The organism is Paenibacillus glycinis, from assembly GCF_009909185.1.
GTDB classification, from domain to species: domain Bacteria; phylum Bacillota; class Bacilli; order Paenibacillales; family Paenibacillaceae; genus Paenibacillus_Z; species Paenibacillus_Z glycinis.
On the sequence record NZ_JAAAMV010000019.1, the window covers coordinates 57,672 to 108,168 of the forward strand.

Sequence of the window (50,497 nt, forward strand, 5' to 3'; positions counted from 1 at the left end):
CGATGTAGTGGCAATCCTTGCACCAGGTCGTCTTGAAGACGGCAACCGTCACGCCTTCGGACCGCACCGCGTCGCGAAAAGCGTCTTCCGTCGTAATCAATTCCATAGGAAACCTCTCCTTTCGTGGTGAAACTGCTTGATCGGCGAGCCGAGCCGGTAGCAGGCCCTGCTAGGGCTCGCGAACCAGCGTCAATGCCTTCACGCCGCCATATTGTTCCCATTCGATGCTCGCGCCAAGCGCTTGCGCGAAATCGCGCGCAGGCACGTAGGTGACGCCGTTCACGACGGTCGTCGGGAAGCCCCATTTGACCGTCTTGCCATTAATGATGGCATTGCTGCTGCCGTTTTTCAAGCTGATCGTCGTGTTCGTCGCGCCGTCCTTGACGATCAGCGAGCCGCCCGATTTGGTCAACGCCGCTCCGAATGCTTCGGCGGTGTAACGCAATGGCACGATCGTGATGCCGCTCGGCGTAATAATCGGCGCATTGCGGCTGAATTCGGGGCTCAGCGTAAGCGACTGCCTGCCGATATGCGCCGTATTGCGGAGCAGGTCGTAAACATCGGAATTCTTATCGAACTGTTGAAGCACTTCGTAGCCCTGCATATCCATCAATGCTTGGCCGTTAAGAACGGACTTGTCGCCGGAAGGCTGCGCCGGCTGCACGTCGCCGTTCACGTTCCATCGGTCCGACGTGATTTTCACCGAGATTCCGCTGAACGGCATCAACGCTTCCATCCCCATGTCTTCGTCCTCATCGCCCGCGGCAATCGCCGGTTCCGTAATCTTGACCGCCGCTTCGATCACGGCTTTGCGGATATCGAGCTTGCCGTCGATGAAGAGGTCGCCTTTCACGAAGGTCCCGTCGTTCAAGACGCTGTCCAACGTCTCCGCTTCATCCGTCTCGGTCTTGGCCAGCTCGTCCTGCAGCTGCGTCAGCATGTCGATAATCTCGTCCGCCGCATCGTTGACCGCGGCTTCCGTGTCGTCCTCTTCCGGCAGCGAGCCGAACATGCTCTCGACCGGGGACGCCGCGATGGCAGACTCTTGACTTTGCAGGGCTTCGAGCAAGCCCGTCAGCATCGCCTTCAGACCTTCCTTGTCGCCGATCAACGCGTCGATGTAGGATTTCAGCCAATCCCACAGCTCTTTGCCGGTTAGGTCGGCATGGACGTTCATCCCGGTCACCGTTTCCCCGTGGACGCTCTCCTGTCCGGGCAGCACGGTCAAGTGCGACGGATTCGGCAGGTTATCGATCGCGTAGCCGCTGACGGCATCGATGATTTGCTTGCTTGCTGCCGTCAAGCTCTCCTGCGCGGAAGCCGCGGCCGCATCGGTCTCCGGATCCGTCAGGCTGATGACGATCGGTTTCTTCGCCCCTTCGAGATCCAGCTCCGCGAGCTCGTTGTTCATCTTCGCTTCGAACGCGATATGTTTAGCGCCCAGGCTGAGCTCGCCCTTGGCGGACATGCCCCCGGTTTCGCTTGTTTTGACGTCGGTCAGCTCCAGCTTGATATCGGAAACGAGCTTGATGAGTTCCCCTTCTTCGCCGGTCAGCATTTCGTCCGCCCCGTCGTTCATCAGCAGCTTGAACGCTACCGTTTCGTTGCTTTCGTAAGAGGTGACGTTCATCGATTGCTTCAGCATGGCATTGAAATCCACGCCGTTCAATGCTTGACAGCCCGCCGCGACCAGCACGACCATCGAGATCAACAGCAATCCGATCGCTTTCTTCCTTCGTTTCCACGATTTCATGATCAAAAAAATCCCCTCTCCTAGGTAAACAGACTACGGCCTATTCTACCATATTGAGGGGATATTTGGAAACTAGATTACCTGCTAGAATCGGCGCCGCCGCGCGCGGTTACGCGCATCAGCGGGTTCAGCAGCCGTCGCAGCGGACCCGGGAACTGCCGGACGTCTTCCGGCGTGACGACCTTGAGCAGCACCAGCAGCGCGACGTACAGTCCGAGCGATACGACGCCTGCGGCGATGCAGGAGAACGCGTAGGTCAATTTGACCGGAATGCCCCCGATGTACGTTCTGCAGACATAATCGATCAGCAGGCCGGCCACGGACGCGGCCGCGATCGTCAAAGCGTAGCCCGCCCAGCGGGCGCCGAGAATGTTCAGCTTGATTTCCTTGCGAATCTGCCGGAAATTCAGCGAAGCGATGACCATGAAGCAGATGGTGGACGACAAAATGATGCCGTACACGCCGAGCAGCGGCGCCAGGATCAGGCTCGTCACGACTTTGACGACGATCCCGATCAGCGCATGGCGCATCGGCAGCCGAGGCTTGTTCATGCTGGTCAGCACGGTATTGCTCGTCATCATCGTAATCTGGAAGATCGTCCCCGCGGTCAGAGCCGCTACGGCCCCGCTGCCGCCCGTGTTGGAGAAGAGCAGGCCGGTAATGGACATCGCCGCGACCGTCATGATGAGCGACACCGGCACGCCGGTAAACACCACGATCCGCATGACGAGCGAGGCTTGGCGCTCGACTTCCTGCATGTTGCGGATCTTGTAGGCGGACGAGATGATCGGAATCATGGATTGGCTGAGCGCGATCGCCAGAATCGGCGGGATGCCGGCCAGCGCCTGCGCCTTCACGCCGAGCCAGTCCAGCATCTGATCGGCATCGGCGACGGCATAATACCCGTGCGTCAGCTTCATGAAGAACGACGTATCGAAGAAATAGATGAATTGCACCGTCATCGACGTGATGACGATCGGCACGGAAATTTTGAACAATTCCTTATAAATCGCGCCGAAGGACAAGACGGAGCGCCCGGTCGGCGGCGACGATGTGCCGCCGCCTTGGCCTTGAGCCGCATCCTTCAGATCCTGACGCTTCAGCTTGCGCGCATACGACAGCATGACGGCGAACGCGCCGAGGCTGCCGAACACGCTGCCGAACGTCGCCGCCGCCGCGATCCAGCTTTGTCCCCAGTCCCAAGCCAGCACCAGGTAAGCCAGTCCGACCGCGGTAATGACGCGCAGGATCTGCTCGACGATTTGCGAGACGCCCCCGGCCGCCATGAACTGCCGGCCTTGGAAATAACCCCGCATCATCGCGATGACCGGGAAGAAAAACAGCGCGGGCGCAATGGCCCGGACGGCGAGCGCCGCGCCCGGCTTCTCGGCGATGTGCGTCGCATAGAACGGCGCGAAGATCAGGAGCAGCACCGTGATCAGCACGCCCGTTATCGCGCCGAACAGCAGCGCCGCCTTGTAGATGCGCTGCGCCTCGTCGGGGCGACCGAGCGCGTAACGCTCGGAAACCATTTTGCTGATCGCGCTGGGAATGCCGCCGGTGGCGACGATCAGCAGCATCAGGTAGATATTGTTCGCGACGGTGAAATAACCGCCGCCGTGGCTGTCCGTCATATAGTCGAGCGGGATGCGCTGGAAAATCCCGAGGAACCGGGCGACCAGCGCCGCCGCCGCGAGTATGATCGTGCCTTTGATCAACGAGTCCTTTTTAACCATGAGCCGTTATCTTTCTCCTACTCCGAAGCTTATTTCGATTTGATTTCTTCCAATGGCTGATGGTTGCCGCGAACCGGCTTGGCCGCTCCGGACGGTTGCGCCCAGCGGATGCCGTTGCGGATGACCTGCAGCACGGTCGGATTATAGTACGTCGGGAACGTCTCGTGGCCCGGACGGAAATAGAACACTTTGCCCTGGCCGCGGAACCACGTGCAGCCCGAGCGGAACACTTCCCCGCCTTCGAACCAGCTGACGAACACCAGCTCGTCCGGCGCGGGAATGTCGAAGTGCTCGCCGTACATCTCCTCGTGCTCCAGCACGAACTGCTCCGGGATGCCCGCCGCGATCGGATGCGCCGGATTGACCGTCCAGATGCGTTCCTTCTCGTTCGCCTCGCGCCATTTCAGGTCGCAGCCCGTGCCCATCAGCTTTTTGAAAATTTTGGAGAAGTGGCCGGAGTGCAGCACGACCAGCCCCATGCCCGCCATGACGCGCGCGTGCACGCGCTCCACGATGGCATCCTCCACTTTGTCATGGCCCATATGGCCCCACCAGACGAGCACGTCGGTATTCGCGAGCACTTCGTCCGTCAGTCCATGATCGGGCTGTTCCAGCGTTGCCGTCGCGACCCGGAAGCCGTCCGAGCCGATGCCCGCCTTCAGCGCCTCGTGGATGCCGTCCGGGTAGACGTCTTTCACTTCGTCGTGCATTTTCTCGTGCAAAAACTCGTTCCAAACGGTTACTTTGATCACTTGTCAGCTTCCTCCCCGAGTTAGAGCCATAGAAAGAAAATCAGGATCATCGCGCCTTGCAGGATGAATTTGACGACCGTGCTGGTGAACAGGCCGACGACGGCGCCGAGCCCCGCTTTGAGCGCCTTGTCCAAGCTCGCGCCGGTGAACAGCTCGCCGATCACGGCGCCGAGCAGCGGTCCCAGAATCAGCCCGAAGGCGGGGATGACGAACGGCCCGATCAAAATGCCGACGGTGCTGCCGACGACGGACGCGCGGGAGCCGCCGTATTTCTTTACGCCCCACGCGCTGACCGCGTAATCGGCAATGAACAGCACGACGACGATAATCGTCTGGATCGTCCAGAACCAGAAGCCGAAGGGCGAGAACGAGACGAAGAACCCGTAGGCGAAGAATGCCGCGTAGATCGCCAGCGCCCCCGGCAGAATCGGGAAGATCGCGCCGGCCATGCCGACGACGAATAACAGAACGACTAGGATCCAGCCTGCGATTTCCATGCCGGGCTCACCCTTTCAGCACGTAGTCTTGAAGCAGCCGCGCGACCGCGTCCTCTTCGTTCGTGACGTTGACGACGTCCGCGGCGGCCTTCACCTCGTCCTGCGCGTTGCCCATCGCGACGCCAAGGCCGGCCTCGCGGATCATCGCGATGTCGTTCAAGCTGTCGCCCATGGCCGCCACTTGGGACATGTCGATGCCGAGCAGCTTGCATACCTCCCGGATCGCGGCGGCCTTCGTTACGCCCGCCGGATTCATCTCCAGGTTGGTCGGCGAGGAGTTCGTGATTTCCAGGCCGCCCCAGGAAGAGGTTTCCGCCAGAATCGCGCTGAGCATCGGCGCGTCCTCCGTGAAATACCCGAACTTCAGCCAATGCTGGGATTCGAAATCCCCGCCGATCTCGCGCCAGTTTTCTTTGTTGTACACGCCCATCGTCGAGTACGCCCAGTACCAGCATTCCTCGTGCCGAAGCGCGAGCTCGTGCAGCCGCTTCATCATCGCGACGGACATCAGCGTCCGCTCGTGCAGCACCTGCGGCCGCGACCAGATCTCCCCGCCGTTAACGGTGATCATCGGCGTCTCCAAGCCCAGCTGTTCCGCGTACGGCAGCGCGCTCTGATAACCGCGCCCCGTCGCGAAGCTGACGACGATGCCCGCCTCCGTTGCCTTCCGAATCCATTTTGCGTTCTCTTTGCTGACTTCCTGCCGGTCGTTGAGCAGCGTTCCGTCCATGTCCAGTGCGACGAATTTAATTGATCCCATGTTGGCCTCCTTGCCCAAGCTGCGCCTGCGGCAGCTCACTAAGAGCAATTTTAGCACAGAATAAGGAGAATCCAAACCCGCGGAACGACAAAAAGGCCGCGAAGCGCGGCCCGTTTCCTATCCCAATGGATCGGCGCTTGGCGGCGCGCGATCCGATCATGATCATGCAGCGTGTGGAGAATGAAGCATTCATGCGTCATTAGCCGTTATGCGACCAAAACCGTTCCGGCCAGAAACAGCACGGCATACAGGAAGCGGCGAATGGACGAATGCTTCCGCGATCTTCTCCGCATGGGGATCCCCTCCTCGGTTCGCGTTCTAGTTTAACTTATGCAAAAATTTTTCCTTTGTGCAACAATCGGACACGCGCTCGCCCGTTTTCGACCGCTTAACACAAAAAAGCACCCGGGACGGCTATTTCCGTCACCGGGATGCTTGATTGCCGCGATCGAGCCTTGCGTTACGGTGCCACGGCGGCGTGCTATTGCGTTTTTTCGACGGCATTCCCCGTCGGCGGCGATTTCTTCGGCACGCCGTTCAAGCCGATGTATTGGTCGTACGCATCGAGTATTTTGCGCGCGACCGGCGCGGCGCCGTCGGCGCCGAAGCCGCCTTCCGGTATGACGACCGCGACGGAGATGACGGGATCCTCGGCCGGAGCAGATGCGATGAATACCGAATTCTCTACGGTTTTGCCGCTGACCTGCTGCTGGGACGTTCCGGTTTTGCGGAGCACCTTGTACGGCGCGTTATTGAACTCCTTCACGCTTACCTTGAGCATGCCGGTCTCGATTTCTTTCCAATACGCATCCGGGAATTTGATCGTGCCGAGCACTTCGGGCCGAAATTTCTGCACGACCGTCCCGTCCGTATCGCGGACTTCCTTCACGAATTGCGGCTTCATCCGTTTGCCGTGGCTCGCGAGCGTCGCCGCGTACTGGGCAAGCTGCAGCGTCGTGTACCGCCCCATCTGGCCGAACGAAGCCAGAATAAGCGCGGATTGCGCGCTTGCATCCTTCTCCTCGTCGAAGTAGCCGATAACGCCCTTGCTCTCGTTCAGGAGGCCGCTCCCCGTGGCGACGCCGAGCCCGAATTGCTTGACGTAGCGATCCCAGACGTCGACGCCGGTCTTGGCGTCCTTGCGGTACAGGGCATCGCCGACCATCTTGGCCATGAACGGATTGGAGGAATGGGAGATCGCCGACGACGGGTCGAGCGTCCCGTAGGCATGCCCCTTAGCATTGCCGATCCTGCGGCGCGTGGCGCCTTCCTTCCCGTAATAGAACGACCCCGTGTCCGTATAGGTGCTGTTCGTCGTGAACAGCTTCTCGTTCAGGCCGATCAGCACGGACAACGGCTTCTGGGTAGAGCCGAGGAACACGATCGACGACGGATGCTTCCGCTGCTCCTTCGGATCGTCGTACGGACCGATGACCGGACTGATGGTCCCGTTCTGCAGCACGTATTTGATCGCGTTGTAATCGTCCGTGGAGATGCTGCCGCCTTCCCAGATGTTCGGATTGTAGTCCGGCATGCTGGCCATGGCGATCACCTTGCCCGTCTTGACCTCCATGGCCACGGCGTAGCCGGTCTTGGCGTTCGGCGCGCGTTTGTCCGTCGGGGTCGTCTGCAAATACTTCAGCTGGTCCATGATCGCCTTCTCGGTCGTTTCCTGCACCTGCCGGTTAATGGTCAAATAAATATTGTCGCCCTTGTCCGGCTTCGTCACGGTCGGCGGTCCGACGATGCGGCCCGCCGCGTTGACGGGGTACACCTTCAATCCGTTCTTGCCGCGCAGCACGTCCTGGTACATGAATTCTAATCCGTCGTATCCGACGTCTTCCTGCTGCAAATATTTCAGCCGCGGATCGGCCGTTTTGGCTTTGTCTTTGTAGAGGCCGTTCTCGGCGCCGCCGCCGAACTTCTTCAGATACCCGACGAGCTGAACGGCCGTATCGCCCGTATCGTAGTGGCGGATGCTCTCTTCGACGATGTCGATCCCCGTGTACAAATCGCGGTTTTCCAGGAAAAACGCGATCTCGCCCGGCGTCAGCCCGCTCTTGATCCGTCTCGGCACGGAAACCGTGTTCTTCTTGTAGTCCAAATCCATGTTCTTGATGATCTGCTCCAGCGTTACGGCCATCTTGGGGTCCCCGTGCCGCTGAAACACCTCGAGCAGCTTGCCGGCCGTCGCGATCGAGTTCTCCTTCTTCGCGCCTGGCTGGATGCTGTAATACAATGACTGCGTCGAAGTCGAATACGCGATCGCCTTGCCGCCGGAATCGTAAATGTTGCCGCGGATCGGCGGAATCAGCACGCTCGTGGAACCCCGACGCTCCTCTTCCTCGCGCAGCGAAGGACCGTCGACAAACTGCAGGATCGCCAACCGAACGATCAGCACGCTGAATAAGAAGAAGGTGGCAAAAAAGAATAAGTTCAACCGGAACGTGAAATTCCGCCGTCTCCGGATCTCCCGCTTCTGCGGATCGTCCTCCACGCGCAATAGCTCCTCTCCATGATTCCCTAAGCTTCGCGAATATGCGTATTCGCGAAGCCTTGCGGGTTAAACCAGTCGCCCGAGGAAGCCCAGGTCGCGTCAAGCGGGATCCACGCGCCGCCGCCGTCCGCCAGCTTCACTTCGTTCCAAGCGTGTGGGCCCGAGCCGCCGTCTCCGGTCAGGCCGACGCCCGTTACGACGCGCACGTCAAGTCCGACGGAACGCGCCATGACCGCGTACAATCTGGCCACGTCGATGCAGACCCCCTTCCGGGAAGCGAAGGTGTCGGTCGGCGACTGTTCCTTCCAGACGCCGCGATCGACATAATCGTTCGCCTTATCCCAGTCGTAGGCGATGCGCGTGCCGACCCAATCGTAGAGCGCGCGGGCTTTCTGCTCGTCGGTCGTCGAATTCTTGGTCACCGCGGCGGCCGCCGCTTCGATGTCCGGCGGAATCGCCGCGTCGATCACTTCGTACTTGCGTTCCAGGACGCGGCGGAACTCGGCTTCCACGGCGTCGCTGATCACCGGCCCGCGTTTGAGCACGTCGCCCGCCACGGGATCCAACAGCTCCGACGCCGTCTTATTATACAGCGCCGAAGCGCGGATCATGTCCGTGCCGAACGCGTTCGGCAGCACGGATACGTAGACGAACAGGCAGGCCATCACGATAAAGGCGCGGCCGCTGCCGAGCAAAGCGCCGATCATGGCGCCCGTCGTGCGGCTGGCCGTGCCGGAGAGCAGCTGCGATCCGCCTCCGCCCCGGCGGACGTCCGTGCTTCGATTCGGCAGGAGCGCATCGGCCAAGCCGAACAGCAGCGGCTCCAGCGCATGAAGCGCGAGCCTCAGCAGCGAATAAAGCAGCAGGAACAGCACGCCGAACCGCAGCAGCTCGAAGTCGCGCAGGCTCGTCACGACCGTGTACCAGAGCTGCTTCAGCGCGCTCAGCTCTTCCTTGGGCACGGCGATGCCGCGTTCCACCAGCCAGTCCCGCACGAGCGGCGACAAATACACGCTGCCCCTGCCCGCCAAGAGCAGCGACGCGATCACCGCGATCGCCTGCCAAATAAAAAAGAAAAGGTGCTTCGCCGAACCCGACGCACCTCTTCTCATGCCCGAAAACAAAGAGACAAGCAGGATGAGCACCACCATGAGCGCAACCGGTTCCGGTTTCAGCAGGGTTTGAACCCATGTATGCATGATGACGCCTCCTTTCGCCTATTAATCGCGTGCTTCCGTTCGGTCAAGCGCCGTCCAATCAGACGTTCTGCTTCGCCTGATCGATTAAGGCCTGGATCGTGGCGTCGATCTTCCACGTGCCGAGCGAAGCGCCCCGGAACGAAACCTTCACTTCCCCGTCGCCCGGCGTGCCGTTCAGCTCCAGATTCTTCGTCTTGACCGTGAACGTGCCGTCGCCGTTGTTCGTGAACGTCGCGTCCTGCGCTTCGCCCGCCATGGCCGAGATCGCTTCCTGCTTCACGCTGTCCGCGACTTTGGTGCCGATGGACTTGACGTCCTCCAGCGAGTAGCCGCTGTAGATAACGACGCCCGCGAGAATCGCGACGACGATCAGCCATTTGACGACCGTCTTCACGATGCGGACGACGATGAATAATACGACCAGCGCGATGACGAGAAACAGCCAATTATCTTTAAAGAATTGTACCCATGTATCCGTATCGTAGTTAAAATCAAAGCTCATTGCGCGCGCACGTCTCCTTATACCGCCGATAAGTCATTCTACCTCACATTATAACCCATCCCCCTGGGAGCGTAAACCAGGCCGGGCGCGACCTATCCAAGCTTTGACATATCCAAGCCTCCGTCCGCGTACAAGTAGTAACAATCCGTTTCATGCGCGCAAAAGGAGTGATTCGTCCTGAGAACCGCCATTTGGCTCTATTTGTTCCTGTTCGTCGCGTTCTTCGACCTGCATGCCCAATATCCGATCCTGACCCCGTTCGCGGTATCGCTCGGAGCCGCGCCGTCGTTCATCGGACTGATGATGGGGCTGTATTCCATCACCCACCTGCCCGGCAATCTCATCGCCGGCGTCGGGGTCGACCGGTTCGGCAGCCGGTTATTCATCGTCTTCAGCCTGGGAGCCGCCGGCGGCATCCTGCTCATGCAATCCCATGTCACGAATCCGTGGCAGCTGCTGGTGCTCCGTTCGATAAGCGGCTTCGTGCTCGCCTTTCTCTCGCCCGCCTGCATGTCGCTGCTCGCGCGCATCGCGACGGACCGCATGAAGCAGCGGAAGCTGATGGCCGGCAACGGGCTCGTCCATACGCTCGCGTCCGTCATCTCCCCGGCCGCCGGCGCCTACCTGGTCGCGCAGATCGGCTTCACGACCGCCTTCAACGTGTTGGGCTGGGTGCTGATCGTCACGGCTGCCTGCGCCTTGTTGTTCATCCGCGACGTGCCCCCGCAAAGCGAGCAGCCGGCGAAGGGTCTCCCGCATGTTCAGCAGGTGCAAGCGAACGCGGAGGCGATCGGCATGCGCGGCGAGCAAACGCCGAAAGAGCGGCCCCCAGCCATCCCGTGGCTGATCTTCCTGCTGCCGATCGCCATGAGCAGCGCGCAAGGGATCCTGTCGTTCGAGCTGCCGCTCATGTCGACGACCAAGGAAGGCATGATGACGACGGGCCTGCTGTTCTCCATCGTCAGCCTAGGCGCCCTGTTCACGCTCAGCATGCTCTTCCTGAACAAGCTGTCGCCATTCCTGCGCTCGCTTTGGGGCGCCTTCATGCTGGCGCTTACGTACTTCGCGATCGCGGCCGGCGCGCCGCTGCCGTTCTTCGTGCTGCTGTTCTTCCTCGGCATGGCGAAAGGCGTGATCTTCCCCGCGCTGTCCTCGCTGCTGATCGAACGCAGCGGCGGCGAGCGGTACGGCCGCATGTTTTCCATCCTGTCCATCGCCTTCTCCATCGGCGCTTTCATGGGTCCGATGCTGGCGGGTCAGCTTCGCGATTTCGTCTCGCCCTACTATATCGCGTTCCTCGGCTTGATGCTGGCGGTCTCGGTATTGCCCTTCTTCTCCGATCCGACGAAGCACCGGAACGCGCGGGACGCGGGCGCCCATTTTTCCCATTCTGGGTGATGGCACAGGGCTTCTGTCACTCCGGGGCATATAGTACTGTGTGGCAAGCGGCAGTGATGCTTAAATGCAAAGCGCCTTACGCCCTAGTCCTTATTAGGCGAAAGAGGGGTGACTTCACAATGTCTCAATGTGTAGAACCAATCCACGGCCATCATGGCTTCGGTCATATCGGCATTATCCTCGTGCTCTTCATCCTGCTCGTGATCGTATTTAGCGGCTGGTGCTAATCGAGATCGGAAAAACGAGAAAGACGGCTCGCCGGAATCCGGCAGGCCGTCTTTTCGTTTCGCGCGCGGATGCGGTAAGATGGCGGTAGAGGTGAACAGCCATGGATATCGTCCTGATCGTGGAAGGCAAAAACGACCGCAGCCGCCTTCGGCGCGTGCTCGGCGAGGAGGTCCCCATCCTCTGCACGTACGGAACGCCCGGCACGCTGCAGATCGAGAAGCTCCGCAGGCAGGCGGGGGACAAGCAGGTGTATATCTTTACCGACAACGACGCTTCCGGGCGGCGCATCCGCGGCATGCTCCGCGACGCCTTCCCCGACGCCGAGCACATCCATACGCGGCGCGGCTATCCGGGCGTGGAGAAGACGCCGGAGGAGTATTTGATCGAGCAATTGGAAAAGGCGGGCCTCGAGGCGTACATTACGTACCCGCCGCAGGGCGCCGCCATATGGAGCAAAGAGGACGGAATGTGATCCTTCGGCCGAAACTCGCCGTCCTCAAATATGAAGGAAATAAATCACGGCCGTCACCGTCAGGATGCTCAGCGCCGTCGAGAACAGCACGACCTGCGACGCGAATTCCGGTTCGTTGTCGTATTCCACCGCCAGCAGCACGCTGGAGAGCGATGTCGGCACGGCAGAAGACACGATGAGCGCTTTGGCCATCAGGCCGTCCACGTACGTGAAGCTGTTCGTTCGCAGCAGCCAGACGACGGCCAACGCGAGCAGCGGCGCGGCGACGAGCCGAAGCCCGACGGACAGCAGCACGTCCTTCATCTTCGGATGCCTGAACGTCAGCTTCATGCTGCCGAGCTGCACGCCGAGCGTGATCAGCGCCGTGCCGATGAACGCATTCGCCAAATAACCGATCGGCGTGGTGATCGGCTCCGGGATCCGTACATGCAGGGCATGCAGCAGCAACCCGAGCGGAATCGCGTAGATGACCGGCAGTCCAAGGATGGTCCGGACGATATCCCGCGCTTGCAGCCGATGGGAATTGACGTTGTAGATCCCGTATGTATTCGGGATGAGCGCCTGCATCATCATGATGAGCACCTGGACCGACAACGTGTACGGGTTGGCGGCGAACGCCAATTGATTGAGCGGAATGCCGTAATTCGCGCTGTTATAAAATAGCACGCTGTTGCGCATCGCTCCCCGCAGCGAAGGCGGCGTTCCGCGAAGCCGGATCGCCGTTTCGACGGCGGCGTACAACAGTAACATGAACAAGAAGAAGAAGAGCAGGACTTTCAGCAGCACGTTGCCCGAGATATCGGTCGTATACAATAAATTAAAAATGACGGCCGGCGAGAACAAATAAAAATTCAGCTTCGACAACGTCTTGATGTCCAAAGAAAAAACCCGATGCAGCGTGATGCCTAAAGCAATCATGACTGACAACGGGATTACGTTGTTCCATAGTATGGAGAGAAAAATCGTCATCGGCGCGTTACGCTTTCACGAGGGCGTCGATGACATCCACGATCTTGTCCGCGTTTTGCGACTCGTCGATGGAGCCCGTCATGTACTTGCGCACAACCCCTTCGCGGTCGACGAAGGTTATCGTGTCCGTATGCGTGAACAGGTTCGTCTTCTCGTCTTTCAACAGTCCCAGCCCGAAATCCTTCATGAGCTTCTCCGTATCTTCAGCGCTGTCTTCCCGAAGGAACTTCCAGCCGCCGGCGTCGATATCGAATTTGCTCGCGTACGACTTCAGCGCTTCCGTCGTATCCCGCTTCGGATCGAACGTCACCCACATGAACTCGACGTCCTTGCCGAACGTGCCCTTCTCTTTAAGCTTGTTCTGCACCTGCGTCATCAGGTAGGTCGTCGGCGGGCAGATGTCCGGGCAGTTGGCGTAGAAGAAATAAACGACCCGCACTTTGCCGTTCGTATCGTCCAAGGTGACCTGCTTGCCGTCCAAATCCGTCAGCGCGAAGCTCGGCGCCTTCAGGCTCTGATCCAGGTTGACTTTCGTGCCTTTCGTGGACGAGAGGTATAAATAAAGTCCCATCGCGGCGCATAGCAACAGCACCGCAATCGCAAATCCGTACTTCCGCATGACGTGCATGAAAGCTCCCCCTAACCGATCGCGCCGTTCGTATCCGCGATCATGATGAGGAACACGACCATCAGATAGTTAATGGAAATCAGAAAATTCGTTCTTGCCCACTTGGTGGTGTCCGCGGCGCGCAGGCCCATGATCGTATGAACCAGCCACAGAACGCCGCCGATCAGCGAAATAATCAGGAACGTGTACCCGACGTACTCGTAAGCGAACATCAGGATGCCGGTCGGAATCAGCAGCACGATATAGGGCAGCATCTGCCATTTCGTCCGCGGAATGCCTTTCACGACCGGGAGTAACGGAAAGCCCGCCGCACGGTATTCTTCGACGCGGCGAATCGCGAGCGACCAGAAATGCGCCGGCTGCCACAGGAACAAGAGCGCGAACAAGATCCATGCCCCGGCGTCGACCTCGTTCGTTACCGCGCAGTAGCCGATAACCGGAGGCATCGCGCCGGAAATGCCGCCAATGGACGTGCTCCATGTCGACGTGCGCTTCAGCCACAAGGTGTAGATGACGACGTAAACGAAAAATCCGAGCAGCCCCAGCCAACCTGTGAGAGGATTCACAAGCAGAAACAGCACGGCCACCCCGATGATGCCAAGGACGATGCCATAAACGAGCACGCCTGTCGGATGGAGTCGTTTTTGCGGAAGCGCGCGATTCTTGGTCCGTTCCATCTTCATATCCAAGTCGCGGTCCCAATAGTTATTTATGACGCATGCCGATGCCATCGTCAAAGCCGATCCGATAAGCATGTAGAGCAGCAGCAACCAATCGATGTTATCCCATTTCGAAGCGACCCAAAATCCGCCGAACGCAGCGATCGCGTTTAATCGTATGATGCTCGGTTTTGTCAGGGCCACGTAATCTTTAAGCACAGTCAGCCTCCCCGCTTCCGATCCCTCTGAGCGTCGTTTGCGCTCAATTTTTGTGTTTTAAAATCGTTCTTAATCATACCGAAAAAACAAGCTCTTGACAATGTTCGCGGTTCCTGTTCATGAATTTGACACCGGTTGGAACCATTTTGCCCAGCCCTCAATACACTGTCAATGTGGTTGATGGCCCAACTGAGCGAAAGGAAGTGGAAAGTTCAGCAATGGCAGTCGTTAAATCCAATTCGGAAGAAGTGAAGCTGCTGGCCCGGCTTCTGCGCGCCGAAGCCGAGGGCGAGGGAAACCTCGGCATGCTGATGGTCGGCAACGTCGGCGTCAACCGCGTGCTGGGCAACTGCTTGGATTTCAGAAATATCCGCTCGATTCAGCAGATGGTCTTCCAGAGCCCCGGAGGGTTCGAAGCGACCCAGAAGGGCTACTTCTACCAGGCTGCCCGCGACAACGAGATCGGGCTCGCCAAACGGGTCATTAACGGCGAACGGCGCTGGCCGGCCACGAACGCCCTCTGGTACTTCCGTCCGGCGAACAGCTGTCCGGCGACCTGGTGGGACCAAGGGCTGGTCGATAAATATAAATCCCACTGTTTCTACGCGCCCAAATCTTCCGATTGTCCAGCTGTTTATTGAATAAAGCCACACATTCACGAAAGCGAGGAATTACATCTTATGTCTAACGGTTACGGGTACAACACGGCGGTCAGTCCAGCAAGCACGGGGGGCTTCCCCGGTTACGGCGGCGGATGGCAGCAGCCGACGTCCATGTCCATGCCAATGCAAATGCCGGTCCAAATGCCGATGCAAATGCAGCAAATGCAATCGCCGCTGGTAGCGGGCGCCTCCACGCAGCCGCCGACCGTGCCGAACGGCTCGTTCGTCACGCCGTCCGGCGGCAACGTCGTCGCGATCCCGGCGTCGGAGGAGTCCTACGTCGAGAACATCCTGCGGATGAACCGCGGCAAGATGGCGACGTTCTACATGACGTACGAAAACAATCGCGAATGGAACGCGAAAGTGTTCCGCGGCATCATCGAAGCTGCCGGCCGCGACCACATCATCATCAGCGACCCGTCCACGGGCATGCGCTACCTGCTGCTGACCTTGAACCTCGACTACGTCACGTTCGACGGCCCGATCAACTACGCCTATACGTTCAACGGCGTCACGATCACGAACAACACGTCGCTTCCGTCCGGCACGGCGGGCACGACCGCGACTACGAGTTCGGTACCGCTCGGCCGTCCATAACCGGCTTGAACGTCCACGCATGGATTTTGGCGCTGCCTCCGGGTACCCAATCCGCCATTTCACGCCAAGAAGAACGCTCCCCGCAGCGTTCTTTTTTGATGTTCAGCGCCTCTTCCTCGTCCATCGCCTCCCATACCTCGACGAACAGCAAGGGCTGGTCCGTCCCCTCGTACAGCTTGAAACCCGCTTCCGTCCGGCGCGGCGCGATCCAGCCGCGGTACCGCTCCTCCGCCGACGGCTCGATATGATACTCGACGAAACAAATAAACATGAAATTCAGCCTCCCGTTATAATCGCCCACGATTCGGAAAATACTTAAGCGTACATATATGAAGTATACACAAAAACAGCATGCCATCTCAGCACGCACAATCGAGGAGGTTCAAAACTCATGGATAGCGGAACGCATTTGGTCATGGGAATCGGGCTTGCGGGGCTCGCCGCGGTCGATCCCGTCGTCGCTTCGGACCAGACGCTTTACGCGGCCGTCCTGATCGGCACGGTCATCGGATCGGAAGCGCCGGATCTCGACGGCTTGCTGCGGCTCAAGAGCAACGCCGCCTACATCCGCAATCATCGCGGCGCCTCGCACTCCATTCCCGCCGTCGCGCTGTGGACGATCGCCATTTCCCTGCTGGTGGAAGCGATATTCAAGTTTCGGCTTCCGTGGGTTCATATCGGAGGCTGGGTACTGCTCGCGGTATGCGTTCACGTGTTCTCGGATTTGTTCAATACGTACGGGACGCAGGCGGCCAGGCCGTTCACGCAAAAATGGATCTCGTGGAACATCATCCATATTTTCGACCCCGTCATCTTTATCTCGCATCTCATCGCGATCGTGCTGTGGGCGCTGCGAATAGGCGATCCGGCCATCGTTTTCCCGCTGCTCTACGCCGGATTGATCGTGTACTACATTTGGCGAACCGTCATCCACAAGACGCTGCAGAAGAAGCTCGTCAAGCTGGATCCGGGCTACGAGGAAGGCGACCGGTTCATCCTGATCCCGACGATATCGCTGCATGACTGGAACGTCGTCAAACGGCGCCCGGACGGCTACTTCTTCATCGGGGACTTCCGGCAGGGCAAGCTGCGCTGGATCGACAGCGCCAGATGCGGGGAGCATCCGGCCATCGAGAAATCCAGGAACGACCCGTCCATCCGCGCGTTCCTTTATTTCACTTCCTTTGCCTGCGCCGACGTGCAGGAGCGGGACTGGGGCTATGAGATCCGCTGGTCCGACGTCCGCTACAGGCACCGCAAGCAGTATCCGTTCGTCGGCGTGCTGCTGATGGATAAGGAGTACAAAACGCTCGGTTCCTATGTGGGCTGGCTGAGCGACGAACGGCTGCAGAAGCGGCTCAGAATGAATACGTATTGACTCGAGGGGCCTCTTCTTGCACAATAGAAGAGGTCTTTCGCTCGCGTCTTTCGAAAACGAAACAGCAGAAGCTCAAGGTCGCCCTTGAGCTTCTGCTGTTGCTTCTTATTATCCGGTTATGGATTAGCGGAATTGCGAAGAACCGGACAGTTGTTGCTCGGCGATTTGGACCAATTTACGCGTGATGTAACCGCCGAGGGAGCCGGCATCGCGAGTAGAAAAGTTGCCATAGTAGCCGTCTTGCGGGATTTGAATGCCCAGCTCTTGCGCGGCCTCGTACTTCAATTGATCAAGTGCTGCGCTTGCTTGCGGTACAACCAACGTATTGCTGCTGTTGCTACGTGCCATGTGGAATTTCTCCTTTCAACTCTTACGATGGTGTGTTGCAAACTTATTATGATTCGTTCGCGAGAAGAATATGCTAAACTCGCGCAAATAATTTATTACGTGAAGGAGTAGGTTCCCATGTCCAAGCCGATGGCGCTTTGTTTCGCCATATTCTCCGTGCTTTTAATGTGCGCCACAGCGATTTCCATCAGCTATAGCGGATGGCTCGCGGTCCTGTTTTTCGTCCTGACGATCTTCAGCATCGGCGCCGGTTTCATCGTCAACGCCAAAATGAGACGCCGCAGACAAGGGTAACCCCCGTCTGCGGCGCTCGTCTTTCTTCTCTATGCGGCATCGAGCCTAGCGGGGCAGCAGGAAGCCCATCTTCTCCTTGGCGCTGCGAAGCGTCGCGTTCGCGACCTCCGATACCCGCTCCGCGCCCTGCTTCAAGATAGCGTGAATCTCGCCGGAGCCGCGGATGTCCGCATACCGCCGCTGCAGCGGTTCCAGCTTCGCGACGACGTGCTCCGCCAGCTCCTTCTTGAACGCGCCGTAGCCTTGCCCCTCGTAGCGCGCTTGGATCTCCTCCAGCGTCATGTCCGCGCAGTGCGCGTAAATGCTCATCAAGTTGCTGACCTCCGGCTTCTCGGCCGGGTTGAAAATGACGTCTCGGCCGGAATCCGTCGTAGCCCGGCTGATCTTCTTGCGGATCACGTCCGGCGGATCGAGCAGCGCGATGTAGCTGGCCGGATTCGGATTGCTCTTGCTCATCTTCTTGGATCCGTCGTCCAAGGACATGATGCGCGCGCCGACCTTCGGGATGTACGGCTCCGGAATCGTGAACTGGTCGCCGAAGCGTTGGTTGAACCGCTGCGCCAGGTCGCGCGTCAGCTCCAGATGCTGCTTCTGATCGTCTCCGACCGGGACCAGATCCGCGTTGTACAGCAGGATATCCGCGGCCATCAGCGTCGGGTACACGAACAAGCCCGCGCCGACGGAATCTTTGCCGGTGGATTTATCCTTGAACTGCGTCATGCGTTCCAGCTCGCCCATGTAAGCGAGCGTCGTGAACAACCAGCCGAGCTCCGCATGGGCCGATACGTGGGACTGCGCGAACACGCTCGCCTTGGCCGGGTCGATGCCCGCGGCGATGAAGAGCGCCGCGACCGCTTCCGTCTGTTCCCGCAGCGCCGCCGGCTCCTGCGGCACGGTAATGGCATGCAAGTCGACGACCATGAAGAAGCACTCGTGCGTTTCCTGCAGCTTGACGAAATTTTGAATCGCCCCGATGTAATTGCCGAGCGTCAGCTGCCCGCTTGGCTGAATGCCTGATAATACGCGTTTCATTGCCTTCGTCCTCCTTTTTTTCCACGCAAAAAAAGCCCTCCGCCGCAAGGGACGAGGACCGTGGTGCCACCCTAATTCGCTTGCTCGCTATCGACGCACCATTGCGGTACACGGACGCGGCAAACCTCCAAGCTTCCTAACGCGAAGCGACTCGGCGGTGCATACGAAGCTCCCGGGGAGCTCTTTCCTCATCGCGGCTCGGGGATCCATTCGGCCAATCGGACGCCTGCGCCGGTTCGCACCACCCACCGGCTCTCTGAAGCGGCTATCCGCGCTTACTTGTTCCCGTCATTGCTTTAGCACGATTATACCTTGCGGATGGCTAAAGTCAAGAGGGGGTTCCCTTGCATCCCTATGTATAAATGTAACTTATAAGTTCACTTGCACTCCTAAGTTCAAATTCATCCTCTAAGTTCAATTGTACCCCCTAAATCCCCCTGAGGGGGACCCCGAGGGCTCCCGCCCTCTGGACACCCGGATGGTTGTCTGGTGACGTGCAGCGGCGTTTGTAGCGTTTCTGCGTGCTCGTGCTCGTATTTGTCCCTTTGGGACAAGACTTTTGTTCCTCTTGGCCCTTCGGGGTCCCCCCTACATCGCCTTGGGGGGACCCCGAAGGACTTCCCGCCCTCAGGACACCCGGATGATTATCTCGTGACGGCTGTGGCGCTTGTGGCGCTTCTGCGTGCTTGTGCTCGTATTTGTCCCGTGCGTCGCCCCAGCTTTTTCGAATGTCGCGGCCTAGCGTTCGTCGCCTTAGGCACCGTGCATTTGGATGCGGCACGATCGCAGTTCCCTTTCGTACTACCGCTTCTAACAAAGGACAAGTCTTCCCGCCCTCCTGCATAGGATTAAGGATAACCTCCGTTTGTCCCTTCGGCAGGTTGGTTAATGATGGTTGAAACGATGAAAGGAGGAGTTTCACATGGCTAATCCTTGGTCCGTGCCCGATTCGGAGAAATCCAAGCTTCGCGATGCCGGAACCGCGCCGCGTGCGGGCGCCCGTCCCGCTTCTTCGGTCGATCGGCCCCGGCAGCGCAGCCGGATGGGGGTTATTTCGTTCTCGAAACATCTGTATTGCCGGTTCCAAGACGACGATGTCCAAGCGATGGGAGCTCAATTGACGTATTATTTGATCCTGTCCTTCTTCCCTTTCCTGATTTTCATCATCGCGGTGCTCAGCTTCGCCGATCTGACGGTGAACGACGTGATCGACCGCATTCGGCCCGTGATGCCGCAGCTGTCGACCGAGACGATCGCGGACGCCTTCGAGGAAATCCAAAGCTCCCGCAGCGGCTCCCTGCTGTCGATCGGCCTCCTGGTGACGATCTGGTCCGCCTCGAGCGGCGTCAGCGCCATCATGAAAGCCCTGAACAAAGCCTACGATGTCGAGGAATCGCGTCCGTTCTGGAAGGTAAAGGCGTACTCGCTGCTGTTCACCGTCGTGCTCGCGCTCGTGATCGTGTTCAGCCTCGTGATGCTCATCTTCGGCCGCATCATCGGCGACATGCTGTATAAAGAAACGCGCCTGCCCGGCAACTTCGACGCGCTCTGGAGCGTCGCCCAATTCGTGCTGCCGATCGCCGTGATGGCCGTCCTGTTCGTCGCCTTGTACCGGTATGCGCCCAATCTGCGGCTGCGGTTCCGCGAGGTGCTGCCGGGCGCGCTCTTCGCGACGTTCGGCTGGATCGCGACATCGCTCGCGTTCTCCTTCTACGTCAACAACTTCGGCAGCTACTCCAAAACCTACGGAAGCATCGGCGGCATTATCGTCCTGCTGACCTGGCTGTATCTGTCGAGCATCATCATCGTGATGGGCGGCGAGATCAACGCGGTGCTGCATTTCGACCGGAACGGCAAAACGAAAGACAATTGCAAGCAGTTTTCCATCCCCGTCCCGCTGTTCTTCCGCAACAAGAAATAACCTTATCGCGGTTCAAGGCGACCGCGGCCATCGCGCTGCGTCCCGACACCATCGAGCCGCTGAACGAATTCCCCTGTAGCGCGGAGGATCGAGCACGCAAAAAGCCGCAGCGGACTTCGCTGCGGCTTTCCTTCGTCTACCATCGTTGCTTCATTTTATTGAATCTGCTTCAAATAAGAAACCAAATCCTTGATTTCCTTGTCGGACAAATCCGACGTATGGCCATGCTCGTCGCCGGCCCGTTTGATCACGTCCTCCAGCGTCGGCGCGCTTCCGTCGTGGAGGTAAGGCGCGGTCGCATAGACGCCGCGCAGGGTCGGCGTATCATAGAAGCCGCGCTCGCGCTTGTTGGCGAACGCGCCGCGCGCGTCGCCGGCATAATCGACGTCCGCGGCGTTGACCGTGCCGACGTTATGCAGGAAGTCCTTGTTGTCCGTCGTCAGCCGTCCGTCCGCCCCTTTGGCATTGGCGCTGTCAGTCATTGCGTCGGTCGCGTGGCAGGCGATGCACTGCGCCTTGCCTTCGAATATCGCCTTGCCCCGCTGCCCGTCCGCGGTCAGCTGCCCGTCTTCCGTCCGGAATGGGCTTTGCGGCACCGGAAAGGCATCGGGCATGCGCATGTACGCGGCCAAAGCGTCGAACAGCTTCTTCGCGTCCGCGGGCAGCGGCTTGGCCGGGTCGACCTCGCCGAGGCCGCCCATCTCGCCCTGCACCGTATGAATGTAATCGTCGAACTCGTCGCGGCTGCCATCCCACATGAACAAGCCGGTATCGAACGCGAGCACGTTGCTCGGGATGTTCCGCGGCCCTTTGCCGGTCATGATGGACAACCGGTCGACCTCGCCGTCGGAATGGCAGGAGGCGCAGCTCATCCAATTGCTGCCCGTCAGCGCGTAATCGTCGGAGTTCGCGCTGTAGAACAGCGTCTTGCCGAGACGCTGCTGCGCGTCCAGCCGATCCTTCGCGATCAGCTTCAGCGGCTCGCCGTCGACGCGCGCCTGCCCGCCCTCTTCGTCCGCGGGAGGAAGCGCGACGACGGTGAGGTCATGAGAGCTCGCATTGTTGATATACAGCTTACTGCCGTCCTTCGACATCACCATGCCGATCGGCAAATCCCCCGGCAGGTGATGAATGATTTGGCCGGCTCTGCCGCCCCGCGCCAGATCGAATACGAGCAAGTCCTCGCTGCCGCCCATAAGCGCGTACGCCTTCTTCCCGTCGGGCGAGAACACGATGTCGGTCGGATTGGAGACGATGATCGTTTTGCCGAATTTATCCTTCACGTCGATGGCTTTGAACAATTCCTTGCGCGACTTGGCCTCCTCCTCGCCGGTCTTCGCGTCCACCACGGACAGCGCCGGAAAAATCACTTCCTCGAACTGGACCGGCGTATCGGTATTGGTCAGCAGATGCGCTTCCCATAACGAGCTGCCGTCCGGCGTCAGGCGCAGCTGCTCCACCGTATTCGGCTTGCCCTGGCTTTTCTTCCGGTCCGGCAGATCGGGAGAAGGCGCAAGCGCGCGGTCGCTCAGCAGCTTCATCGAAGCCGTCTCGTATATCGACGTGTCCGCGGTCAAATAATCCGAGACGTACAGCTTCGCCCCGTCCGCCGAAATCGCGACCGCGCGCGGATTATCGCCCGCTTTCTCCTGCTTCAGCACCTTCCGGCTGCCCGTATCGACGACGGAAACGGTGCCGGAGCGGTAATTGGTCACGTACAGCGTCTTACCGTCCGGGCTCTCCACGATGCCGTAAGGCTCGATGCCCGTCTTGACCGATCCGAGCACGGCGCCTTTATCGATATCGACCCACTCCACCGAGTTCGCGTAACGGCAGGTGACGTAGAGCGTCTCGCCGTCGGGCGACAGCGCAAGCTCGCGCGGTTCTTTGCCGACGGCGATCTCCTTGACGACTTTGCGGTCCTTCGCGTCGACGACGGAAACCGTATTCGTGTCGCCGTTCGCGATATAAAGCGTGCCTCCGTCGGCGCTCATGACGATGCTGCTGCCGGATTGCGGAGCCGGGGCGGCCTTGTCCCCCGAGCCGGAGCATGCGCTTAACAACGCCATGGCGGCGAGTGCACCCGCACCCGCCGCCAGTTTGATCGCACGCCGCCCGTTATTTGGAAACTTCAACGGGGAGAAGTATCGGCGCAATCCCATTATCACCATGTCCCTTCTGAATCTGAGGCACCGTATCGCCGTCGGTATTGCCGGAATCGTCGCCTTCTTTGTAGACGTCGCCGGTATCCCAGAATTCGCTGGCCTGCATGCCTTCGTCGAGTTTCGGTCCGTTGACGACTTGCTTGAAGAACGTCACGTATCGGTCTTGGATCGCGTTCTGCTCGAGCGCTTTCGGCGCGTCCGCGTCGCCGCTCGTGTTCTTCAAATGCTCCAGCGCCAATCGGAACACGGCGGATACCCCGCCGGCCGCGAACGCGTCGTACTTCGCTTCGTCGCCGCTTGTTTTGTAGGCCTTCAGATCGTCGTCCCACAGCTTCTCGTCCATGGCGACATACAGCTTGCGGGCGGCGTCGCGGTATTTCTCGTCCTCGGTCACGAGGAAGGCGGAAGTCAAGCCGCGGATCGCGCCGATTTGAGCTTCAAGCGAAGTATCCTTGCTCGCTTCGCCCTTCGCCGTGTCGTAGCCGGTAACGGCCAAGCCGTCTTTGTTGATGAGCGAATTCAACATGAAGTCCGCCTGCTTCACGATCATGTCCTTCGCGGCCGCCCCCTGCTCCGTCTTCAACCCTTCGGCGGCATCGCCGTTGGCGTAACCGACCGGCAGCCCGTCGATGGCGCGCTCGAACATGCGAAGCGCTTCGATCGTATAACCCGCTTGGAACGTATCCACCTGCGCGCCCTGCTGATCGCCGTCCGATTCCGTGACGAACGCGCCGGCCTTCTCGTTCCAATGGCGGTTCTTCACGTTGTCGAACACGGCCAGCAGCACGTCATGCGCAACGGTGTACGGATCCGTGGACGCGATGTCGTTGCCGTCGTCGGCGTCCGTATTCACGGCGGGAGCCGCAGGGAACGGATCGCCGTCGAACACCCGCGCGAAGGCCGGATTGCGGTTCGGATTCGCCGGACGCTGGTCGGTCATGCCGAAGAATTCCGACGTCGGCCAAAGCATCAGCCACTGGTCCTGCAGCAGGCTGCGGCCGTCGGAGACCTTCAGGCTCTTGACGCCCGCGAAGTCTTTGTTGCCGTCTTCCTCCACGTCGATCGTATGCGGCAGGTAGCCGCCGAAAGCGCCGGACAAGGCCCCGATGGACTTGGAAGACGCGTTGTAGAACAGATTGTCGCGCACGTACAGCAGCTTGTTCCATACTTCGTCGGTCAGGATCATGCCCTGCATGCCGTCCACGGAGCTAACGCCGAGCTTCAAGCCTTGGTCGGCTTCCGGGCCTTCCTTGGCGGTGGAAGCATCGACTTCCTCGTCGCTCTTTGCGTCGTGCAGGTTGCCGAGGAAGTCTCCCGCCCATAACGACTGCTTCAGCATCGTGCCGCCATACGCGGCCGGAACGAGCTGTTTCTTCATTTTATCGCGGTTCCAGCGAAGCGAGGAGAAATCGATCTGATAATTGGGAATATACGATCCGTCTTCGCCGTCCGCGTATTTGCCGGTATCTACCTTCTGACTATATTGCGGATCGCCGGACGCGTACTCGATGAACGTCGGGAACATGTTCTGTTGGATGTCTTCCGCCGGCTGGCCTACGCTGTCGGCCATGTGCTGGAACCGCGAAGCGAGCAGTTCGTTGTTCGCGACTCCGGCTGCCTTCGCCTCGAGCGACGTCGCCGGACCGTTGGCCAGATGAAGGCCGAGACCGGACTTCTCGACGACCTCGTACATCGCCTCCTCGGAGTACTCGTACGATTCGATGCCCGCCTTGTAATCGAAAGCCGTCGGCTGGTCGATTTTGCCGGCGTCCAGGACGTCGAGATCGACGCCGAGCGACTCTGCCAGCGGCTCGCCGGAGAGCTCGAACTCCGCGTAAGCGAACATATTGCCCGCCGTATCAAAGCTGTAATCGGATACTTTCACGTGCACGTCGTTATCGCTGCAGCCCGATAAGGCGACGGAACAAGCAAGCAGTGCCGAAACCGCTGCGGCTCCGGTCGTTTTCTTGCGTGAATTCATGAGTATAAGTCCCCTAACCTATAAAAAATTATGGATGCATTTTACTAACAATGATAATCATTATCACACAAGCGAATTCTACTCTTTTTGCTCGGGATTGGCAACGGTTTTTTGAAAGGTTGCCGATTTTGCCGAGAAGTTTGTCCTGCGCGCGAACAAGCCCGCATACCCTATTCTTAACGAAGGTTGCGAAGGCCGAAGGGCCGTCCGGCGAAGCGATCCGAAGAGGAGGCAGCGGTAGCGTGCATGATTTTCAGCATATATTCATCAGCATCATTATTGAAGCTTTTCCGTTCATCCTGCTTGGCGTCCTCGCCTCGGCCGTGCTTCAGGTATTCGTGTCGGACCGGCTCGTCGCGAAGCTGACGCCGCGCAATCCGGTGGCGGGCGTGCTCTTCGGCAGCCTGCTCGGCCTGCTGCTACCCCTCTGCGAATGCGGCATGATCCCCATCGTGCGAAGGCTGATCCGCAAGGGCATGCCTCCTTATATCGGCATGGTGTTCATCTTCGCCGGGCCTATTCTCAACCCCATCGTGTTCGCCTCTACCTTCAACGCGTTCCGGTCCGAGCCTTCCATCGCGTACGCCCGCATGGGCTTGGCATTGGTCGTTTGTTTGCTGCTCGGCCTGGCGCTTTACGTCTTCATGAAGCGAAGCCCGCTGAAGCTGGGGCTCCATTCCTTCGTTTCGGGAGGCTCCAGGCAGCCGGACGATCATTACCAATACAATCACGGTCATTCGGGCGGCGGAATCCGGGACCGGGTTCAGGCGACGTTCACGCATGCCTCCGACGAATTTTTCGACATCGGCAAATATTTGATCATCGGGGCGCTGCTCGCGGGGCTCGTGCAATCCTCCGTCAGCCCGGAGCTGCTGCAAACGGTCAGCGGAACTCCGGCGCTCGCCTCCCTGTTCATGATGGCGGCCGGCTTCGCGCTGTCGCTGTGCTCCACCTCCGATGCCTTTGTCGCATCGTCGTTTCACGGCATCTTCGGCCCCGGCGCGCTGCTGGCCTTTCTCGTCTTCGGACCGATGGTAGACGTCAAAAGCCTGCTGCTGCTCTTCGCCGCCTTCCGCAGCAAAATCGTCGTCGGCATCGTCGTCTTCCTGTTCGCGGCGGTGTGGATCGGCTCCATGCTGGCGGAGAAGCTCGTATTCGGAATCTAAGGAGGTCTTCCGTCATGTCGACCAGGCAGCGAAGAGCCATCGTCCACCACTTGATCCGGTGCTGCATCCTCGGCGCGTTCGGCTTCTACATCGTCTTTCTTGTCCGCACGGGCAGTCTCGCCGGCTATGTCGAGCCGAATCTCGCCGCCGCGGTCAAGCTGTCCGCGATCGGCTTGTTCGCGACCGCGATCTACCAGCTGCATGCCGCCTTATCGGAATGGCAGGGCTACTCCCCCGAAGCATGCGATTGCAATCATGAACCGTCCCCGTCCTTCGCCGCGAACCTGATCATATACGGCCTTTTCGCGCTTCCGATCGTACTAGGCTTCGCCATGTAAATTGGAAAAAATTACAATGTTGAATTGACAGACTATTTCGCATAATTGCTTCCAGCGTATCCATACTAAGGGTACACAAAGGAGGTGATTACGATGGCTTCCAACCGCAGCAGCAATTCCCTGCTCGTGCCCCACGCCATGGCGGCGCTTGACCAAATGAAATTCGAAGTGGCGCGCGAAATCGGCGTTTCCATTCCGCAAGACGGCTATTACGGCGATATGGCAACCCGCGACGCAGGCGCGATCGGCGGAAACATTACGCGCAAACTCGTGCAAATGGCGGAAATGCAACTTGCAGGCAGAGCTTCCCGTTAACGGCTAAGCGACGACCTCCGGGGGCAATATGCCGAATAGGAACGAAAAAAGCTGCCCCAGCGTTCCGAGGCAGCTTCTTTATTATGTAATCAAGATTATGTATTCAAGGCGCGTCGCGCAGTTGTTGACCGTATTTCGGCGTGTACCGGAACATATTCGCCAAATTGTAATTGGATTCGAACATAATGCTTGCCGACCAGGCCCCGGACCGGACCGAGAAATCGTACAAAATCTCGCCGTGCGTCCAATTGCGCTTCAGCTTTATGGAATCGACCGCCATGTGGCGGAAAGCCTGCACCTGCTCCCGCGTCATTCCCTGCTCCGAAGTGCCGATTCGTCCGTTCTTGCTTTCGATCGGATTGTGGCGAACGCCGTATTTTCCGACGACGTTGTTCCGTATTTGAATGATAACGGTCCCCGCCAGCGAATGCAGCAGCTCTTCTTCCAATTGTTTGAACACGTAATCAACTTGTCGAGTTAAGGCCATTTCATCCTGCTCCATGTGTATACGCCTCCGCAATCCCTGATTTAGATGTATTTTCCATCTCATCCAATAGACCTATTATAGGACAGGCTTCTCGATCTTACAACAGTTTTTTTACAAAAATCTTACAGATTTTTAGTACTTTCGACACCCAAATTCATAACCTTACAGTCCTTTCGACATGATCCGATCGTATGGGACTTATATAGACAAAAAACGGAGCAATGATATAATAGGATTATTCCAAAATTAGGGGGAGCAAGCATGATGCAATGGTTCTCTGCTTTATCGATTCGCAATAAGCTGCTGACGGGCTGCTACGCCATCGTCGCCATTTTCTCCGTCGCGCTTATCCTTGGTTTGCTTATGACGGGCGGCAGCATCGTGCTGGGAATTTGCATTATCGCGATCGCCGCAATCGTTACCTTCCCGCTCGTGCGCGTAATTGAGACAGCGCTTACATCATCCATCCAAGACATGACTTCGATCGCGTTCGGCATCGCCAAAGGGGACTTTACGCAGAAGGTCGACGTATCCTCTTCCGCGTCGCTCGGCGAGCTCGGCCACTCGTTCAACAGCATGGTGGACAAGCTGCGCGATATTTTAAAAGAAACCTCGACGATTTCCAGAGTCGTGAACGATACGAGCCGAAACATCTTCGATAAGAACGTCGAGCTGAAACGGGTCATGGAGCAGGTCGCCGCTTCCGCGGGCGAGCTGGCTACGGGCGCCAACGAGATCTCCGAGGATGTCGGCGACATGGCCGATTCGATCCGCGAGATCGAGGAGAAAGTAAGCGCCTACGCCCATTCCACGCAAGAAATGAACGAACGCTCCGAGCAGACGCTGAGCCTCGTGGCCCGCGGCCGCCAAGCCGTCGACAGCCAGTCGCTGGGCATGAACCGCAACGTGGAGGCGACCTCGAAGGTCGCGGCAACGATCGAAGACCTCGCGCGGAAGGCGCAGGGCATCTCCTCCATCACGCGAACGATCTCGGATTTGGCGGAGCAGACGAACCTGCTGTCGCTGAACGCATCCATCGAGGCGGCCCGCGCGGGCGAGCACGGCCGAGGCTTCGCGGTCGTTGCCCAAGAAGTGCGCAAGCTTGCCGAGGAATCCACGTCCTCCACGAAGGAGGTATTCACGCTCGTGCGCGACATCGACGCCGGCGTGCAGCAGGCGATCCAGAACATCAAGGTCAACGAAGAAGTCGTCCAGCTGCAAATGCAGATGCTGCGCGACTCCGAGCATGTATTCACGGAGCTCGTCACGAGCGTCGAATTCATCACCGCCCAAATCGCCCAGTTCTCCAGCGAGAGCGATGCGATGCTGGACAGCGCCCGCAAGATCTCCGGCGCCATCCAGAACATCTCCGCGATCACGCAGCAGTCCGCGGCCGGCACGGAGCAAGTGTCCGCCTCGATGAACGAGCAGATCGGGTCCGTTCAAGCCGTCGTCTCCGAAACGGAGCAGATGCAGCAGATCGTCATGCAGCTGCAGCGTACGATGTCGATCTTCAAGATCTGATCTAATTCATACCCGATATTAAAGAAGAAGCCGCCCCGGTTACCCGGTGGCGGCTTTTTGTGCGTTTTATCCGGCCTGCTATTAAGCTTCGTCCGCTGCTCGTCAATCGCGACGCAAGTCGTTGACTCAGGAGCAACCCGGCCTTACGGCAGTTCCCTACATTCCTTTGCCGTACTCGTAGCCCACCGCATTCAAGAAGGCGCGCGCGATCACCGCGTGGCCGATCTGATTCGGATGAACCCGGTCCCAGGCCAGCGTCCCGGCATACAAGTGCTCCAGCACGCGTCCGAACGCGGCCTGCGTGTCGACGAACAACGTGCCGAATTTCTCCGCGACGCGCTTGACCGCCGCGCCGTACCGGTCCATCTGCGCCCGCATCAGGTCGTCCGCATTCGGCTCGATGTAGAAGGGCGTCATCAGGACGAGTCCCTTCAGCTGCGGCAGCGTCGCCGCGACGAGCGACTCCAGCGTGGCTTCGTATTCGTCCAAGTACACATGCGACTCCTTGATCGTCGGCGAGTCGAATTGACGCCATACGTCGTTCGTGCCGATCATGACGGACAACCAGTCCGGCTTCAAATCCAGCACGTCGGTCTGCCAGCGGTTCTTCAGATCGCGGACGGTATTGCCGCTCGTCCCCATATTCGTGACGCGGATGCCGCGCTCCGGATACGTCGAGGACAGCAGCGCATCGACGACGCCGACGTAGCCTTTGCCGATCGCGTCGAACAATCCTTCGCCTACGGGCCGCGCGCGGCTGCAATCCGTGATGGAATCGCCGATCATGACCAGTCTTTCATGATTTCCGATGAGCATCTTCGTTTGCCTCCCTTTTAATTGGACCCCAGGAAAAATTGAATCGTTTTGTCATTAAAGCCCGGCAGCCCTTCATGTCCGAAATCCGGATAGATTTCAAGCCGCTTCGGCGCGGCGATTTTGTTGTACGCCGCGAACTGCGTGGACGGCGGACAGATCGTATCCATCAATCCCACGGCCATCATGACCTCGCCTTGAATCCGGTTCGCCAGATGTTGAATGTCGATGTACCCGAGCTTCGTGAAGATCTCGTCCTCGCGCTTATGCTGCGGATCGAAATGGCGAAAAAACGTGCGCAATTCGGCGTAGGCATCCTTGGCCAGGTCCATCTCCCACACCCGGCGGTAGTCGCTCAGGAACGGGAATACCGGTGCAAGCTTCTTGATTCTCGGCTCCAACGCGGCGCAGGCGATCGTCAGCGCGCCTCCTTGCGAGCCGCCCATGGCGTAGACGCGCTCGCCGTCCACTTCCGGACTGTCGATCGCGATTCCTGCCAGCTGCGCGCAATCCAGGAAAACATGCCGAAACAGCAGCCCGTCCGGATCGCCGTCCAATCCGCGGACGATATGGCCGTTCAGCGTGGTCCCGGAGACGCCGCCCGTATCCTCGGAATATCCGCCTTGCCCCCGGACGTCCAGGGAGAAGATCGAGAAGCCGAGCGAGACGATGCCGAGCTTGTCCGCCCACTCTCCCGCATTGCCGCTGTAGCCGTGGAATTGCACGACGGCGGGATGCGGCGCGTCAGAGCGGCGCGGCCGCGCGTACTTCGCGTGAATGCGCGCGCCTCTGACCCCCGTGAAATACAAATCGAAACATTCCGCAGCAGGCGTCTGGAATTCACTCGGCACGAGCTCGATCGCCGGGTCGACCGCGCGCATCTCGGACAGCGCCCTTTCCCAGTAAGCATCGAAATCGGCAGGCTTCGGGTTGATTCCTGAATACGTTTGCAATTGGTGAAGCGGCATATCGATGTTAGGCATCTTCAATCCCCTTTTCGCGCGTGTTGATTCTTTTTCATGTTACGTGCTCGGTGCACCGCTGTAAAGGGTAGATTCCGATTTTTCGGTGAATGCTCGGCGCGGACAGCGGGCAAAATGACTTCATTAAGGAGGGAAGGCCATGCGGATGTTAAGCGGGGCGAGGAAAGCGCTGTTGCTGCTGGCGGCTTGGTCGTTATTGGCCGCCTCCTCCGGCGAGGGACGGGAGGTCGGCGCCGCAGCGGCGCGTGCGGCCGCGGCGGAAAGCGGCGCCCATCGGCTTCAAGGGCCCTCCGAAGAAACGGACGCCTTCTCCGGCGTCAAGCCCAAAAAACAGAGCGCCCGCGCGAAATCGATGTCCTGGGTAACGCTGCAGAAGCGCTATCCCGGCGCCTTCGTCGTCTGGGGCTCGCGGCGGTACCGGAAAGTAGCGCTTACGTTCGACGACGTGCCGGACCCCAGATATACGCCCCAGGTGCTGGATACGCTGGCCCGCTATAAAGTAAGGGCGACCTTCTTCGTCGTCGGCCAACGGGCGGCCGCCAATCCCGCTCTCGTCCGGCGCATGAGCAGGGAAGGCCATATCATCGGCAATCATTCGCTCAATCATCCCGTGTTCTCCCGGATCTCGCTGTATGCCATGCAGCAGCAAATCCTGCGCACGGATTGGATTCTGAGGCCGCTGGCAGGCTACAGCCCGAGGTTCGTCCGACCGCCGTACGGGGAGATCACGCCGGCGCAGGTGGAATGGCTCCGGGGCGGAGGCTATACGGTCGTCAATTGGGACGTCGATTCCGAGGATTGGCGAAGCCTGGACAGCAACGCCATCCTGATCAACATCAAGCGAACGCTTCAGCCTGGCTCCATCATCCTGCAGCATGCCGGCGGAGGCGCGGGCCAGGATCTGTCCGGCACCGTCGCCGCGCTGCCCCGGCTTATCAAGCTGCTGCGAAGCAAAGGATACACGATCGTCACGCTGCCCGAGCTGCTCGGCCGTCCGGCCAATCGCAAAGGGCAATAGAACGAACGAAACGGCAGTCCCGAGGGACTGCCGTTTGCCGTAAGACGTGCTTATTTATCAAGAACGAAGACCTTGACGGATTGAAAGCCGAAATTGCTTGCTTGCTGCTGCGATTGCGGAACGAAAATATCGATTCGGTTCCCGCTGATGGCACTGCCTTGGTCGGACGCGACCGCCATCATGCCTCCTGACGGAAGACCGTTATGATCGTAGCCGGTAATGTACAATTTGCTTCCCATCGGAATGACGTCCGGATCGACCGCGATCGTGCCGAGCTTCAGCGGATTGCCGAAGTAATCGACCGCTCCCCAGCCGTTCTCCGAGGCCGCAGCCGTATACGCGCTTGCTTTTGCCTGCACGACGTCCGTATAGACGTACGACTTGCCGTTCACGGTAACGCGGTCAGCCTGCGGCTTTTGGGCCGTCGTTTTTCTTGCCTTGGAAGTCGTCGCCGCCTTCTTAGGAGCGGCTTTCTTCGCCGGGGCAACTTTTTTCGCAGGCGCGGCTTTCTTGGCCGGCGCGACCTTTTTCGCCGCCGCTTTCGGTGCTTCCGCCGTTTTTTTGGCTGCCGGCTTCACGGCTTGTTTATCGGCCGCGAGCTTCGTCGCTTTCACCGGCGTCGTCGATTTGGCCGTTGCGGTCGCCGGAATGACCAGCATCAAGCCTTCGTAAATATTCGCCGCGTCGACAAAAGGATTCGCCTGCTGCAGCAGATCGACGCTGACGCCGAATTGGCTCGAGATCTTCCAGAACGTGTCGTCGTCCTTCGCTTTGTACTTGGCCTCCGCATGGGCGGCCGCCGCGCTTTGGGCGAGAATGACAAGGCTGAGCGCTGCTGCTACAACGCCCTTCTTCCAGTGGATATTCATGTTGTCGATTTCCTCCTTAGTTTACGGCCATATGCCTGAAATGCGGGCATAGGACGTCATCGCGAGAGCGACAGATCCGCTTTAAACGGAAGCGGAACGATGATGTCGTCATCGCATGCGGCCTGCGAGGTTAGTTGTCGGATTCGGGTCGAGGAGTTCGACCCTACGCGCGTAAACGCGCGATTCACCCCAGCGCCAAGGCGCGGTGAACCCGTCATGTGATGTCCATCAGATGACGGGAACGGAGCAATATGACTTGCTCCAAAAGATCCCCCGTACGAGTAACGTTTCGGCTCGCGTAATAGAATACCATAATTCGAACGGACAATCCTACCGGTAAATCCGCCCAACGGGCGAATTACGGCATCGTTTCAATCGAATTTGGGCAAATGCACCGTCACCGTCGTTCCGATGCCGGGTCGGCTGGATATGTCGATTTTGCCGCCATGACCTTCGATGATACGGTAGCACACCATGAGCCCGAGCCCGGTTCCGCTGTCCTTGGTCGTGAAGAACGGGTCTCCGAGCAGCGGCAGCTGCTCTTCGGGAATGCCGACCCCTTGATCGGCGATCGAGACGGCGATCCCGCTGCCGGAGGACTTCAAATCCACGACCACCATCCCGCCTTGCGGCATCGCTTCGATGGCGTTTTTGATCACGTTGACGAACACCTGCTTGAGCTGGTTCTCTTCGCAAAGCAGCGACGCGGAATCGGCGTCGTAATACGCGGTCAGCTGCACGTTGTTCATGATCGCCTGCGTCTCGAGCAGCGTCAGCACGCTCTGGATCGTCTTGATCAGATCATGCTTGCGGAATTGATTCGCCTGCGGCTTCGCGAGCGCCATGAACTCCTGCACGATCGAATTGATCCGGTCCAGCTCCACGAGCATGATGTCGAAATAATCGTGGTAGCTGTCGATCCTCGTCTTGAGAAACTTGGAAAACCCGATGAGCGAGGTCAGCGGATTGCGGATTTCGTGCGCGATGCCCGCGGCCATCTGCCCCACGACCGATAGCTTCTCCGACTGAATCATCGCCTCCTCGTCCTTCTTGCGATCGCGAATGTCGCGAAAAACGCTCTGCACGACCGTGCCCTTGCCGGGATAATCGCGGATCCGGGTGCTCGAAACCTCGACGTCGATCACTTCGCCCGAGGCGCCGACGAGCTTCGATTCGGCAAAATCGTTGGGCTCGTCCGTCTCGAAGACTTGCATAAGCCGTTCCTTCGCGGTTTCTCTTACGTCGGGATGGAGGTAGTGCAGGAAAGGCTTCGAAAGCAGCTCCGCTTCCGTCAAGCCGAGGATGCGCAAGCCAGCCTGATTCGAAAAAATAACCGTTTCGCCGTCATGGACGAAGATGGGTTCGGGCAAATATTTGATCAGCCGCTGATAGCTCGTGGCATCCGGATGAAGCCCGCGATCCGCGTTCCCCCCCGGCTTCAGCGCCAGCTTTCGTTTCAGTTCCGAAGCAAGCACGCGATTGCAATAAACGGCTTTGCGCCTCATATCCCGACCTCCGCAACGATTATCCTAACGAATTCGCTTCCGTTAGGCCAATCCCTTCGGCATTAGAAACAATTAATCTTGGGCCTGCATGCCAGCGATCAGGATCTCGATGCCTTCGCCGAAAATCGGAAGAATGCGCGCGAGCAGCTCTTCGATCGGCCCCGCATGCCCGCCGTACGTGCTGACGAAGCCTTCCAAGTAATAAAACAGCACCCGCGCGCGGTTCATCAGCTTCTCTCCGTCGTCGGTCGGATCGGGAGGAAGGGTCAAGCGCAGAGAATCCCGCATATGCGCGAACAGGCGGTTGCGGATCACGTTGATCTCCAGCGCCGGAGCGGGATCGTCGACCCTTACGGAGCCGGACATGAACAAGACCGTATGTAAGCTGCCGCTGCTCAAGCTGAAGACGACGTAACGGCGGCAGACGCTCTTGAGCCGTTCGAGCGGCGCGCGATCCGTGTTGGCCATTTCCGCGTGAAACTCGCTCTCCAGTTCCAATAACGACGGAATGGCGATATGCTGCAACAGCTCTTCCTTGTTCTTGAAGTACAAATAAATCGCCGTATGCGAGCAGCCGGCCCGTTTGGCGATTTCGCGCATCGTCACGTGCGGGTAGCCCTTCTCGGCGAACAATTCGGCCGCGGACTGCCGGATCGCCGCTTTCATGTCCTCGGTCATTTGTTTTCTTCTTGTCGTCGTCGTCATCGTTTGGACCCCTTTTATTTTTGATAACCATTGGTTATATATTAAACGGGGACCGCCCAAATGTAAAGAAAGCGGCTCCAGGGAGCCGCTTTCCGCGTCGTAACGCCGATTAATTCGTAAATTCCTGTACCCACTCGCCGTTGTAGTACGCGACGCCGATTTTGCCGTAGTGCGTGTTCAGGATATTCGCTTTATGTCCCGCGCTGTTCATCCAGGCGGTCATGACTTCTTGCGGCGTGCGCTGTCCTTTGGCGATATTCTCGCCCGCATAGGAATAAGCTACGCCGTAGGCACGCATCATATCGAATGGCGAGCCGTAGGTCGGCGAGTTATGATCGAAATAGTTGTTGGCATACATGTCTTTGGCTTTGTCCATGGCGACTTTCGTCAGCAGGGAGTCGGATTTGAGCGCCGGCAAGCCCGCGTTCGCGCGTTCCTTGTTGACAAGCGTCACGACTTGCGAGGCGAAGGCGCTTTTATCCGGCGTGCTCGTCCCGCCGTTCGTTCCGCCATTCGAGCCCGAGCCCGTATTCGGCGTTCCGCCGTTCGTGCCCGACCCTGCGTTCGGCGTTCCGCCGTTCGGGGTTCCGCTGCCCGTACCGCCATGCACGGGAAGATTCACGATCAGCCCGCCCCAGATGAAGTTCGGGTTTGCCAGGTTAGGGTTCGCTTTGATCAAGGCGTTCAGGTCGATTCCGTATTTCTTCGCGATCTGGTACAACGTATCGCTGTTGGTTACTTTATACGTCACGGAAGCGGGTTTCACGGAGGCTGCTTCTGCCTTCTGCAGTGTGGCTCCTCCGCCGAGCGCGATCAAACCTGCTGCGAGTACGCTTACGACACCTGTTCGAAATGGTTGCATCTTCATGAAAAATCCTCCTCGTGAGTTAAAAGTGCTGCCGGTCTTCCGACGCCCTATATGCTAACACGGGAGTTTTTTCATTTCACCCCATAAAATCTTCCACTACGTCTGGAAATGGAAGTGCTGCAGCACCTCGTCGTCGACGTAATCCAGGCTGTCCGCCTTCTTGAGATTGCAATCCGCGCAAGCGCATACGCAGTTGGCCGGCGTCGATAACCCGCCCTTGGATTTCGGCATGACATGGTCGATCGTGTCGCCGAAATTTCCGCAATACTTGCACACGTAATCATCCCGCTGCAGCACCAGAAGACGGAAATCCGACTTCGTGTACAGCTTGTGAATCAAGCCGGGATGGATGATGCCCGCCGCGCCTTCCTCCACCATGCGGACGGCCATTTCCGTCGGGATTTCCGTCGACCAGCGCTTGCCGGTCTCGCGGCGGCCCCGCAGCCGGATCATCCCTCGCCCGCGGTCGTTCAAGAGCGACGTTTTGTACGAGAAATTGCCTTTGACCGGCAAAATTTTGCGGTCCGGCGGGCGAATGCCCGTCGATTCCGCGACTTCTTCGAGATCCGCCTGCCGCTTCGACGACTTGCCGCGTCCGCGGCGGCGTTTGCGTTTCCGTTTGCGCGGCGGCGCTTGTTCGCCGTTCGCCTCGGTTTCCGTTCGTTCGGCGTTTGCTTCAAGCACGACGATCGCCGAATCCGCCGCCGGATCGGCCGACTCTTCCGAATCCGGCGCGTCGGCGCCGGAACCGGCCCCGTCGCCTTGCTCCGCCTGAAGCGCTTCCTGCCGGCGCTGCTCGGCCGACTTTCCTTTTCTGCGGCGGCGCTTGCGCTTCGGGCGCGGCGGCGCGCTCGACGCGGCGGCGGACGGAGTTCCGTCTGCCTTCAGGGTTGCTATTATCGCTGCGCCTACCGAAGCTCCGGCCGATGCCTCGGCGGATGCTCCCGCCGCAGCTTCCGTCGACGCTACGACCGCTCCGGCCCTTGCCGGCGCCTCTTGTATCGAGGAATATTGGCCCGCCGCGGGGATTGCCTTTTCATCCGCGCGCTGCTTGCGCTTTCGCAGGCACGACCGGCAGGTCCCGCGCCTTCCCGCGCTTCCGGACCGCTTCGTAAAGGCGGACAGCGGCTTCTCCGTGCCGCAGGCCGCGCATGATTTAAATTCCGTCATATTGCTTTCGCTCCGTTCGTCTCTCGTTCATATCATAAGCCCGTGCAGCTTGCGAAACTGCTCCGGCGTCATGCCTTCCGCTTTGCCGAATGCCGCGATGAAATGGCTCGAATCCCGGTATCCCGACAGCTGGGCGATTTCCTTGATGGATTGTTTGTTGTCGCCGAAGCTCATCATTTCTTTAGACTTCATGATGCGAAGCCGAATCAGATAAGCATAGGCCGTGATGCCGAACGCCTGCCTGAACAGCGAGTTCAGGTAGCGCGGGCTGATGTCCAGCTGTTCCGCCATGTCGGGCAATCCGATCTCCGGGTCGCCGTAATGATCGTCGAGCCAATGCAGCAGCGGATCCAGCTTCTCCAGATGCTGGTAGACGGACGAGCGTCCGCCCTTCTGCCCGTAAATTTTGACCATCGTCAGAAAGCGGTACAGCGCGGCCGAGGCGTTCAAGCCCGTCCGGTCCTCGTCCTTCTGTACCTGCTCGATCATCCGCACGAGCTGCGACGTGATCGGGGCGTCGTCGTTCCAATGGAGCCATTCCGTATGGCGAATGCCCAGCGACGCCAGCATCGAGCCCGCCAGCGCGCCGCCGAACGTGACGTACAGCGTGGACCATTTCTTCCCGCCTTTGGCCGCGTAGGAATGGGGCACGCCCGGAAAGAGCAGCGATCCATTGCCCGGCGGGAGCGTGTAACGGCGTCCCCCGAGCAGAAACTCGCCTTCGCCTTCGAGCGTCTGCAGCCAATGGAAATTCGGGTAGCCTTTGGAACGGTCGACGGGTTCCTGATACGGATTGTAACCCACGCTGTCCATATAGAGCGGCAAATCAAATTCGCCGAGGGTAAACATGTAGCGGTTCCGATGCGCGTTGGCCCACAGAATCTGATGGCCATCCAGCTGTTCCATATTATCATATCCTGCCAATCGTATTTTATATATCCTTATGTACAAGCTTACCATAGAATGGACTTATTATCACTATTCACTCCAAAGGGGACGTTGAAACATGGACACGAAGAAGCTGCCCAAAATGTTATATGGCGGAGACTACAACCCGGAGCAGTGGGAGGCGTCCGTTTGGCCGGAGGATATGCGCCTGCTCGAGCTGGCCGGCATGAATATCGCGACGGTCAACGTCTTCTCCTGGGCAATGCTGCAGCCGACCGAGGACAGCTATGATTTCGGCACGCTCGACCGCATCATGGATATGCTTGCGGGCAACGGCATTCATGCCTGCCTCGCGACGGGCACCGGCGCGCATCCGGCGTGGATGGCCCGCAGATACCCCGATGTTCTCCGGACGGATTTTCAAGGCCGGGCCCGAAAATTCGGCGGACGCCATAATTCCTGTCCCAACAGCCCGACCTATCGCAAATACGCGGAACGCCTCGCGGACAAGCTCGCGGAGCGCTACCGGGATCATCAAGCGCTGCTGCTCTGGCACGTGTCCAACGAATACGGCGACCAATGCTTCTGCGACAACTGCGCGGCGGCATTCCGCGTCTGGCTCCGGGAGAAATACGGCACGCTGGACAAACTGAACGAACAGTGGAACACCGGCTTTTGGGGCCATACCTTTTACGACTGGGAGGAGATCGTGCCGCCGAACGCCCTGTCGGAGCAGTGGACCGATACGAGAACCAACTTCCAGGGCATCTCGCTCGACTATGCCCGTTTCAATTCGGACGGCATGCTCGATTGCTACAAACTCGAGCGCGACGCGATCCGGCGGCACACGCCCGAAGTTCCGATCACGACCAACCTCATGGGCACGTACAAGCCGCTCGATTACTTCAAATGGGCCAAAGAAATGGATATCGTCTCTTGGGACAATTACCCCGGCATGGATACGCCGGTCAGCTTCACGGCCATGACGCATGACCTCATGCGCGGCCTGAAGGGCGGCAAGCCTTTCCTGTTGATGGAGCAGACCCCGAGCCAGCAGAACTGGCAGCCCTACAACACTTTGAAGCGCCCCGGCGTCATGCGACTGTGGAGCTATCAAGCGATCGCGCACGGCTCGGACAGCGTCATGTTCTTCCAGCTTCGCCGTTCCGTCGGCGCCTGCGAGAAATACCACGGCGCCCTGATCGAGCATGCCGGCCATGAGCATACGCGCGTTTTCCGCGAGTGCGCGCAGCTCGGCGAAGAGCTCGGCCGGTTCGGCGCGAAGCTGCTCGGCTCCCGGCTGCCGAGCCGAATCGCGATTATGTACGACTGGGAAAACCGCTGGGCCATCGAGTTCTCGAGCGGACCGTCCGTCGATCTGCGGTATGTCGACGAGATCCAGCGCTATTACGGCGCGCTGTACGAGCATGGCTATCAGGTCGACATCGTCTCCTTCGAGGATGACCTGTCCCCGTACGGCATCGTGCTGGCTCCCGTGATGTACATGGTAAAACCGGGCATGGCTGATCGCATCGAACGATTCGTCGCGAATGGCGGCAAATTCGTCACGACGTTCTTCAGCGGCATCGTGAACGAGAACGACATCGTCACGCTAGGCGGCTATCCGGGCGAACTGCGCCAACTGCTTGGGATCTGGGCGGAAGAGATCGACGCGCTGCTCCCGGGACGTACCAATGCCATCGTGATGAAGGACGCCTACGGGGAGCTGCAGGGCAGCTACGGCTGTTCGCTGCTTTGCGATCTTGTTCACGCGGAGACGGCGGATGTCATCGCGGAGTACGGCGACGATTTCTATCGCGGGATGCCGGCGGTGACCCGCAACCGGTTCGGACGAGGCGAAGCCTGGTATATCGCTTCCTGCCCGGAACCGGCTTTCCTGGAGGGCTTCCTGAACGAGCTGTGCCGCGGAGAAGGCATCGCGCCGCTGCCGGGCAAAGCGCCGGGCGTCGAAGTTACCCGGCGGGAGCTGGACGGCAAATCGTTCTTGTTCGTGCTGAATCATAACGATCAGGAAGCGGTTATTCGGCTCGGGGAAGCAGCCGGCACCGATCTGATCACCGGCGCGGCGGTTTCCGGAACGGTGGAGCTTGCCGGCCGCGACGTACTGATCGTGGAGCAATTTGCTTGATATTCCTAGCCTCCGAGTCGCATAGCTCCTTTTGCCGCTGAACATATTAGTGGTTAGAAAGGAGCTTGATACTCAGATGAAACGATTTTTCGGAACGCTGCTCGGATTGGTTCTGGCATTCGGCGTAGGGGCAATTATTTATAACTCCGTCAGGGACACGACGCCGAACGGCACGTATCATTCAGCGAGCAAGGAAGCTCACCGCATCAAAACGAACACGGTAGACCGTCTGCCGATGACGACGCGAACCGACACCCGATTGGGCGACGGCACGCTTCGCGCCAAGCAACAAAACATCGACCTGAATCCGCTCAACGATTGGCTGCGCCAAATGTACCCGGGCACGGGCAATTACTACAACGGCGCCAATGGCAGCACCGGAAATGCAGGCAATGGCGGGTATTACAACGGCAATACCGGATACCCGGGCAATACGGCGGGGAACGGGGGAACCGGTAACGGCACGGGAACCGGTACTGGGACCGGCAATACGGGCGGCACCGGTAATACGGGCGGCAACGCCGGAACCGTCGACCAAAGCATCGCGAACCAAATCCTGCAGAAGGTTAACGCGGAGCGTTCCAAAGCCGGCGTTCAGCCGCTGACGCTCAGCGCCAGCCTGAACAAGATCGCGCAGGCCAAATCCGCCGACATGCGCGACAAGAACTACTTCGACCATCAATCGCCGACGTACGGCAGCCCGTTCGACATGATGAAACAGTTCGGCGTAAACTACTCGTACGCCGGCGAGAACATCGCCGCCGGCCAGCAGGACGTCCAATCCGTCATGACCGCATGGATGAACAGCCCCGGCCACCGTCAGAACATCCTGAGCCCCAACTACACCCAGCTTGGCGTGGGCTATGCCAAAGGCGGCAACATGAGTCCTTACTGGACGCAGGAATTTATCCGTCCTTAACCGGAACGGAGGAGCACGAAGAAATAGGCGGTGCGGGAGATTTCTCCCGCACCGCCTATTTCAATTCGGTCCGATGCCGCGCAGCACGTTCATCGGCTTCGCCCGCATCGATTCATGGCTGCGCGTATTGCAATTAAGGGAAGGACAGCGAGGTTTCAACGCACATCGCCACGTCTTCGTTATGATGTCCGAAACGTCACGCCGGTCATATCCTCGCTAAGCTGCCACAGCCGCTCGGCCAGGCCGGGATCGATCGCGTGAGGAAGAACGCCCGTCAACACTTGGGCCACGCCCTGCAAATCAAACTCCGGCATAAGCTCCGCGATATCGGCATCGAGGCAGTATACGCCGCCTTTGCCGTCGAGCTGCGCATTTGCCGCGCACCATACGCTCGTGGCCGCGCCCTGCTCGATTGTCTTGTAGCCGGCCGGCGTCGTTGCGACGCGTCGTCCTTGCTCGTCAAGCATGCCCATGGCACGCAATTCGTCATCCGACATAAAACGCGCCAAGTCCGTCATGATCCTGCCGGGATGGACGGAGAAGGCGCGAACGCCGTGTTCCTGTCCGCGCTTGTCAAGCGCAACGGCGAACAGCGCGTTGGCGGTTTTGGATTGGCCGTAGGCCCGGTACTTCTCGTATTCCTGACGCTCAAAGCTCGGATCGTCGAAGTCTACGCCCCCGAACCGGATGCCTGCGGACGAGACCGACACGACGCGCGCGTCGCCCGATTGTTTCAATGCCGGCCAGAGCCGGGCCGTCAACTGGAAATGGCCCAAGTGATTGGTCGCGAACTGCGATTCGTAACCGCGCTCATCGCGTACGAGCGGCGCCGCCATGATGCCGGCGTTATTGACCAAGATGTCGAGCGGCCGTCCGGAAGCCAGAAACCGCTGCGCGAACGCGTCGATCGACGCCGGCTCCATCAGATCCAGTTCCTCCAGCTCCACGCGCGGGATGTCGGCGACCGAAGCCCGTGCTTTCTCCGGCGTGCGCGCCGGTACGATCACCGTTGCGCCCGCTTCCGCGAGAACGCGGGTCGTCTCCAGGCCGATGCCGGAGTATCCTCCGGTCACGATGGCCGTCTTGCCGCTCAAGTCGCGTCCGCCAAGCGCTTCCTTCGCCGTCGTTTGCGGCCCGAAGCCCGATGGGAGCGGCATTTGCGGCGTCGCCCGATATTGTTCGTTCATGTGCTTTTGCATCGTTCATTCTCCTCCTTCTGTCGTACAGATGGCATCGTAATCGATGGAGCGCGCTCCAGGTCAAGCTTTTTCCTCCTGGGCTTGCTGCCTTTCTTTGCCGGCTTTGCGGAATGCCCCCGGGGTAACGCCCGTCTCCTTCTTGAACGTTTTGGCAAAATGATGCACGTCGGCAAATCCGCAGTAGACGGCGATTTCTTCGATGGAATGCTCCGAGCCCGCGAGCAGCTCGCGCGCATGCTTGATCCGCAGCCGGAGCAGGTACCGATGCGGGGCGATGCCGAATTGCGCCTTGAATTTGGCGCTGAACCGGGACGGAGACAAATTCGCCCTTGCCGCCATTTCATGCACGGCGAGCGGCTCCGACAAGCGAAAAGACATGAACGACGTGATCCAATTCATCGGCTGGGGCGCGGATCGCTCCGCCTGCTTCAGATCGGCCGTGTGATCCTCCAGGATCGCGAGCAGCACTTCGGAAGCGAGCGTCTGCACGCGCAGCTGCAGGAGCGGGTCGCGGCGCTGCCAATTCTCGACCATTTCCAAGAAACGGTCGCGCAGCAAGACCGGCTGCTTCGGCTTCAACCGGACCGGGATCTCGATGCCCTGCAAATCGTTCAACCGCGGCTGCAGCAAATGCTCGTACGGCGCAAGATCGATCTGGCCCGGCCGCGTCGGGAAGCGCTCTTCGCGATATTCGTCGTAGAACCAATCCAGATGGACGAACGGCGTGATCGAGTTCGTTCTCCCTTCCAGAACCGTCAGGCTCCCCGGTTGAATCAGACAAAACTCGCCGCCGCGGAATTCATACGGCACGCCGTCCACCTGAAACAAGCATTCCCCTTCCTGGATATAGACCAGCAAATAATCGAGCAGCCGCCGGGCGGCCACGCTCCATGGCGCACGTACCGCGTAGTCGCCTTCGCGGATATACGGGACGATCGGCTGCCGGGCCAGCATTTCGGACAGATACATGAGACTCCCCCTCGGGACATACGATGCATGATAGGTCTCATTATAAAAGCAATCAGTCGTTTTTGACAAAAAGTCAGCCATTTGTTACAAAGATTCCCGCCTCGGCCCGCACTATAATTAAGGCATTAACCACGCATCCGTCCGGATGACATAAAGGAGACATTGAACGACGATGGCAACGACAGCGGATTACGCGCAGCTTCCTTCGCTGCACACCGATTATTCCCTTTCGGCAGACCAAGTTGCCGCTTATCGGCGCAACGGGCATATCCTGCTGAAGCAAGTCGCGACGCGGGACGAGATTCAAGCCTACGAGCCGATTATCGCGGGCGTCGTCCGCGAGCATGATTACAACACGAAGCCCGTAGCGGAGCGGGACACCTACGGCAGAGCGTTCATTCAGATCGGCAATCTGTGGCAGATGAACGAAGGCGCGAAGCGGTTCGTGATGGCGCGGCGCTTCGCCAAGATCGCCGCGGAGCTCATGGGCGTGCAAGGCGTCCGCATCTACCACGACCAAGCCTTGTTCAAGGAGCCGGGCGGCGGGCATACGCCGTGGCATCAGGATCAGGTCTACTGGCCGCTCGATACGCCGAATACGGTCACGCTCTGGATGCCGCTCGTCCCCGTCTCCGAGGAAGTCGGATCGATGACGTTCGTCGACGGCTCGCAAACGCTCGGCTACATGAGCCGCCAAGCGATCTCCGACGAGTCCCATAAGACGCTCGGCTCGTTCATCGAGGGCAAGCAGCTGCCGAAGACGAACTACGGCGCCATGGCGGCCGGGGACGCGACGTTCCATGCGGGCTGGACGCTTCATTCCGCGCCGGGCAACCCGACCGATACGATGCGGGAGGTCATGACGATCATTTACATCGCCGACGGCGTGCGCATCATCGAGCCGGACAGCAAAGCGCGGGAAAACGACATGAAGGGCTGGTTCCCGGGGCTCGCTCCGGGCGACGTGGCCGCATCCGCGCTCAATCCGCTCGTATATAAGGACTGATCTCAAGCTGAACCGAACAACGACAAAGCCCGGTTTCGAATATGACATTCGAAACCGGGCTTTGCGTTTGCATCATGGACGTGGCGCGGCTCTAATGCCGCTCTCGCACACTACAGGCTGATGACTTTGCCCGTTGCTTGCGATTCGAATGCCGCCAGAATGACGGCAAGCGATTTGCGTCCTTCTTCGCCGGAAATGCTCGGCGGCGTATTCGTTACGAGGCTTTCGACGAATGCGTCGACGACGCCGCTCGTTTCCTGCTTGTCGTTGGTGCTGATCGCGCCGACGTTGTATTTCTCGACCGAGCCGTTGCGCAGCTCGACGATGATCTGATCCTTGGGATCGGTGCCGATTTTCATGACGCCGTTCTCGCACCAGAGCACGGTGCTGTTGTCTTCGCCCTTGTAATACGTCCAGCTGGCGACGAGCGTGCCGATCGCGCCGCTCTTCATTCGCAGCAGGACGGCCGCATTGTCGTCGATGTCCGTGTCCTTCTTGTCCAGCGTGCCGATGAAGCCCGTGACTTGAGCCACTTCGTCGTCCAGCAGGTAGCGGATCAGGTCGGACTTATGCACGCCGAGATCGCCCATCGCGCCCATGATCGCTTCCGGCTTGCGGAAGAACCAACTGCCTTTGCCGTCCACGCTCCAGCCTTCGGGGCCGGGGTGGCCGAACGACGTGCGGAACGTCAGCACGCGGCCGAGGATGCCGGAGTCCAGGATTGCCTTCGCCTTCACGTGCGGAGGCATCAGACGCTGATTATGGCCGACCATCAGATAAACGCCGTTCTTGCTCGCCGCCTCGATCATCGCCGCCGCTTCTTCGTCCGTGGACGCCATCGGCTTCTCGACGAGCACGTGCGCGCCCGCATTCGCGGCCGCGATCGCGACCGGAGCATGCAGATAGTTCGGCGTGCAGACGCTGACCGCGTCCGGCTTGATTTCCTGCAGCATTTCTTCGTAAGAGGCGAACGCCTTGGCGCCGAATTCATCGGCGAACTTGTTCGCGCGCTCGAGTACGGGGTCGACGAATGCCACGAGCGTCACGTTCGGGTTCGCGGCGTATTCCGGGATGTGCCGGCGCAGCGCGATCGCGCCGCAGCCGACGACGGCTACACGTACGGTTGTCATGTGTATGATGGCTCCTTCTCGTTGATGAATGAATTAGGCTTTGTGGCCGTTCGTTTTCAGCCAGTCCATGCTCGTTTGAACCGATTCCAGCGGCGGGTTCGCGCAAGTATCCTGCTCGACGACGATCCATTCGACGTTCGCTTTGCCCGCGGCCGCGATAATGTCGTTCAGGGCCAGATCACCGCGGCCGAGCTCGACCGTATCGATTTGCGCGCCGGCTTCGCCTTTGCGGAAGTCCTTCAGATGAAGCAGCGGCAGACGACCCGCGTATTTCGCGATATACGCGAGCGGATCCTGGTTGGAGTACTGCACCCAGCCGATATCCATCTCGACTTTCAGCAGATCGGCCGGCACTTTGGTGTACATCGCGTCGAATACGAATTCTCCGTCGATTTTGAGCGCGAATTCGAAGTCGTGGTTATGGTAAGCGAATTGCAAGCCTTCCTGCTTCAAACGCTCGCCGAGGCCGTTGAATTGGTCGATCAGCGCGCGCCAGAACGATTCGCCCTCGGAAACTTTGTCCGGCGGAATCCACGGGCAGACGACATACGTCGCGCCGATCGTTTTCAGGTAGGCGATTTCCTCTTCCAGCTTGTTTTCGAGGTTGGCGAGGCCGACGTGGCTGCCGAACGCCTCCAGGTTCAATTCCTTCAGCAGGTCGCGCATTTCTTCGGCCGGCACGTCGCCGTAGCCGGCGAATTCGACGCCCTCGTATCCCATGGCCGCTACCTTGCGGAGCGTGCCTCTCATATCTTTTGCGGTTTCGTCGCGAAGCGTATACATTTGCAATCCGATTTTCATCATCTGTTCGTCCTTTCGATCCGCGGACCGGGGCAGGAAGCGCCAATCTCGCCGAAGTTAGTTTACCGATCTGACACCCATTATAGTGGATATCGAGCGTTAGCAGGATGTATTATATAACAGTGACATGTACAATATTGCTGCAAAGTGAGGTTCATGCCCGTGTTTGCCGATATCATGAGTTGCGGCTATTCCTATCATTCGCAGCCCTTCCAGATGACCAATCCCGAAGGCTTGCGCGCCTACCTTTTCCGCCTGCAGACCGAAGGCACGTGCGAGGCGCTCGTCGACGGCCGCATGCAGCGCATCGAAGCCGGCGACCTGTTGATGTTCAAGCCCGGCGACTCCTACAATCTCGTCGTGTCGACCTCGCAACAGGAGGACCCGTCCCCGGACGGCGCCGGCATCTCGAGCGGCGACTATTTCGTCATCTGCCGGGGAGAATGGCTGGATGAATGGTGGGGCCGCAAGGAGCGCAGGCGCAAAGTCAAGGTTGTCCCGGACGAGCGGTGGTTGTCGATCTGGCAGGCGCTCATACTGGAGAAACGCCGATTTGAGGCGGAGGACCCCGAGCTCGCCGACTATCTGCTGCGCGCGCTGTGCCTCGGCCTCGACCGCGCCGCCGACACGCAGTCCGTGCTGCAGGGCAAATCGTTCATCGCGACCCGCATGAAAAACTTCATCGACGAGCAAGCCGCGCTTTCGTTCACGGTCGCGGACGTCGCCGCGCACGTCGGCCTCAGCGTGTCGCGCACCGTTCACCTGTTCAAGGAATGCTATGGCTTGACCATCATACAGTATACCCAAAACGTCCGATTATCCATGGCGATCGAACGGATCAAGTACAGCAGCATGACGCTCGACCAGGTCGCCGAAACCTGCGGCTTCGGCAGTTATTCTTACTTCTACCGCGTGTTCCGGCAGAAATACGGCGTGTCGCCCGCGGCGTACCGGGTACAATAAAGCGGTAAGGCTTCCGCCGGGAAGCCGCGCTGCCGGACCGGCGCCGGAGCGCTCGCAGATCAATGCCGCCAACGTTGCCATCGGCCGCCTACCCATGCTATCCCACCCCGCGACATATTCATCACAAAAACGGGATATAACTCCCCTCGCGCCTCAATCGATGGAGTCCCGCAAAAAGCGCCCGCAAACGGCTCGTTTCTTTACCTGGATCGTATTTTTCTCTATAATTAGCGATTAAAGAGGTGTAGGAAGCATGATCATTCTAAAAACAAAAGACGAAATCGAGCACATGCGCATAGCGGGCGAAATTTTGGCCGCCTGCCACCGCGAAATCAGAACGATGGTCAAGCCGGGCGTCACGACGCACGAGATCGACCAATTCGTCGAGAAATTCCTGAAGCAGCATGGCGCCACGCCGGAGCAGAAGGGCTATAAAGGCTATGCGTTCGCGACCTGCGCGTCCGTCAACGACGTCATCTGCCACGGGTTTCCGTCGTCCGCGCCCTTGAAGGACGGCGATATCGTCACGATCGACATGGTCGTCAACTTGAACGGCTGGCTGGCGGATTCCGCCTGGTCGTATCCGGTCGGCAATGTCTCCGAGCAGGCGGCGAAGCTGCTCGCGGTCACCGAGGCTTCGATGTACAAAGGCATCGAGCAGGCCGTCGTCGGCAACCGCATGGGCGACGTGTCCAATGCGATCCAGACATACGCCGAGGAGAACGGTTTCTCCGTCGTCCGCGATTTCATCGGCCACGGCATCGGCCAAGACATGCACGAAGAGCCGCAGGTGCCGCATTACGGACCTCCTGGCCGGGGCATTCGCCTGAAGGCCGGCATGGTCATGACGATCGAGCCGATGCTGAACACGGGCGCCTGGCAGAGCAAGATCGACAGCGACGGCTGGACCGCGCGCACGATCGACGGCGGACTCTCCGCCCAGTACGAGCATACCATCGCGATTACGGATGACGGCCCCATTATTCTGACGAAGCAGTAAGCATGCAGACGGTAACGCAACCCGCCGCGGTTGTTCATCGCATGATGCGAGCTCCGTTAGGAATGACAATCATCCTGAAAGTTGCGAGGCTCGTCCTCATCCATGAGAAAGGCCTTGTCGCAGCAGCTGCGACAAGGCCTTTTCCTTTATTAACACGGACTGGCGGAGGCATGAAGCACGGCTTATGGTTATGCCAAGCGCGCATACATACGGATGCTCAGTATGGCTATCCCCCCGCAGGCTCCTATTGCGCAACCTCGAAACATTTCTCGATCAAGGCCATCCGAATGTACAAGCCGTTCTGCGCTTGCCTGAAGTACGCTGCCCGAGGGTCGTCGTCCACCTCCGGGTGAATTTCGCCGGCGCGCGGAAGCGGATGCAGGATCAGCGCGTTGCGCTTCATCGTGTCCGTCAGCTTGCGGTCGATGATGTACTTCCCTTCCGCCTTGCCGTATTCCTCGAGCGACGGAAAACGCTCCTTCTGGATGCGCGTTTGGTAGAAGACGTCCGCCGTCCCCGCCAGGCTTCCCAAATCGGCCGATTCCTCGTATGCCGCGCCTTTCTCGTCCAAATACTGCTTCACGTACGACGGGATACGCACGTTATCCGGCGACACGAACGAAATGCGCACGTCGCGGTAGTTGGCCAGCAGATAGCTGAGCGAATGAACCGTACGCCCGTAGGTCAAATCCCCGATCATCGCGATATGCAGGCCGTCGATGCCGCCGAATTCCTTCTGGATCGTGTACAAATCCAGCAGCGCTTGGGTCGGATGCTCGCCCGAACCGTCGCCCGCGTTGATGACCGGTACGCCCGATACCGCGGCCGCCCGCTTCGCCGCTCCGATCTCCGTATGCCGCATGACGATCAGATCGCTGTAGCCGGCAATAATCCGGATCGTATCCTCGAGCGTCTCGCCCTTGATCGTCGACGAGAACTGGCTCGCGTTCTCCGTGCCGATGACTCTTCCGCCCAGCCGATGCATCGCCGATTCGAAGGAAAAGCGCGTCCGCGTGCTCGCTTCGAAGAACAGCGTGCTCATGATTTTGTTCGGGTAGCGCTGGACGCCTCCGTGCACGGCCACCTGCTCCATTTCCTTCGCCGATCCGAACAGCTGCTCCAGCTGCTCCCTGTCGAACTGCTTTGCGCCAAGCACATGATACAGCATGCTCATTGCCCGTTCATTCCCTTCCAGTCTCAAGTCGATTGCCTCCATCTGATTATAAGGGAGACGTCCGTGCGGAGACAAACCCCCTCTTACCCGATGATGAGCTTCTCCTCCGGATATTTGACGGCCGGCTGCTTCTTGCGCGCCTGGAACAGCGAGATGAACAGGAACATGCCGATGCGGCCGAAAAACATCAACAGCATGAGCGTGATCTTGCCCGTCGGTTGAAGCGAGCCCGTTATGCCCGTGGACATCCCGCATGTCCCGAAGGCCGAAGTCACCTCGAACAGCACCGCCGCCAGGTCGTATTTATGCTTCTCCGACATCAACAGCGCGAAGACGCCCGCAAGGACCAGCAGCAGCGACAACAGGAAGAAGACGAAGCTCTTCGTCACGTCCTCGCGGTTGAACGAACGTCCGAACGCTCTCGGCGCATGCTCGCCCTTGAAGAACATGATGATGGTGATGAAAATAACCGCGACCGTCGTCGTTCGTACGCCGCCCCCCACGCTGGATGGGCTGGCCCCGACGAACATGAGCACGGAAACCAGCAGCAGCGTCGCCTGATGCAGCGTCGAGACGTCGATCGTCGTCAGCCCGGCGCTGCGCGACGTGACCGAGAGAAACAGCGAATTCATGATTTGCCTGCCGGCGGACATCGCGCCGAAGGAATGCCCCGCCTCCGTCAGCCAGATGCAGGCCGCCCCGCCGAAGAGCAGCACGGCATGCGTCACGAGCGTCAGCTTCGTGAACAAGGAGAAGCGGAACCGCTTCCCTTTCCCGCTGCGAACGAAACGCCAAAGCTCCGCGAGCACGGGGAACCCGACCGCGCCCGAGACGATGAGCAGCATCGATAACGCTTGAATGTAGTAACTGCGGGAGTACCGGACGAACGAATCGCCGAACAGATCGAAGCCCGCGTTCGTAAACGCGGAAACCGAATGAAACAGGCCGTAATAAAACGCGCGGCCGATCGAAGCCGTGAATCCGGACAAATAGAAATAGCCGGCGAACAGCAACGTGCCGATCAGCTCGATCGCCAGCGTCAAGATGAGCACGAGCCGCATCAGATCGACAAGTCCCGCCAGATTGTTCCGGTTCTGGTCGATCATGATCAGCTTGCGCTGAAGCAGGCCGATATGCTGGCCCATGAGCATCCAATAGAAGCTGCCGAGCGTCATGATGCCGATCGCGCCGAATTGAAAGGCGACGAGCAGTACGGCCACGCCGAAGCCGCTGAACGTGTCCACGGTGCTGACCGTCGTAAGCCCGGTCACGCTGATCGCGCTGACCGACGTAAACAGCGCGTCCAGCGGCGATATCGAGACGCCCGGCTTCCAACTGACGGGCAGCATGAGGAGCGCGCCGGTGATCATGACGACCAGGAGATAAGCAGCCGAGACGAGCTGAGCCGGCGAGAGCACGGTTAATAATTTTTTGAGCATGATGACGGATTCCTTCCTGCTTGTACTTCCTGCATCTTACAATTGTAATCGAAGTCATGGGGCCGCATACAGCCCCGAATGCAAAAAACTTCGACTACCGTCGATCGCGGTCGTTTCCAGGCGAAAAAAAAAGCCCCTGAATAATCAGGGACTTGTTCGTTGTAAGGTTGGTGCGGTCGGAGGGATTTGAACCCTCACGCCTTGTGAGCGCCACCCCCTCAAGATGGTGTGTCTGCCGTTCCACCACGACCGCGAAGTGATATGAAATTGTCCATATCGATGAGGTAAAGTGAGTCATGTAGGATTCGAACCTACGACACCCTGATTAAAAGTCAGGTGCTCTACCAACTGAGCTAATGACTCAAATATGGGAATTTGGTGACCCGTAGGGGACTCGAACCCCTGTTACCTCCGTGAAAGGGAGGTGTCTTAACCACTTGACCAACGGGCCA

At 59.1% G+C, this 50,497-nt stretch carries 50 protein-coding genes, 3 tRNA genes and 1 riboswitch (1 of these 54 running past the window's edge); of the genes, 18 read left to right on the forward strand and 35 right to left on the reverse strand.

The annotated features are described in order from the left end of the window. The 9 genes from GT019_RS20235 to GT019_RS20275 form a co-directional block, all read right to left on the reverse strand. Window positions 1–106, reverse strand: the beginning of a protein-coding gene (locus tag GT019_RS20235; protein ID WP_161745011.1) for a thioredoxin family protein. It extends 239 nt beyond the left edge of the window; the window shows 106 of its 345 coding nt (coding positions 1–106); the start codon lies at window positions 104–106; its stop codon lies off the left edge, out of view. A gap of 63 nt (window positions 107–169) precedes the next feature. Continuing rightward, window positions 170–1,753 carry a copper amine oxidase N-terminal domain-containing protein gene (locus tag GT019_RS20240; protein ID WP_161745012.1) on the reverse strand — a complete coding sequence of 528 codons (1,584 nt, stop codon included), beginning with the start codon at window positions 1,751–1,753 and terminating at the stop codon, window positions 170–172. A 77-nt stretch (window positions 1,754–1,830) separates the two neighbouring features. Next, the gene (locus GT019_RS20245) at window positions 1,831–3,489 is read right to left on the reverse strand and encodes a putative polysaccharide biosynthesis protein (protein ID WP_161745013.1); all 1,659 of its coding nucleotides are present in this window, start codon (window positions 3,487–3,489) and stop codon (window positions 1,831–1,833) included. Between the two features lie 29 nt (window positions 3,490–3,518). Beyond that, entirely contained in the window at window positions 3,519–4,241 is a 723-nt protein-coding gene (locus tag GT019_RS20250; RefSeq protein WP_161745014.1) for a ThuA domain-containing protein, read from the reverse strand. A gap of 20 nt (window positions 4,242–4,261) precedes the next feature. Beyond that, window positions 4,262–4,738, reverse strand: a complete 477-nt coding sequence (locus tag GT019_RS20255) for a DUF456 domain-containing protein (protein ID WP_161745015.1) — start codon at window positions 4,736–4,738, stop codon at window positions 4,262–4,264. Between the two features lie 7 nt (window positions 4,739–4,745). Continuing rightward, entirely contained in the window at window positions 4,746–5,498 is a 753-nt protein-coding gene (locus tag GT019_RS20260) for a Cof-type HAD-IIB family hydrolase (RefSeq protein ID WP_161745016.1), read from the reverse strand. A gap of 481 nt (window positions 5,499–5,979) precedes the next feature. After that, window positions 5,980–7,995 (reverse strand): peptidoglycan D,D-transpeptidase FtsI family protein, encoded by a 2,016-nt coding sequence (locus GT019_RS20265; protein WP_161745017.1) that lies wholly within the window; start codon window positions 7,993–7,995, stop codon window positions 5,980–5,982. Between the two features lie 26 nt (window positions 7,996–8,021). Further along, window positions 8,022–9,194 carry a transglutaminase domain-containing protein gene (locus GT019_RS20270; protein WP_161745018.1) on the reverse strand — a complete coding sequence of 391 codons (1,173 nt, stop codon included), beginning with the start codon at window positions 9,192–9,194 and terminating at the stop codon, window positions 8,022–8,024. Between the two features lie 58 nt (window positions 9,195–9,252). Then, window positions 9,253–9,696: a hypothetical protein gene (locus GT019_RS20275; protein ID WP_161745019.1), complete on the reverse strand. Its 444-nt coding sequence runs from the start codon at window positions 9,694–9,696 to the stop codon at window positions 9,253–9,255. 177 nt (window positions 9,697–9,873) lie between these two features. Between GT019_RS20275 and GT019_RS20280 the strand changes: the two genes are divergently transcribed. The 3 genes from GT019_RS20280 (at window position 9,874) to GT019_RS20290 (ending at window position 11,794) form a co-directional block, all read left to right on the forward strand. Continuing rightward, complete coding sequence (locus GT019_RS20280) at window positions 9,874–11,094, forward strand: MFS transporter (RefSeq protein WP_161745061.1); 1,221 nt, start codon at window positions 9,874–9,876, stop codon at window positions 11,092–11,094. Window positions 11,095–11,213: 119 nt separating this feature from the next. Beyond that, a complete protein-coding gene (locus tag GT019_RS20285; RefSeq protein ID WP_161745020.1) occupies window positions 11,214–11,321 on the forward strand; it encodes a sporulation protein YjcZ in 108 nt (35 codons plus the stop codon). A 101-nt stretch (window positions 11,322–11,422) separates the two neighbouring features. Continuing rightward, window positions 11,423–11,794, forward strand: a complete 372-nt coding sequence (locus GT019_RS20290; RefSeq protein ID WP_161745021.1) for a toprim domain-containing protein — start codon at window positions 11,423–11,425, stop codon at window positions 11,792–11,794. 24 nt (window positions 11,795–11,818) lie between these two features. On the opposite strand, the gene GT019_RS20295 is transcribed toward GT019_RS20290, so the two are convergent. From GT019_RS20295 to cyoE, 3 genes are read right to left on the reverse strand one after another with little or no spacing between them, the layout of a single operon-like run. After that, the gene (locus tag GT019_RS20295) at window positions 11,819–12,763 is read right to left on the reverse strand and encodes an AEC family transporter (RefSeq protein WP_161745022.1); all 945 of its coding nucleotides are present in this window, start codon (window positions 12,761–12,763) and stop codon (window positions 11,819–11,821) included. A gap of 7 nt (window positions 12,764–12,770) precedes the next feature. Then, window positions 12,771–13,391: an SCO family protein gene (locus GT019_RS20300; RefSeq protein ID WP_161745023.1), complete on the reverse strand. Its 621-nt coding sequence runs from the start codon at window positions 13,389–13,391 to the stop codon at window positions 12,771–12,773. 11 nt (window positions 13,392–13,402) lie between these two features. Further along, window positions 13,403–14,317: a heme o synthase gene (gene cyoE, locus GT019_RS20305; protein ID WP_161745062.1), complete on the reverse strand. Its 915-nt coding sequence runs from the start codon at window positions 14,315–14,317 to the stop codon at window positions 13,403–13,405. 170 nt (window positions 14,318–14,487) lie between these two features. Between cyoE and GT019_RS20310 the strand changes: the two genes are divergently transcribed. Together GT019_RS20310 and gerQ are read left to right on the forward strand one after the other, a co-directional pair. Further along, window positions 14,488–14,910 (forward strand): cell wall hydrolase, encoded by a 423-nt coding sequence (locus tag GT019_RS20310; RefSeq protein ID WP_161745024.1) that lies wholly within the window; start codon window positions 14,488–14,490, stop codon window positions 14,908–14,910. A gap of 39 nt (window positions 14,911–14,949) precedes the next feature. After that, window positions 14,950–15,528 (forward strand): spore coat protein GerQ, encoded by a 579-nt coding sequence (gerQ, locus tag GT019_RS20315; protein ID WP_161745025.1) that lies wholly within the window; start codon window positions 14,950–14,952, stop codon window positions 15,526–15,528. Here gerQ and GT019_RS20320 read toward each other — a convergent pair. Beyond that, complete coding sequence (locus tag GT019_RS20320) at window positions 15,497–15,799, reverse strand: hypothetical protein (RefSeq protein ID WP_161745026.1); 303 nt, start codon at window positions 15,797–15,799, stop codon at window positions 15,497–15,499. The two genes, gerQ and GT019_RS20320, sit on opposite strands and share 32 nt — an antisense overlap. Before the next feature lie 120 nt (window positions 15,800–15,919). Here GT019_RS20320 and GT019_RS20325 point away from each other — a divergent pair, with 120 nt between their 5' ends. Then, entirely contained in the window at window positions 15,920–16,906 is a 987-nt protein-coding gene (locus GT019_RS20325; RefSeq protein WP_161745027.1) for a metal-dependent hydrolase, read from the forward strand. 123 nt (window positions 16,907–17,029) lie between these two features. Here GT019_RS20325 and GT019_RS20330 read toward each other — a convergent pair whose 3' ends face one another. Next, a complete protein-coding gene (locus tag GT019_RS20330) occupies window positions 17,030–17,254 on the reverse strand; it encodes an alpha/beta-type small acid-soluble spore protein (RefSeq protein ID WP_161745028.1) in 225 nt (74 codons plus the stop codon). A 117-nt stretch (window positions 17,255–17,371) separates the two neighbouring features. Between GT019_RS20330 and GT019_RS20335 the strand changes: the two genes are divergently transcribed. Continuing rightward, a complete protein-coding gene (locus tag GT019_RS20335; protein WP_161745029.1) occupies window positions 17,372–17,548 on the forward strand; it encodes a DUF5325 family protein in 177 nt (58 codons plus the stop codon). Between the two features lie 45 nt (window positions 17,549–17,593). Here GT019_RS20335 and trpS read toward each other — a convergent pair whose 3' ends face one another. Beyond that, a complete protein-coding gene (gene trpS, locus GT019_RS20340; RefSeq protein ID WP_161745030.1) occupies window positions 17,594–18,580 on the reverse strand; it encodes a tryptophan--tRNA ligase in 987 nt (328 codons plus the stop codon). A 922-nt stretch (window positions 18,581–19,502) separates the two neighbouring features. Here trpS and GT019_RS20345 point away from each other — a divergent pair. Next, on the forward strand, window positions 19,503–20,501 hold the full coding sequence (locus tag GT019_RS20345; RefSeq protein WP_161745031.1) for a YihY/virulence factor BrkB family protein: 999 nt from the start codon (window positions 19,503–19,505) through the stop codon (window positions 20,499–20,501). Window positions 20,502–20,656: 155 nt separating this feature from the next. Here GT019_RS20345 and GT019_RS20350 read toward each other — a convergent pair whose 3' ends face one another. Further along, window positions 20,657–22,636, reverse strand: coding sequence for a beta-propeller fold lactonase family protein (locus GT019_RS20350; protein ID WP_407945094.1), 1,980 nt, complete (start codon window positions 22,634–22,636; stop codon window positions 20,657–20,659). Beyond that, window positions 22,620–24,647: a hypothetical protein gene (locus GT019_RS20355; RefSeq protein ID WP_161745033.1), complete on the reverse strand. Its 2,028-nt coding sequence runs from the start codon at window positions 24,645–24,647 to the stop codon at window positions 22,620–22,622. The genes GT019_RS20350 and GT019_RS20355 overlap by 17 nt, the downstream gene beginning before the upstream one ends. Window positions 24,648–24,889: 242 nt before the next feature. On the opposite strand from GT019_RS20355, the gene GT019_RS20360 reads away from it, so the two are divergent. The 3 genes from GT019_RS20360 to GT019_RS20370 all read left to right on the forward strand — a co-directional run bounded on the left by GT019_RS20360 (window position 24,890) and on the right by GT019_RS20370 (window position 26,466). Next, on the forward strand, window positions 24,890–25,813 hold the full coding sequence (locus tag GT019_RS20360) for a permease (RefSeq protein ID WP_161745034.1): 924 nt from the start codon (window positions 24,890–24,892) through the stop codon (window positions 25,811–25,813). A 14-nt stretch (window positions 25,814–25,827) separates the two neighbouring features. After that, complete coding sequence (locus tag GT019_RS20365) at window positions 25,828–26,151, forward strand: DUF1980 domain-containing protein (protein ID WP_161745035.1); 324 nt, start codon at window positions 25,828–25,830, stop codon at window positions 26,149–26,151. Window positions 26,152–26,244: 93 nt separating this feature from the next. Beyond that, on the forward strand, window positions 26,245–26,466 hold the full coding sequence (locus GT019_RS20370; protein WP_161745036.1) for an alpha/beta-type small acid-soluble spore protein: 222 nt from the start codon (window positions 26,245–26,247) through the stop codon (window positions 26,464–26,466). Between the two features lie 103 nt (window positions 26,467–26,569). Here the strand turns inward: GT019_RS20370 and GT019_RS20375 are convergent, their stop codons facing one another. Beyond that, window positions 26,570–26,968, reverse strand: a complete 399-nt coding sequence (locus GT019_RS20375) for an O-methyltransferase (protein WP_161745037.1) — start codon at window positions 26,966–26,968, stop codon at window positions 26,570–26,572. A gap of 249 nt (window positions 26,969–27,217) precedes the next feature. Between GT019_RS20375 and GT019_RS20380 the strand changes: the two genes are divergently transcribed. Then, window positions 27,218–28,477 (forward strand): methyl-accepting chemotaxis protein, encoded by a 1,260-nt coding sequence (locus tag GT019_RS20380; protein WP_161745063.1) that lies wholly within the window; start codon window positions 27,218–27,220, stop codon window positions 28,475–28,477. Window positions 28,478–28,633: 156 nt separating this feature from the next. Here the strand turns inward: GT019_RS20380 and GT019_RS20385 are convergent, their stop codons facing one another. After that, complete coding sequence (locus GT019_RS20385) at window positions 28,634–29,293, reverse strand: SGNH/GDSL hydrolase family protein (protein WP_161745038.1); 660 nt, start codon at window positions 29,291–29,293, stop codon at window positions 28,634–28,636. Between the two features lie 17 nt (window positions 29,294–29,310). Next, the gene (locus GT019_RS20390) at window positions 29,311–30,273 is read right to left on the reverse strand and encodes an acetylxylan esterase (protein WP_161745039.1); all 963 of its coding nucleotides are present in this window, start codon (window positions 30,271–30,273) and stop codon (window positions 29,311–29,313) included. 139 nt (window positions 30,274–30,412) lie between these two features. Between GT019_RS20390 and GT019_RS20395 the strand changes: the two genes are divergently transcribed. Further along, the gene (locus GT019_RS20395; protein WP_161745040.1) at window positions 30,413–31,291 is read left to right on the forward strand and encodes a polysaccharide deacetylase family protein; all 879 of its coding nucleotides are present in this window, start codon (window positions 30,413–30,415) and stop codon (window positions 31,289–31,291) included. A gap of 50 nt (window positions 31,292–31,341) precedes the next feature. Here GT019_RS20395 and GT019_RS20400 read toward each other — a convergent pair whose 3' ends face one another. The 6 genes from GT019_RS20400 to GT019_RS20425 all read right to left on the reverse strand — a co-directional run bounded on the left by GT019_RS20400 (window position 31,342) and on the right by GT019_RS20425 (window position 37,314). Beyond that, window positions 31,342–32,160 carry a 3D domain-containing protein gene (locus GT019_RS20400; protein WP_161745041.1) on the reverse strand — a complete coding sequence of 273 codons (819 nt, stop codon included), beginning with the start codon at window positions 32,158–32,160 and terminating at the stop codon, window positions 31,342–31,344. Between the two features lie 105 nt (window positions 32,161–32,265). Continuing rightward, window positions 32,266–32,465: riboswitch (cyclic di-AMP (ydaO/yuaA leader) on the reverse strand. Window positions 32,466–32,531: 66 nt separating this feature from the next. Beyond that, a complete protein-coding gene (locus GT019_RS20405; protein ID WP_161745042.1) occupies window positions 32,532–33,665 on the reverse strand; it encodes an ATP-binding protein in 1,134 nt (377 codons plus the stop codon). A 72-nt stretch (window positions 33,666–33,737) separates the two neighbouring features. After that, complete coding sequence (locus tag GT019_RS20410) at window positions 33,738–34,370, reverse strand: TetR/AcrR family transcriptional regulator (protein ID WP_161745043.1); 633 nt, start codon at window positions 34,368–34,370, stop codon at window positions 33,738–33,740. A 109-nt stretch (window positions 34,371–34,479) separates the two neighbouring features. Beyond that, on the reverse strand, window positions 34,480–35,238 hold the full coding sequence (locus GT019_RS20415) for a CAP domain-containing protein (RefSeq protein ID WP_161745044.1): 759 nt from the start codon (window positions 35,236–35,238) through the stop codon (window positions 34,480–34,482). 96 nt (window positions 35,239–35,334) lie between these two features. Next, complete coding sequence (locus GT019_RS20420; RefSeq protein WP_161745045.1) at window positions 35,335–36,408, reverse strand: HNH endonuclease; 1,074 nt, start codon at window positions 36,406–36,408, stop codon at window positions 35,335–35,337. A gap of 27 nt (window positions 36,409–36,435) precedes the next feature. Continuing rightward, window positions 36,436–37,314, reverse strand: coding sequence for a helix-turn-helix transcriptional regulator (locus tag GT019_RS20425; protein WP_161745046.1), 879 nt, complete (start codon window positions 37,312–37,314; stop codon window positions 36,436–36,438). Between the two features lie 100 nt (window positions 37,315–37,414). Here GT019_RS20425 and GT019_RS20430 point away from each other — a divergent pair, with 100 nt between their 5' ends. Continuing rightward, a complete protein-coding gene (locus GT019_RS20430) occupies window positions 37,415–39,445 on the forward strand; it encodes a beta-galactosidase (RefSeq protein ID WP_161745047.1) in 2,031 nt (676 codons plus the stop codon). 76 nt (window positions 39,446–39,521) lie between these two features. Next, entirely contained in the window at window positions 39,522–40,364 is an 843-nt protein-coding gene (locus GT019_RS20435) for a CAP domain-containing protein (RefSeq protein ID WP_235948765.1), read from the forward strand. A gap of 179 nt (window positions 40,365–40,543) precedes the next feature. On the opposite strand, the gene GT019_RS20440 is transcribed toward GT019_RS20435, so the two are convergent. Next, window positions 40,544–41,563, reverse strand: a complete 1,020-nt coding sequence (locus GT019_RS20440) for an oxidoreductase (RefSeq protein ID WP_235948768.1) — start codon at window positions 41,561–41,563, stop codon at window positions 40,544–40,546. Window positions 41,564–41,623: 60 nt separating this feature from the next. Then, a complete protein-coding gene (locus GT019_RS20445) occupies window positions 41,624–42,532 on the reverse strand; it encodes an AraC family transcriptional regulator (protein WP_235948771.1) in 909 nt (302 codons plus the stop codon). 172 nt (window positions 42,533–42,704) lie between these two features. Between GT019_RS20445 and GT019_RS20450 the strand changes: the two genes are divergently transcribed. Further along, window positions 42,705–43,538, forward strand: a complete 834-nt coding sequence (locus GT019_RS20450; protein WP_161745048.1) for a phytanoyl-CoA dioxygenase family protein — start codon at window positions 42,705–42,707, stop codon at window positions 43,536–43,538. A gap of 110 nt (window positions 43,539–43,648) precedes the next feature. On the opposite strand, the gene GT019_RS20455 is transcribed toward GT019_RS20450, so the two are convergent. Further along, the gene (locus GT019_RS20455; RefSeq protein WP_161745049.1) at window positions 43,649–44,668 is read right to left on the reverse strand and encodes a Gfo/Idh/MocA family protein; all 1,020 of its coding nucleotides are present in this window, start codon (window positions 44,666–44,668) and stop codon (window positions 43,649–43,651) included. A 33-nt stretch (window positions 44,669–44,701) separates the two neighbouring features. Further along, the gene (locus GT019_RS20460; protein WP_235948774.1) at window positions 44,702–45,469 is read right to left on the reverse strand and encodes a sugar phosphate isomerase/epimerase family protein; all 768 of its coding nucleotides are present in this window, start codon (window positions 45,467–45,469) and stop codon (window positions 44,702–44,704) included. Window positions 45,470–45,631: 162 nt separating this feature from the next. Between GT019_RS20460 and GT019_RS20465 the strand changes: the two genes are divergently transcribed. Further along, window positions 45,632–46,432: a helix-turn-helix domain-containing protein gene (locus GT019_RS20465; RefSeq protein ID WP_161745051.1), complete on the forward strand. Its 801-nt coding sequence runs from the start codon at window positions 45,632–45,634 to the stop codon at window positions 46,430–46,432. Window positions 46,433–46,685: 253 nt separating this feature from the next. Beyond that, window positions 46,686–47,432 carry a type I methionyl aminopeptidase gene (gene map / locus GT019_RS20470; protein WP_161745052.1) on the forward strand — a complete coding sequence of 249 codons (747 nt, stop codon included), beginning with the start codon at window positions 46,686–46,688 and terminating at the stop codon, window positions 47,430–47,432. Window positions 47,433–47,676: 244 nt separating this feature from the next. On the opposite strand, the gene pyrB is transcribed toward map, so the two are convergent. The 5 genes from pyrB to GT019_RS20495 form a co-directional block, all read right to left on the reverse strand. Beyond that, the gene (gene pyrB, locus GT019_RS20475; protein ID WP_235948776.1) at window positions 47,677–48,633 is read right to left on the reverse strand and encodes an aspartate carbamoyltransferase; all 957 of its coding nucleotides are present in this window, start codon (window positions 48,631–48,633) and stop codon (window positions 47,677–47,679) included. A 56-nt stretch (window positions 48,634–48,689) separates the two neighbouring features. Then, window positions 48,690–50,045 carry a TrkH family potassium uptake protein gene (locus GT019_RS20480; protein WP_161745053.1) on the reverse strand — a complete coding sequence of 452 codons (1,356 nt, stop codon included), beginning with the start codon at window positions 50,043–50,045 and terminating at the stop codon, window positions 48,690–48,692. A gap of 168 nt (window positions 50,046–50,213) precedes the next feature. Further along, a tRNA-Leu gene (locus GT019_RS20485) sits at window positions 50,214–50,298 on the reverse strand. A 37-nt stretch (window positions 50,299–50,335) separates the two neighbouring features. Next, window positions 50,336–50,408: transfer RNA gene (locus GT019_RS20490), tRNA-Lys, on the reverse strand. A 13-nt stretch (window positions 50,409–50,421) separates the two neighbouring features. After that, window positions 50,422–50,496: transfer RNA gene (locus GT019_RS20495), tRNA-Glu, on the reverse strand. Between the last annotated feature and the right edge of the window lies 1 nt (window position 50,497).

Bases quoted from the DNA above. Each gene is read 5' to 3' on its own strand.
- GT019_RS20400 (WP_161745041.1), bottom strand. From the start codon at position 32,160: ATGAATATCCACTGGAAGAAGGGCGTTGTAGCAGCAGCGCTCAGCCTT.
- GT019_RS20370 (WP_161745036.1), top strand. From the start codon at position 26,245: ATGGCTTCCAACCGCAGCAGCAATTCCCTGCTCGTGCCCCACGCCATG.
- GT019_RS20480 (WP_161745053.1), bottom strand. From the start codon at position 50,045: ATGCTCAAAAAATTATTAACCGTGCTCTCGCCGGCTCAGCTCGTCTCG.
- GT019_RS20385 (WP_161745038.1), bottom strand. From the start codon at position 29,293: ATGCTCATCGGAAATCATGAAAGACTGGTCATGATCGGCGATTCCATC.
- GT019_RS20435 (WP_235948765.1), top strand. From the start codon at position 39,522: ATGAAACGATTTTTCGGAACGCTGCTCGGATTGGTTCTGGCATTCGGC.
- GT019_RS20255 (WP_161745015.1), bottom strand. From the start codon at position 4,738: ATGGAAATCGCAGGCTGGATCCTAGTCGTTCTGTTATTCGTCGTCGGC.
- GT019_RS20395 (WP_161745040.1), top strand. From the start codon at position 30,413: ATGCGGATGTTAAGCGGGGCGAGGAAAGCGCTGTTGCTGCTGGCGGCT.
- GT019_RS20310 (WP_161745024.1), top strand. From the start codon at position 14,488: ATGGCAGTCGTTAAATCCAATTCGGAAGAAGTGAAGCTGCTGGCCCGG.
- map (WP_161745052.1), top strand. From the start codon at position 46,686: ATGATCATTCTAAAAACAAAAGACGAAATCGAGCACATGCGCATAGCG.
- GT019_RS20460 (WP_235948774.1), bottom strand. From the start codon at position 45,469: ATGAAAATCGGATTGCAAATGTATACGCTTCGCGACGAAACCGCAAAA.
- GT019_RS20375 (WP_161745037.1), bottom strand. From the start codon at position 26,968: ATGGAGCAGGATGAAATGGCCTTAACTCGACAAGTTGATTACGTGTTC.
- GT019_RS20290 (WP_161745021.1), top strand. From the start codon at position 11,423: ATGGATATCGTCCTGATCGTGGAAGGCAAAAACGACCGCAGCCGCCTT.
- GT019_RS20260 (WP_161745016.1), bottom strand. From the start codon at position 5,498: ATGGGATCAATTAAATTCGTCGCACTGGACATGGACGGAACGCTGCTC.
- GT019_RS20345 (WP_161745031.1), top strand. From the start codon at position 19,503: ATGGCTAATCCTTGGTCCGTGCCCGATTCGGAGAAATCCAAGCTTCGC.
- GT019_RS20455 (WP_161745049.1), bottom strand. From the start codon at position 44,668: ATGACAACCGTACGTGTAGCCGTCGTCGGCTGCGGCGCGATCGCGCTG.
- GT019_RS20440 (WP_235948768.1), bottom strand. From the start codon at position 41,563: ATGCAAAAGCACATGAACGAACAATATCGGGCGACGCCGCAAATGCCG.
- GT019_RS20445 (WP_235948771.1), bottom strand. From the start codon at position 42,532: ATGTATCTGTCCGAAATGCTGGCCCGGCAGCCGATCGTCCCGTATATC.
- GT019_RS20330 (WP_161745028.1), bottom strand. From the start codon at position 17,254: ATGGCACGTAGCAACAGCAGCAATACGTTGGTTGTACCGCAAGCAAGC.
- GT019_RS20390 (WP_161745039.1), bottom strand. From the start codon at position 30,273: ATGCCTAACATCGATATGCCGCTTCACCAATTGCAAACGTATTCAGGA.
- GT019_RS20420 (WP_161745045.1), bottom strand. From the start codon at position 36,408: ATGACGGAATTTAAATCATGCGCGGCCTGCGGCACGGAGAAGCCGCTG.
- GT019_RS20380 (WP_161745063.1), top strand. From the start codon at position 27,218: ATGCAATGGTTCTCTGCTTTATCGATTCGCAATAAGCTGCTGACGGGC.
- GT019_RS20270 (WP_161745018.1), bottom strand. From the start codon at position 9,194: ATGCATACATGGGTTCAAACCCTGCTGAAACCGGAACCGGTTGCGCTC.
- GT019_RS20415 (WP_161745044.1), bottom strand. From the start codon at position 35,238: ATGAAGATGCAACCATTTCGAACAGGTGTCGTAAGCGTACTCGCAGCA.
- GT019_RS20335 (WP_161745029.1), top strand. From the start codon at position 17,372: ATGTCCAAGCCGATGGCGCTTTGTTTCGCCATATTCTCCGTGCTTTTA.
- GT019_RS20240 (WP_161745012.1), bottom strand. From the start codon at position 1,753: ATGAAATCGTGGAAACGAAGGAAGAAAGCGATCGGATTGCTGTTGATC.
- GT019_RS20405 (WP_161745042.1), bottom strand. From the start codon at position 33,665: ATGAGGCGCAAAGCCGTTTATTGCAATCGCGTGCTTGCTTCGGAACTG.
- GT019_RS20285 (WP_161745020.1), top strand. From the start codon at position 11,214: ATGTCTCAATGTGTAGAACCAATCCACGGCCATCATGGCTTCGGTCAT.
- GT019_RS20320 (WP_161745026.1), bottom strand. From the start codon at position 15,799: ATGTTTATTTGTTTCGTCGAGTATCATATCGAGCCGTCGGCGGAGGAG.
- GT019_RS20295 (WP_161745022.1), bottom strand. From the start codon at position 12,763: ATGACGATTTTTCTCTCCATACTATGGAACAACGTAATCCCGTTGTCA.
- GT019_RS20410 (WP_161745043.1), bottom strand. From the start codon at position 34,370: ATGACGACGACGACAAGAAGAAAACAAATGACCGAGGACATGAAAGCG.
- GT019_RS20425 (WP_161745046.1), bottom strand. From the start codon at position 37,314: ATGGAACAGCTGGATGGCCATCAGATTCTGTGGGCCAACGCGCATCGG.
- GT019_RS20430 (WP_161745047.1), top strand. From the start codon at position 37,415: ATGGACACGAAGAAGCTGCCCAAAATGTTATATGGCGGAGACTACAAC.
- GT019_RS20450 (WP_161745048.1), top strand. From the start codon at position 42,705: ATGGCAACGACAGCGGATTACGCGCAGCTTCCTTCGCTGCACACCGAT.
- trpS (WP_161745030.1), bottom strand. From the start codon at position 18,580: ATGAAACGCGTATTATCAGGCATTCAGCCAAGCGGGCAGCTGACGCTC.
- GT019_RS20325 (WP_161745027.1), top strand. From the start codon at position 15,920: ATGGATAGCGGAACGCATTTGGTCATGGGAATCGGGCTTGCGGGGCTC.
- GT019_RS20300 (WP_161745023.1), bottom strand. From the start codon at position 13,391: ATGCACGTCATGCGGAAGTACGGATTTGCGATTGCGGTGCTGTTGCTA.
- GT019_RS20245 (WP_161745013.1), bottom strand. From the start codon at position 3,489: ATGGTTAAAAAGGACTCGTTGATCAAAGGCACGATCATACTCGCGGCG.
- GT019_RS20365 (WP_161745035.1), top strand. From the start codon at position 25,828: ATGTCGACCAGGCAGCGAAGAGCCATCGTCCACCACTTGATCCGGTGC.
- GT019_RS20355 (WP_161745033.1), bottom strand. From the start codon at position 24,647: ATGAATTCACGCAAGAAAACGACCGGAGCCGCAGCGGTTTCGGCACTG.
- GT019_RS20275 (WP_161745019.1), bottom strand. From the start codon at position 9,696: ATGAGCTTTGATTTTAACTACGATACGGATACATGGGTACAATTCTTT.
- gerQ (WP_161745025.1), top strand. From the start codon at position 14,950: ATGTCTAACGGTTACGGGTACAACACGGCGGTCAGTCCAGCAAGCACG.